At 46.2% G+C, this 57,671-nt stretch carries 44 protein-coding genes (1 of these 44 running past the window's edge); 24 read left to right on the plus strand and 20 right to left on the minus strand.

Going from position 1 to position 57,671, the window contains the following annotated elements; genetic code table 11:
- Positions 1-44 precede the first annotated feature (44 nt).
- Both NI461_RS06960 and tusA read right to left on the minus strand, forming a co-directional pair.
- On the minus strand, positions 45-2,759 hold the full coding sequence (locus NI461_RS06960) for a type VI secretion system Vgr family protein (RefSeq protein WP_253156867.1): 2,715 nt from the start codon (positions 2,757-2,759) through the stop codon (positions 45-47).
- Positions 2,760-3,007: 248 nt separating this feature from the next.
- Positions 3,008-3,265 carry a sulfurtransferase TusA gene (gene tusA / locus NI461_RS06965; protein WP_151204795.1) on the minus strand — a complete coding sequence of 86 codons (258 nt, stop codon included), beginning with the start codon at positions 3,263-3,265 and terminating at the stop codon, positions 3,008-3,010.
- Positions 3,266-3,466: 201 nt separating this feature from the next.
- Between tusA and NI461_RS06970 the strand changes: the two genes are divergently transcribed.
- Together NI461_RS06970 and lnt are read left to right on the plus strand one after the other, a co-directional pair.
- On the plus strand, positions 3,467-4,306 hold the full coding sequence (locus tag NI461_RS06970; protein WP_151204796.1) for an HlyC/CorC family transporter: 840 nt from the start codon (positions 3,467-3,469) through the stop codon (positions 4,304-4,306).
- Positions 4,303-5,862 carry an apolipoprotein N-acyltransferase gene (gene lnt / locus NI461_RS06975; protein WP_151204797.1) on the plus strand — a complete coding sequence of 520 codons (1,560 nt, stop codon included), beginning with the start codon at positions 4,303-4,305 and terminating at the stop codon, positions 5,860-5,862. Before NI461_RS06970 ends, lnt begins: the two co-directional genes overlap by 4 nt.
- A 56-nt stretch (positions 5,863-5,918) precedes the next feature.
- Here lnt and NI461_RS06980 read toward each other — a convergent pair whose 3' ends face one another.
- The 3 genes from NI461_RS06980 to gspF form a co-directional block, all read right to left on the minus strand.
- Positions 5,919-6,254 (minus strand): hypothetical protein, encoded by a 336-nt coding sequence (locus NI461_RS06980; protein ID WP_151207366.1) that lies wholly within the window; start codon positions 6,252-6,254, stop codon positions 5,919-5,921.
- A 284-nt stretch (positions 6,255-6,538) separates the two neighbouring features.
- Entirely contained in the window at positions 6,539-6,964 is a 426-nt protein-coding gene (gene gspG, locus NI461_RS06985) for a type II secretion system major pseudopilin GspG (RefSeq protein ID WP_161982798.1), read from the minus strand.
- A gap of 121 nt (positions 6,965-7,085) precedes the next feature.
- Positions 7,086-8,291: a type II secretion system inner membrane protein GspF gene (gspF, locus tag NI461_RS06990; RefSeq protein ID WP_151204799.1), complete on the minus strand. Its 1,206-nt coding sequence runs from the start codon at positions 8,289-8,291 to the stop codon at positions 7,086-7,088.
- A gap of 150 nt (positions 8,292-8,441) precedes the next feature.
- Between gspF and NI461_RS06995 the strand changes: the two genes are divergently transcribed.
- From NI461_RS06995 to NI461_RS07020, 6 genes are all read left to right on the plus strand, one after another.
- On the plus strand, positions 8,442-10,664 hold the full coding sequence (locus NI461_RS06995; protein ID WP_151207368.1) for a primosomal protein N': 2,223 nt from the start codon (positions 8,442-8,444) through the stop codon (positions 10,662-10,664).
- A gap of 70 nt (positions 10,665-10,734) precedes the next feature.
- The gene (locus tag NI461_RS07000; RefSeq protein WP_151207370.1) at positions 10,735-12,588 is read left to right on the plus strand and encodes a cation:proton antiporter; all 1,854 of its coding nucleotides are present in this window, start codon (positions 10,735-10,737) and stop codon (positions 12,586-12,588) included.
- 50 nt (positions 12,589-12,638) lie between these two features.
- A complete protein-coding gene (gene hslO / locus NI461_RS07005; protein ID WP_151204802.1) occupies positions 12,639-13,514 on the plus strand; it encodes an Hsp33 family molecular chaperone HslO in 876 nt (291 codons plus the stop codon).
- Positions 13,515-13,772: 258 nt separating this feature from the next.
- Complete coding sequence (locus NI461_RS07010; protein WP_151204803.1) at positions 13,773-14,234, plus strand: DUF2147 domain-containing protein; 462 nt, start codon at positions 13,773-13,775, stop codon at positions 14,232-14,234.
- Between the two features lie 493 nt (positions 14,235-14,727).
- On the plus strand, positions 14,728-15,057 hold the full coding sequence (locus tag NI461_RS07015; protein WP_151207372.1) for a chaperone modulator CbpM: 330 nt from the start codon (positions 14,728-14,730) through the stop codon (positions 15,055-15,057).
- A gap of 91 nt (positions 15,058-15,148) precedes the next feature.
- A complete protein-coding gene (locus NI461_RS07020; protein ID WP_151204805.1) occupies positions 15,149-15,412 on the plus strand; it encodes a YdcH family protein in 264 nt (87 codons plus the stop codon).
- Positions 15,413-15,502: 90 nt separating this feature from the next.
- Here the strand turns inward: NI461_RS07020 and NI461_RS07025 are convergent, their stop codons facing one another.
- From NI461_RS07025 to NI461_RS07050, 6 genes are all read right to left on the minus strand, one after another.
- Complete coding sequence (locus tag NI461_RS07025) at positions 15,503-16,759, minus strand: magnesium transporter CorA family protein (RefSeq protein ID WP_151207374.1); 1,257 nt, start codon at positions 16,757-16,759, stop codon at positions 15,503-15,505.
- Between the two features lie 136 nt (positions 16,760-16,895).
- Positions 16,896-18,983, minus strand: a complete 2,088-nt coding sequence (gene pnp / locus NI461_RS07030; RefSeq protein ID WP_171480687.1) for a polyribonucleotide nucleotidyltransferase — start codon at positions 18,981-18,983, stop codon at positions 16,896-16,898.
- Positions 18,984-19,231: 248 nt separating this feature from the next.
- Complete coding sequence (rpsO, locus tag NI461_RS07035) at positions 19,232-19,501, minus strand: 30S ribosomal protein S15 (RefSeq protein ID WP_151204808.1); 270 nt, start codon at positions 19,499-19,501, stop codon at positions 19,232-19,234.
- An 897-nt stretch (positions 19,502-20,398) separates the two neighbouring features.
- Positions 20,399-22,180, minus strand: a complete 1,782-nt coding sequence (recD, locus tag NI461_RS07040; RefSeq protein WP_151207378.1) for an exodeoxyribonuclease V subunit alpha — start codon at positions 22,178-22,180, stop codon at positions 20,399-20,401.
- A gap of 71 nt (positions 22,181-22,251) precedes the next feature.
- Positions 22,252-26,367: a UvrD-helicase domain-containing protein gene (locus NI461_RS07045; protein WP_151207431.1), complete on the minus strand. Its 4,116-nt coding sequence runs from the start codon at positions 26,365-26,367 to the stop codon at positions 22,252-22,254.
- 2 nt (positions 26,368-26,369) lie between these two features.
- The gene (locus NI461_RS07050) at positions 26,370-30,077 is read right to left on the minus strand and encodes an exodeoxyribonuclease V subunit gamma (protein WP_151207380.1); all 3,708 of its coding nucleotides are present in this window, start codon (positions 30,075-30,077) and stop codon (positions 26,370-26,372) included.
- Between the two features lie 180 nt (positions 30,078-30,257).
- Here NI461_RS07050 and NI461_RS07055 point away from each other — a divergent pair, with 180 nt between their 5' ends.
- On the plus strand, positions 30,258-30,761 hold the full coding sequence (locus NI461_RS07055; protein WP_151205391.1) for a hypothetical protein: 504 nt from the start codon (positions 30,258-30,260) through the stop codon (positions 30,759-30,761).
- A gap of 49 nt (positions 30,762-30,810) precedes the next feature.
- On the opposite strand, the gene NI461_RS07060 is transcribed toward NI461_RS07055, so the two are convergent.
- Positions 30,811-32,238 (minus strand): phosphate--AMP phosphotransferase, encoded by a 1,428-nt coding sequence (locus tag NI461_RS07060; RefSeq protein ID WP_151207382.1) that lies wholly within the window; start codon positions 32,236-32,238, stop codon positions 30,811-30,813.
- 206 nt (positions 32,239-32,444) lie between these two features.
- Between NI461_RS07060 and NI461_RS07065 the strand changes: the two genes are divergently transcribed.
- The 6 genes from NI461_RS07065 to NI461_RS07090 all read left to right on the plus strand — a co-directional run bounded on the left by NI461_RS07065 (position 32,445) and on the right by NI461_RS07090 (position 38,714).
- Positions 32,445-33,149, plus strand: coding sequence for a hypothetical protein (locus NI461_RS07065; RefSeq protein ID WP_151207384.1), 705 nt, complete (start codon positions 32,445-32,447; stop codon positions 33,147-33,149).
- 255 nt (positions 33,150-33,404) lie between these two features.
- Entirely contained in the window at positions 33,405-34,349 is a 945-nt protein-coding gene (gene ubiE / locus NI461_RS07070; protein WP_151207386.1) for a bifunctional demethylmenaquinone methyltransferase/2-methoxy-6-polyprenyl-1,4-benzoquinol methylase UbiE, read from the plus strand.
- Positions 34,350-34,361: 12 nt separating this feature from the next.
- Positions 34,362-35,039, plus strand: a complete 678-nt coding sequence (locus NI461_RS07075) for an SCP2 domain-containing protein (protein ID WP_151207388.1) — start codon at positions 34,362-34,364, stop codon at positions 35,037-35,039.
- A 12-nt stretch (positions 35,040-35,051) separates the two neighbouring features.
- On the plus strand, positions 35,052-36,671 hold the full coding sequence (locus NI461_RS07080; RefSeq protein WP_151207390.1) for an AarF/UbiB family protein: 1,620 nt from the start codon (positions 35,052-35,054) through the stop codon (positions 36,669-36,671).
- A 587-nt stretch (positions 36,672-37,258) separates the two neighbouring features.
- Complete coding sequence (locus NI461_RS07085; RefSeq protein ID WP_151207392.1) at positions 37,259-38,335, plus strand: patatin-like phospholipase family protein; 1,077 nt, start codon at positions 37,259-37,261, stop codon at positions 38,333-38,335.
- 61 nt (positions 38,336-38,396) lie between these two features.
- The gene (locus tag NI461_RS07090) at positions 38,397-38,714 is read left to right on the plus strand and encodes a hypothetical protein (RefSeq protein ID WP_151205673.1); all 318 of its coding nucleotides are present in this window, start codon (positions 38,397-38,399) and stop codon (positions 38,712-38,714) included.
- 55 nt (positions 38,715-38,769) lie between these two features.
- On the opposite strand, the gene NI461_RS07095 is transcribed toward NI461_RS07090, so the two are convergent.
- Positions 38,770-41,118 (minus strand): Tex family protein, encoded by a 2,349-nt coding sequence (locus tag NI461_RS07095; protein WP_253156868.1) that lies wholly within the window; start codon positions 41,116-41,118, stop codon positions 38,770-38,772.
- 334 nt (positions 41,119-41,452) lie between these two features.
- Between NI461_RS07095 and ompR the strand changes: the two genes are divergently transcribed.
- The 4 genes from ompR (at position 41,453) to NI461_RS07115 (ending at position 46,603) form a co-directional block, all read left to right on the plus strand.
- Positions 41,453-42,217 carry a two-component system response regulator OmpR gene (ompR, locus tag NI461_RS07100; protein ID WP_151207397.1) on the plus strand — a complete coding sequence of 255 codons (765 nt, stop codon included), beginning with the start codon at positions 41,453-41,455 and terminating at the stop codon, positions 42,215-42,217.
- A gap of 329 nt (positions 42,218-42,546) precedes the next feature.
- The gene (locus NI461_RS07105) at positions 42,547-44,007 is read left to right on the plus strand and encodes an ATP-binding protein (protein WP_151207398.1); all 1,461 of its coding nucleotides are present in this window, start codon (positions 42,547-42,549) and stop codon (positions 44,005-44,007) included.
- A gap of 205 nt (positions 44,008-44,212) precedes the next feature.
- Positions 44,213-45,730 (plus strand): acetyl-CoA hydrolase/transferase family protein, encoded by a 1,518-nt coding sequence (locus NI461_RS07110; protein WP_151207400.1) that lies wholly within the window; start codon positions 44,213-44,215, stop codon positions 45,728-45,730.
- Between the two features lie 180 nt (positions 45,731-45,910).
- Positions 45,911-46,603 (plus strand): DsbA family oxidoreductase, encoded by a 693-nt coding sequence (locus NI461_RS07115; protein ID WP_151207402.1) that lies wholly within the window; start codon positions 45,911-45,913, stop codon positions 46,601-46,603.
- A gap of 80 nt (positions 46,604-46,683) precedes the next feature.
- Here NI461_RS07115 and NI461_RS07120 read toward each other — a convergent pair whose 3' ends face one another.
- Positions 46,684-46,884 carry a dodecin family protein gene (locus tag NI461_RS07120; protein ID WP_151205002.1) on the minus strand — a complete coding sequence of 67 codons (201 nt, stop codon included), beginning with the start codon at positions 46,882-46,884 and terminating at the stop codon, positions 46,684-46,686.
- A 392-nt stretch (positions 46,885-47,276) separates the two neighbouring features.
- Here NI461_RS07120 and NI461_RS07125 point away from each other — a divergent pair, with 392 nt between their 5' ends.
- The 4 genes from NI461_RS07125 to NI461_RS07140 all read left to right on the plus strand — a co-directional run bounded on the left by NI461_RS07125 (position 47,277) and on the right by NI461_RS07140 (position 50,500).
- Positions 47,277-47,444 carry a hypothetical protein gene (locus NI461_RS07125; RefSeq protein ID WP_171478843.1) on the plus strand — a complete coding sequence of 56 codons (168 nt, stop codon included), beginning with the start codon at positions 47,277-47,279 and terminating at the stop codon, positions 47,442-47,444.
- Between the two features lie 266 nt (positions 47,445-47,710).
- Positions 47,711-47,890: a hypothetical protein gene (locus tag NI461_RS07130; protein WP_151205004.1), complete on the plus strand. Its 180-nt coding sequence runs from the start codon at positions 47,711-47,713 to the stop codon at positions 47,888-47,890.
- Between the two features lie 9 nt (positions 47,891-47,899).
- Positions 47,900-49,291: a hypothetical protein gene (locus NI461_RS07135; RefSeq protein ID WP_151207404.1), complete on the plus strand. Its 1,392-nt coding sequence runs from the start codon at positions 47,900-47,902 to the stop codon at positions 49,289-49,291.
- A gap of 93 nt (positions 49,292-49,384) precedes the next feature.
- Entirely contained in the window at positions 49,385-50,500 is a 1,116-nt protein-coding gene (locus NI461_RS07140) for a hypothetical protein (RefSeq protein WP_151207407.1), read from the plus strand.
- Between the two features lie 311 nt (positions 50,501-50,811).
- On the opposite strand, the gene htpG is transcribed toward NI461_RS07140, so the two are convergent.
- The 5 genes from htpG to NI461_RS07165 all read right to left on the minus strand — a co-directional run bounded on the left by htpG (position 50,812) and on the right by NI461_RS07165 (position 56,680).
- Positions 50,812-52,731, minus strand: a complete 1,920-nt coding sequence (gene htpG, locus NI461_RS07145; protein ID WP_151207409.1) for a molecular chaperone HtpG — start codon at positions 52,729-52,731, stop codon at positions 50,812-50,814.
- A 153-nt stretch (positions 52,732-52,884) separates the two neighbouring features.
- Positions 52,885-53,229 (minus strand): lysozyme inhibitor LprI family protein, encoded by a 345-nt coding sequence (locus NI461_RS07150; RefSeq protein ID WP_151207411.1) that lies wholly within the window; start codon positions 53,227-53,229, stop codon positions 52,885-52,887.
- Positions 53,230-53,406: 177 nt separating this feature from the next.
- Entirely contained in the window at positions 53,407-54,012 is a 606-nt protein-coding gene (locus tag NI461_RS07155) for an OmpW family outer membrane protein (RefSeq protein WP_151205013.1), read from the minus strand.
- A 319-nt stretch (positions 54,013-54,331) separates the two neighbouring features.
- Complete coding sequence (locus NI461_RS07160) at positions 54,332-55,699, minus strand: Na+/H+ antiporter NhaC family protein (protein ID WP_151207413.1); 1,368 nt, start codon at positions 55,697-55,699, stop codon at positions 54,332-54,334.
- A gap of 78 nt (positions 55,700-55,777) precedes the next feature.
- A complete protein-coding gene (locus NI461_RS07165; RefSeq protein WP_253156870.1) occupies positions 55,778-56,680 on the minus strand; it encodes an alpha/beta fold hydrolase in 903 nt (300 codons plus the stop codon).
- Between the two features lie 116 nt (positions 56,681-56,796).
- Between NI461_RS07165 and NI461_RS07170 the strand changes: the two genes are divergently transcribed.
- On the plus strand, positions 56,797-57,288 hold the full coding sequence (locus NI461_RS07170; RefSeq protein WP_171480680.1) for a DUF4442 domain-containing protein: 492 nt from the start codon (positions 56,797-56,799) through the stop codon (positions 57,286-57,288).
- A 72-nt stretch (positions 57,289-57,360) separates the two neighbouring features.
- Here NI461_RS07170 and NI461_RS07175 read toward each other — a convergent pair whose 3' ends face one another.
- Positions 57,361-57,671, minus strand: partial view of a DNA transfer protein p32 gene (locus tag NI461_RS07175; protein ID WP_151207419.1) — the 3' portion only. It continues 52 nt past the right edge of the window; the window shows 311 of its 363 coding nt (coding positions 53-363); its start codon lies beyond the right edge, outside the window; the stop codon is at positions 57,361-57,363.

The following is a 57,671-nucleotide window of genomic DNA, read 5'->3' on the forward strand; positions in this document are numbered from 1 at the left end:
TGGTTGTACGATAAGTTTTAGCAGTATGTTTATTCATTTTGAAATTATAGGACTGAATAAACCTTATAGGCTAGGTTTGTGCAACAAAGCCTTTGTAAACACCCATCTTCATCTATTAAAATATATGGTGTATTTATTAAAGGAGTTTTTTCTTTGTTTTTAACCTGATATTCCAAAATATAAGAATTATCAATGATTGGTAATATAGGAAATTTTTGAGAAATTTTTTCACTATTTTTAAATAAATGCTGCCCCGCCTTTACCTCAAACTTGCCACCGGTGTTTGATAAGATCCCAGCGCTACTGATTTCAATCTGTGACCCGCCCGCGGTTAGTACAATCTTTTTGGCTGCAGTAATTTCGATCTGATCTTCAGTGGAGATCACTTTGACAGCTTTACGCGCAATAATATCCACTGCATCGTCTTGTGCTTGGATTTCTATCTTTCCTTTGGCTGCATATGCCCTTAAACCATCTTGAGCGGCAAATAAACTTATTTTTGAAGCGGCATGGCCAATAATATATTTTTGTGAACTCAGGTTAATACTGTCGGCTGCCTGATGGCTGATCTGGCCATCTGCAGATAAATGAATATCCTGCTGGGCACTCAGCGCAATGGATTGTGGGGCTGACAGAATCATAATCGCCTGTTTAAAGGCAGCTGCTTTGTCTTGATCCTTTTGTTCAATTTGCTCAATAAAGCTTTTTAAATTCTCAAAGATTTCTAGCGGATCAGTTTGCTGATTTTTAGCCACCTCACTTAGAGCTTGACTCGCCTGTAGACCTGATTCCAGCTGGTTTTTTGCCGGTTCAGCATTCATATGTGAGCCATCTGCAGCTTGCTGTTTATGAGTCGAGATCAATAAACCTTCACCGGCACGAATTGCGCCCCATTGGTCAGTACGCAATTCAAAGCCTTCACCCCGTCCTTCACTTTCAGCCTGTTCTTTCGGATGACTCAAATTACCCAGATTGAGCTGACTGGCCGCATGACTGCTGTGCAACTGTGCGCTGATCTGCCCGGTGGTATCATCAAAACGCAGCTGGTTAAAACCTTGCCCCTGCACTTCTTGTGAACGAATACCACTGAGTTTTTTAGTCTCTGGTAGCTGTCCTTTCTGATCAAATCTGGTCGCTGAACGTTGACCTTCATGAATTCGGCCTACTACAAAAGGTCGGTCAATATTGCCATCAAAAAAGTCAATCACCACAATTTCACCAATGCGTGGCAAGAAACGGACCCCATAACCTTCACCTGCCCACGGGGTCAGAACATCCACCCAGGCTGAATCGGTATCGCTGTCATTACTACCTGCGCCACTGTCATGAACATGGTCATCCGAACGGGTAAATAGAAAACGGATTTTGATTCGCCCCCATTTATCGACATGAATTTCCTCCCCTGCTGGCCCGACGACTTTTGCCCGTTGCGGATAGGCTTGGGGTCGATGCAATATAGGTTGATATTCAGGCACGACGGGAATATTGCGACGTTGTAATACCAGCTGATTAGCCTGCCGCTCATCAGCATCCTTAACTGCTGTCACCTGCCAGTGGCTTTGCTGGATTAACGCACTGACCTGTGCATTCAGGTCTTTCGGCAAATTATTCTGGTTATAGAAGTGTTTGAAGATGATTAAAAATTCTTTATCTGCCGCCTCATGCTGGTCAATTTCAGGATGCTGATCGAGTCTGAACCAGTAGCCGACCTGAGCATCACGCACCGTCGATGTCGCTAGAAATTGCTTGGCCTGTGCAGCATAAAAATGTTGTAAGTTCTGGTTGACCTTCTCGATTTGTGCAGCTGAGGCTGGGGTGGCCTGATCTTCCTGCTGAAGGTCGGTCGCCCATGCTGGACTAATATGCCAGGCTTGTTCCAGTCCCAGACTGGCATTGTTCTGCATCTGGCTATGCTGATGCTTGCTTTGTACTGAACCGGCGCCTTCTTCCTGACTCAGGCGATCGGCATGCCAGCGCTGGATATGGACAGCGGTTGGCTGTAACTGCCGTTCGGCAATAAAGCTGGTAATGCTGTCCGCCTGCTCTGTCGCACTGGAACGATGAAAACGGACTGCCCGGCGACGTAGTGCCTGATAGTGGCGATTGTCATCAATCAGTCTGAGCTTTTGCGCTGCAATCGGTGCAGAAGAATGCACGACCATCAGCTCAGACTCATCAATCAGCCAGTTAATCCCTTCACTGCGCCATAAACGGGTTAAAAAATCATAGTCGGTTTCATTCGACTGCATGCTAAAAGGACGCACATCATAAGTCTGCTGCAAACCGGATAAATCTAGCTTAAGTGCCGCTGCAAATAATGGACTTTTACTCTGCCATTCTTTAAAGATAACTTCAGTAATCTCACGGACATTTTTGTCCATAAATACGCGGCTATTACGGCGCTTATGCCAGAGCGAGGTTGCATCTTCTAGAGTCAGTTTATAAAGCGTTAAGGCTCCATCACTTTGCCCCTGAGCAGCCTGGGTGATAATCCCTGAACTGCGAAACAGTTGCCCCTGATCTGTCACCTGATCGACGGCGACCTGTGTGCCTATAAACTTTTTTAGCGGGATCAAGGCATTGGTAGATAGACAGATGAGTTCAACCTTCACGCCCCGATTCAGAACATGCTGACCATCAATGCGTTGCAGGAAAACTTCTGTATTGAGTTGCGGATGAGAAAATTGAACATGTAAAGCACGTTTCTGCGCACTTAAACCCAATTGTTCAAGTACCTGAGCAATAGAAATTCTTATCATTTTTAATTTTTATGACTATTTTTTCGGCATTATAATGAATTTAATTGATTAAGCCTAGCCTGTTTTATCTGACCTGTTTATTTGCTTTCCTTATGAGTTGAGCTTGAAGGTAAAAAATCTTTATTTAACTCTTCTTGTTTTAGTTCAAGCAGGTTTTCTATTTTAAATGCAGAGGTTTACGCAGCTGTAGAACCTGTATGTACTTAAATAGAAAAGGCAAATGATCAAGTTCACCTGCCTAAACTCAATTAGCCTTTCTTCACCAGATAATGAAACTCTTTATTGCCATTTTCATCTAAACGCTCTTCCTGCAACAACAATTCATGCCCCAGATGCATACAGAACTTTGGAATATCCCAAGACGTTGAATTATCCGTTGCAAAAACTTCAATCACATCACCGGCTTTGGATTTACGGATCGCCTGATGCAGCATCATTACCGGCTCGGGACAGCGCAGACCTCGGGTATTTAATTGCAAGCTAGGCGTCATTTCAGCTTCAGACATGGGCAGACTCAGGAGTTTAAAATCGGACTATTTTAGCATAAAGTGCCCCCGGCATTGCAGCATCCGGTTTTAGTCGTACGGTGAAATACTTGTTGACCCATCTGATCAGGATTTTACAGCACAATTACAATAGACAAGTGTATTTTCTGCGGTATGATAAAATCACGTTTTTTTAGATATTAAGAGTCTTTAGGAAAGATCATGCACGAGGAATCAGGCCCGTCGTGGGGTATGCGCGGCTTACGTAAATGGCTGGGAACTGCACCCGAAACTCGCGACGAACTGCTAAAACTAGTACAAGATTCACGTCGATTTTTAGAACCCGATACTGTTGCCATGCTTGAAGGCGTTCTTGATCTGCCTGCAACCAAAGTTCGCGAGGTCATGACGCCGAGAACATCCATGATCAGCTTGCAAGAAGATGATGAGTTGCTGGATATTCTGCATGTTCTGGTGGAGTCCGCACACTCACGTTTCCCTGTCTTTTCATCGGATCAGCCGGATAATGTGGTGGGTATTCTGCTGGCCAAGGATTTATTGCCGTTTTTGACCGAGCCATCTGCAAAAGTGGATATCCGTGCGTTGATGCGCCAGCCGCTGTTTGTACCAGAAAGTGCGCGTTCGGATCAGCTTCTGCGTATGCTGAAAAATACCCAGACTCATATTGCCATCGTCATCGACGAATATGGCACCACCTCTGGTCTGGTGACCCTAGAAGATATTCTGGAAGAAATTGTCGGCGAAATTGAAGATGAGCATGACAATGCGGATGAAGAATCACAATATATCGTACCAGATCAAGATCCAGCGACTGCCAACACCTGGATTGTTCAGGCGCTGACCCCGATCGAGTATTTTAATACGATGCTGGATACCCAGTTCTCAGATGATGAAGTGGAAACCATGGGCGGATTATTGCTACAGGAAATTGGTCTGGTAAGTGATCTGGAAGGTCAGGTGATTGAACTGGATAACTGGCAATTTACCATTCTTGCAGCAGATTCTCGTTCTATTCATCTGATTCGAGCAGTACGCCAATGAGAGCGTCTTTTGACAAGTTAATGCATACTTCATCGCCACAAAAACCATTACCTCTGATTTATCCATTATTGATTGCCCTGTTTGCAGGAGCCATATTCAGCTTAGCATTGGCACCTTATCATTACTGGTGGCTGGCCATTTTGTCCCCGGCACTGCTCTATGCCTGTGTACGCGGACGTAGTGCCAAACAAGCATTCGGTATCGGCTGGGCTTATGGAATCGGCCTCTGGTTTGTGGGAGCGTTCTGGCTATATACCTCTATCCATGTCTATGGTGATACCAGCGCGGTTATGAGTCTAGTCATGATCCTGATCATGGCCATGGTCATGGGTTTATTTACAGCGGTTCAGACCTTTGTTTATCGCCGTTTTTTCCCGGAAACCCCGCTCACGTTTGCCCCACTGTGGGTACTTTTTGAATGGGCAAAAACCTGGGTATTTACCGGTTTTCCGTGGCTCTTTGTCGGCTATGCCTTTACCGAGCGTTATCTGGATGCCTATGCGCCATTATTTGGGGTATTCGGGGTGTCGTTTGTGGTCATCGTTCTGGCATGTGCGCTGGTCGAAATTCTTAACAAACGCTTTTTCTGGGCTATTCCTTCAGCCATCTTGTTATTGGGTGCATGGGGCGCAGCACAACTGAGCTTTGTCGAGCAAAAAAATCAGAAGCCTTTAACGGTTTCCCTGATTCAAGGCAATATTCCTCAGGATCTGAAATGGTTAACCGAATATCAGGTTAAAACCCTGCTGATCTATGCCAATCTGAGCAAAACCGAATGGGGACGTGATCTGATTGTCTGGCCTGAGTCCTCAATTCCCATGTTCCAGACCGATATTCAGGAATTTTTAGAGTCCATGAAAGTACAGGCAGAAAAGTCAGGTACAGCATGGATTACTGGAATCCCGTACTGGGATCTGGAAGAGTCCAAGACAGCAGGCTATCCAAAATACTATAACAGTATTATGGCCACAGGTGAGGAGTCTAGCGGGCTTTATAAGAAACAGCGTCTGGTGCCGTTTGGTGAATATATCCCCCTCTCCGGCTGGTTAAGCTGGGTTTTGCCTGGCCTGCAAAATGACCCGTCTATGAGTGGTTTCTCACGTGGTGCTGATAACCAGCAGCCGCTGAATGTGAAAAATCAGCATCTGGGTTCAGCCATCTGTTATGAAGTGGCTTATCCCAATTTAACCCGTCGTAATGCCAGCCAGAGCGATTTTCTGGTCACTGTTTCAAATGATGCCTGGTTTACCGGCACAGCCGGCCCATTGCAGCATTTACAGATGGTACAAATGCGGGCCAAAGAAAATGGCCGCTGGTTTATTCGTGCCACCAATACCGGGGTAACTGCGTTTATTGATCACAAGGGGCATATTGTGAAAAAAGCCCCAATGGATCAGGAAGCCATATTACGGGGTGAACTTCCAGCCATGCAGGGCCAAACCCTGTATACGAAACTCAGCGATTGGCCTGTCATGATCTTCTCAGCTCTGCTATTGCTAGTCGGCTGGCGTTTCCGTCCGCGTAAGGTAGATGTCAGCTTCAAGTCGAGACGGTAATTGAAAAGAGAAAACAAAAAACCGGGACTATAGTCCCGGTTTTTTGTTTTCAGTATTTAGAGTTGAGTCGCCAAATAAGAGATCATACTGGCCAGAGTGAGCATCGGTACATGACGATAAATGTAAACGACTGCCTGTTCAAATGCTGAGCTTTGCTCGGCCTGAATGCGAATAACACTCACATTTAATGCTGACCAGAAACAGAGAGCGATTAAACTGCTCATCACACTGATGGCAAAGAAAGCTACTATAATCTGGCTGCTACCTTCGGTGTTCTGCCATAAATGAACGATTCCCTGACTGACCGGCAACATGCTTAAAACCAGAAGAACAGATTTCAGCATCAACCAGTGAAATTGGTTGATTTCATCTTTCAAGATAAATGCTTTCATATGTTTCTCCGTTGGCGAGTCAGGTGCCTTTCAGAGCATTATGAGCTTTTTCAAATAAATAGAAAGTGTAGCTTTATTCATATCTTACGAGAATTGTAATAGATAAACATGGGAATAATTCTTATTATAACTCGCATATCGTTTCTATTACTTAATTTATATATTTTTCAAAAACTTATATTATATTTTATAATTAATACCTATTATCACTTCACTGAATACAAAGATAAGCGATAAAGTGAAGTGATATATTCCATTCAGTGAGAATTTATAATGATTCTCGATTAAGGCTGATAATAAATATCGCTATCCGTTCCATCCCCACCGGCCTGACCATCTGCCCCAAATGAGTACAGATCAAAAGCACGGCCCTCGGTTCCCGGCATCACATATTGCAGTTCATTTTCCCAACTGTCTTTTGGATAGCCCCCTTTAACATAACCGCCCGGTAGCCAGTTTTTTGCAGTTGCCGGCTGATTCACCAGAGCATCCAGCCCCCCGTCCTGCATACTTGGATATTTACCATTATCGAGCTTATATTGATCCAGTGCACCTGCAATACTTTGCAGTTTGATGACGGTTGTATCGACCTTGGCTTTTTCACCCCGCCCCATCACATTCGGTACAATCAGTGCTGCCAGCACTCCCAGAATCACAATCACCACCATGACTTCAATCAGGGTAAAACCTGCAGCCCTCTTCATTCGCATCGTATTTGGAAGACCTTGTCTCTGGTTCAGATTCCTTTTCATTTAATCTCTCGCATGTGTTTATATCGTTCAGAATATTCGGCTTCAGGTCAAGCACCTGAAAATTTTAACCGGTTTCTGTTTAAATCATATTATTCATATTTACAATGGGCAGCATCACTGCAATCACAATCACCAAAACAATACTGGCCATCAGCACCAACATCAGCGGTTCCAGTAAAGCCAGCAAGGTTGAGATCAGGGTCGTGACTTCACGGTCCTGCATCTGGGAAGCCCGATCCAGCATCCGGTCCAGTTCACCCGAGGCTTCACCACTTTTGATCATTTGTACCATCATCGGTGGAAAATAACCACTGCGATCCAGCTGGGTTGCCAGGTTGCCGCCTTCGGTGACTTTTTCAGCGGCCAGATTTACCGCATCACGGATCACCCAGTTGTTACTGACGGCTGCACCAATCCGCAAAGCATCGACCAGCGGCACACCGGACTGGGTCAAAATGGATAAGGTACTGGCAAAACGCGCTGCATTAATGCCCCGGGATAATTTTCCAAACAAGGGCAACTTTAAGGTCAGGCGGTCAAAGGCATAATGCCCGGCGGTGCTTCTTAAAAAACGTACCAGCAGGAAGAAACTGGTGATACTGCCTATCAGTAAAAATGGCCAGGCAATCCGGATAAAATCACTGGCTTTCATTAAAGCGACAGTAATCCACGGCAAGGCATCCTTACTCTGGTCAAAAGTCTTGACGATATCCGGCACCACATAGGTCATCAAACCCATCACAATCGCAAAAGACATCAACAGCAGAATAATCGGGTAGATCATGGCACCCTGAATTTTTTTCTGCATGGCGAAACGGTTTTCCGTATAATCTGCCAGTTGATCCAGAATCAGATCCAAATGTCCGGAGCGCTCCCCGGCGGCAATCGTCGCGGTATACAGTTCAGGAAAACGTCCCGACTGCTGTAAGGCCTGAGCCAGGCTATGTCCTTCCAGCACTTTGGAGCGCACCGACATCAGCAGGTTTTGCACATGGACTTTTTCACTTTGTTTGCCAACGGCACGAATGGCTTCTTCCAGCGGAATGGCAGCCGCCACCAACACGGCTAATTGCCGGGTCATCAAGGCCAGATCATAGGCTGTGATACTTTTTTCAAACCATTTACGCTGATAGTGCTGGTCTTTTTTCTCGACCGGATCGACAGAGACCGGAACCAGTGCCTGATCTCTAAGCTGCTGCCGGATCTGGCGTGCAGAATCTCCCTCAAGCACGCCCTTTTGCTGCTTTCCTGAAGCATCAAGCGCAATAAACTGATATGCAGGCATTGTAATGCTCTAATTTTCCAAAATTTTTGCTTAACGCGGTTGCGTCAGACCACCGAAATCATTCATATTCTTTCATATAAATTATCCGCTCACTCTAACACAACTGAACTTTGAGCACGACGAAATTTCATCAGGACCTCTTTCATCATTATGCCGAATTCTGCTCCCCCTTCTGTACCTGTTCACCGTGTTCGCGTTGCGGTACCGGTACGTCTGTTTGATTGTTTTGACTACAGTTTAAGTCAGGAACAATATCAACAGGCCGAAGTCGGTGCCCGGGTAGCGGTTTCCTTTGGCCGGCAGAATCTGGTCGGTGTGATTACCGAAAAGCTGCCGCTGGATGCGCCGATTGATCCCAGTTTCAAGCTTAAGTCGATTACGGAGCTCCTGGATGAACGCGCCATTTTAGATGCTAAAGTTTTAAGTTTGTTGACATGGTCCGCACAATATTATCAATTCCCGATCGGTGAAGTGATCCAGACCGCGCTGCCGACATTATTGCGTCAGGGAAAACCCTACAATCTGCTGGCCCGGACCTGGAAGCTTCTAGAGCATGAGGCCGAAGCCAAAATTCGCCGCTCTGAAAAACAGCAGGAAGCTTACCGGATTTTAAAACTGCATCCGGTCGGTACGACTGAAAATGTACTCAATCTGGCCGGGATTGAAACCGCCACATTAAAAGCCCTGGAAAAAAAAGGCATTTGTTGCTGTGTACTGGAGCAGCAGGATTTCAGTCCTCAGCCGATGCAGCTGGCACAGATGCCACTGACAGCCAATCCTGAACAAAAGCATGCGATTCAGCAAATCCTCAAATACTGCAAGAAATATCAGGCTTTTTTACTGGATGGCCTAACTGGAAGCGGAAAAACTGAGGTTTATTTGCAGGTTATGCAGCAAGTGCTGAAGCAAGGCCAGCAGGTGCTGGTGCTGGTGCCCGAAATTGGCCTTACCCCCCAAACGATTAGCCGCTTTCAGTCCCGTTTTCATTGTCATATTGCCCTGCTACACTCCGGGCTGAATGACAGCAAGCGTTTGCAAGCCTGGCAGGCCGCTGAAACTGGTAAAGCTTCGATCATACTGGGCACACGTTCCGCCATTTATACGCCAATGCCGAATCTGGGCCTTATCATTCTGGATGAAGAACACGATCTGTCCTTTAAACAACAGGAAGGTTTTCGCTATCACGCCCGTGATGTTGCACTGTATCGGGGACATTTACAGCAATGTCCGGTGATTCTGGGTTCAGCAACCCCCAGTATTGACAGTTATGCGCTGGTTCAGCAAGGCAAAATGCAGGTGCTGGAACTCAATCAACGTGCTGGCAGCGCCTTAATGCCCAAAATCCATATTCTGGATTTAAAAGTCGCCCAAAAACAGCATGGCATCAGTCTGCACCTGATTCAGGAAATTAAAAAACGCCTGGCTAAAAAAGAGCAGGTGCTGGTCTTTCTTAATCGTCGGGGCTATGCCCCGGTACTGATCTGTGGTAGTTGTGGCTGGCAGGCCCAATGTCCCCATTGTGATGCCAATTTCACTGTACACCGCCAACCGTATCAACATTTGCACTGTCATCACTGTGGCACCATTCATCGTCTACCTGAACAATGTCCGCAGTGCCAGCATACCGAGCTGGTGACTTTAGGCATGGGCACCGGCAAGGTTGAAGAACATCTGAATGAGCTTTTTCCCGATTCTGAAGTGATCCGGGTCGACCGGGATTCCACCAGCCGGGTGGGCAGCTGGCAAAAAATCTATGACAAGATACAAAAAAGCGAGCCGGCTATTTTGCTTGGCACCCAGATGCTGGCCAAGGGACATCATTTTCCTTATGTCACGCTGGTCGCCATTCTGGATATTGATTCCGGTTTGCTCAGTGTCGATTTCCGGGCCACTGAACGTACTGCACAGCTGATCATCCAGGTGGCAGGACGGGCAGGACGTGGTGAGCATAAGGGCGATGTCTATTTACAGACGCTCAGACCGGATCATGCCTTACTGAATACGCTGGTCAATGAAAACTACCGCGCTTTCGCCAAGCAGACGTTAACCGAACGACAAATTGCCCAGATGCCACCGTTTCGTTATGCCGTGCTGATCCGCTGTGAATCCAGAGATCAGGCACAAAATACTGAATTCTTACAGAAACATGCGGCCCTACTCAGGCAATATCCTGATCTGGTACTGGATATCTGGGGGCCGATTCCTGCTCCTATGGAACGTAAGGCCGGACGCTATCAATCACATATGGTCCTGCTGTCTGTAGATCGTGCCCGTTTGCATTATTATGTCAGGAGCTGGTGGCAGAACCTGTTGCAGGAAAAGCCTTCCAGCATGAAACTGACCCTGGATATTGATCCGCAGGAACTCAGTTAAGACCATTGAAGCTGTCTGTATAAATGAAAGCTCAAGCGGATCGGATGAAAATAAAATTTAAGGCGGAAAAATGTCGATACTGTTGCAAATAACACTGGTCCTGGCAATGGCACTGATTATCGTGCCTCTGAGTAACATGCTCAAATTGCCCAAGGTCCTGGGCTATCTGTTAACAGGCCTGATTCTGGGACCCAGCGTTTTCACGCTGATCCAGTCACCCACTCTCCTACACAGCTTTATAGAGCTGAGCCTGCTGGGGCTGCTGTTCTGGATCGGGCTGCAACTTCGACCTCAGCGTATCCTGCAAATTCCCCAATCCAGCTGGATCATGGCCAGTTTACTCGTATTCGGTTCCACCCTGTTTTTTAGCCTGATGGCCTGGGCATTCTGGCAGCAACAGCTCTTGGTTAGTGTAGTCATCGGACTGGCCGGCAGCCTGTCTGCAATGACTTTGGTGACCCAGTACCTGAACGATCAGGAACAGCTGGCCAGCAGTACCGGTCAAAGCACCTATTCCATTTTATTGATTCAGGCCCTGCTGGCAATTCCAGTATTGGCAGCGATTCCTTTATTTGCTGGCATCAACTCGACCGAACATGGCGTGGCTTATTTTGCCGCTATCATGACCACGTTTAGCGGCCTGTTCCTGTTCAATCATTATCTGATGCGGCCTCTTTATCGCTGGATTATAAAAACGGGCAGCCATGATTTACATATGCTGGTGGCTATGGTCATCATGCTGGCTCTATTGGCCCTAATGCATACCTTGGGGCTCAGCCTGTTTCTCGGTGCCCTGTTTGCCGGGATTCTGCTAGCAGACTCCGATTTTCGTCAAACGGTAGAAAGTAGTATCCAGCCCTTTAAAGGTATCGTGATTGGTCTGGCATTTATTGGACTGGGCATGTCCTTAGATGTTCAGGAACTATTTGATTTCCCCCTCACCATTCTGGCTGGCACGGCGGCCTTGATGCTGATCAAATTTCTGCTTGGGCTAGGCTTGGCACGTTATTATCAGCAAGCATGGCGCAAGTCTGCCCTGCTGGCTGTCAGTCTTGCCCAAGGTGGCGAGTTCGCCTTTATCGCCTTGGTGATGGCAAGCACTCACCAGCTTATGGATCAGGTCTTAGTATCTAGCCTTCTGTGGATGGTCAGCCTGTCGATGTGCTTGACACCGTTATGCTATCGGCTGCTGCATAGCCAAATTCTGCCACGGCTGGACCGGCAGAATCATCTGGCGGCTACCTTTAATACCGAGAGTGTGCCCTATCCACCCACGCCGGTTCTGCTGATTGGATTTGGGCGTTTTGGCCAGATCATCGCACGAATTTTAAGACAGCAACAACAAGCTTTCAGCGTCATGGACCGTCATGTCGAAGCCAGCCATGTGCTGTCTGAATATCATATTCCGTTTTATCAGGCCAATGCCACCGAACCGCACAGTCTGCATCGGGCCGGTATTGAGCAGGTGCAGCATGTTATCGTGGCAATAGATGACATTGAAGACAATTTGTTGGTGGTCCGGCATCTGCGGCTGAATTATCCAGATATGACCTTATGGGTACGTGCCCGTGACCGTCATCATGTACAGTTACTGCAAGACCTCGGTGTAGAACGGATCTGGCGGGAAACTTATGCCTCAGCACTGGAACTCGGCCAGGCCCTGCTGGAAGATTTAAATCCTGAAATGGAAGCGGACTTTTCGCAGTTTATCCAGACCTTTCGCCAACATGATGAAAACCTGCTCAAGCGTCAGTATACTTTAGACAGCGAAGATGCCCTGCATACTGACCGACACCGGCATCATCTGGCAGAACTGGAATATTTGTTCAGTCAGGAGCCGCTACACACACTGCAACCAGATACACAGCAGCAACAGGACATCAACCGCTCAGGAATTGATGCGACAAGAGATGATCTGGCATAACTTGTGTTTTACAATAGTGTCACCATTAAAGCAGGGTTATGGAGAATTTTATGTCTGATTTACGCCAACGCTTTTTTATTGAAGATAGCCCTGTTCGTGGTGAAGTGGTGCATCTTGAAGAAGCTTTACAAACTATTTTAGCCCAGCGCGACTATGCGCCTGCCGTTAAAATCCTGTTGGGTGAGATGCTCAGTGCGACAGCACTGCTGGCGAGCACTTTAAAAATCAAAGGGCGGATCAGTCTGCAAATTCAGGCCTCTGGTACGTTTAAATGGGCCATGGCTGAATGTAACCATTTGGGTGAAGTGCGTGCGCTGGCAGATTATGAAGAAGATCCACATTTTCAGCAGGCAAACGACAGCAGTACGGTACTGAAAACCCTGATCAATCCGGTACTGTTTATTAATATTGAGCCTGAATTGGGTGAGCGTTATCAGGGGATTGTTCCTCTGGATCAGGAAAATCTGGCCGGCTGCCTGATGCAATACTATGACCTGTCTGCCCAGATTCCGACCCGCATTGTCCTGGCCAGTGATCACCAGCGTGCAGGCGGCTTATTGATCCAGCTTCTCCCCCGCAATAGTGAAGAAGAACAGCGCCGTGTGGATGAAGACCTGTGGCCGCGTCTAACCATCTTGACCGAAACCTTAAAGCTAGAAGAGCTGATCAGTCTGGAAGCCAACGAAATTCTTTACCGTTTATATAATGAAGAAGAAGTTCGCCTGCCCGAAATAGAACAGCTGAAGTTTGGCTGTACCTGTTCTAAAGAACGTTGTGCAGTTGCTTTACAGCAGATTGGGGTCGAATCAGTACGTGAAACCCTGGAATTTCAGAATCCGATTGAAATGGACTGCCAGTTCTGTAACAGCCATTACACCTTTACTGCTGAAGAAGCATTAGGCCTGTTTGGCGAACACCTAAGTTAAGTCAGTTTCAAAAAAAAAGCATTCGTCAAGAATGCTTTTTTTTATTTATATTTCGATAACATCGTTGCAAATTTCCTCTTTTAAATAAAACCGACCTTTTGATTTGTTAATAATTAATTACCTTATAGCAAACACCATTCACTTTATTTTAAATAAACGAGACATTCATCACTGTTCATGGTATTGATTTTGTTAATGATTGCAAATAAATTAGAGTAATAAATCTAATACGGATAATCATTAATCAACAGGCAAGTTATGATGAAAAATTTAAATCGTTTAATAATGGGGTTCACCTTGGCAACAGCGGCAAGTTTAAGTATTGCAGCCGATGATCCATTACTGGGGAAATGGAAAACGATTGATGATCAATCTGGATATTCACGTGCAGATGTTGAAATCCGTAAAAAACCTGATGGCAGCTATGAAGGCATCATCGTCGAAACTCGCAGTCTGCCGGGTGCAGAAAAAATGGGGATCTGCCATAAGTGTCCAGGTCAGCTCAAGAACAAGCCTTTCCTAGGTTTGCCATTTATCTGGGATTTTAAAGCAGACCCAAAAAAGCCGCGTGAATACCATGATGGCAAGGTTTTAGATCCGATCAGCGGTAAAGTCTACAAGGGCAAGGCACGTTTAAGTGCCAACGGTAAACGTCTAACCTTACGCGGCTATGTCGGAGTTTCAGTTATTGGTCGTAGCGTAACTTGGGTAAAATACTAATTCTCTAAGCTTTTTAAAGCTCCTCTTGCAGGGGCTTTTTTATTGGTCATGTTTTGAAACAATAAGGTACAAATAATAACTGTTTCAATATTCAGAAAATCACAATAATGGTTGGAAGGCGGTTAATTTTTATTCAAAAATGATGATCAAGCTTCAGTCTCGGCTTCAATTGCTTTGGATGGTTCAATTACAGTTCAAAGTTGGCATCTGTTTCTTCTACCAAGTGACTAAGAAGGGATGCAGGAGCGCAGGTCACAGTACCCGCATAGAAACTCGACAGCTTGCTCTTAAACATATGAAGTCTGACCGTTTTAAAGGCAAAGCTCCAGAGGAGACCCTGTCGGGTTTCATCTTGTTTCATTTCCAAGCTTTGGCAGCTGCTATAGCATGCCATTGGGGGCAGAGCAGCGAGATTTGAGCTACTTAAGCTTATCTCACTCTTCAGCATCATTTCCTGTTGAAGCTCTCGCCTGGCTGTTTAAGGAGTAAACCTATGACTACAATTCAGTATCAAGAGAATTTCTCACACGGTTCTATCCCTTCTGAAATTATGGATGATCGCACCTTTGATTTGATTCATTTTTCTGAAGTCTGCGGCCAAAGTCCGGAATGGGTCATGCAGCTGATAGAACATGGCATTTTACCGGATCGCTCCACCACACAAACGAGCTTCTTTTTAGGTGAGGATATTTCGCGTGCACAACGTGCTTACCGTCTGCAGCGCGATTTTGACGCTTCTTTCAGTGCAGTGGCAATGATGCTGGACCTGATTGATGAGGTACAGGAATTGCGCCGTGAGATTAAACACTTACATTTTAAATAGGCCTTTTCTCATGCCCTGTTCCTATTCAAATTGCTGAATCAAGTCAGGGCATAGTATGTTTTTCTTTGATTTTGAGAGTTCCTGAATTTCTATGAAGACTAAAGACTGCAATAAAAAAATGAAATATATGTTTCCCGAATATCGCGATTTAATTGTGCAGCTTCGCGAAGAAAATCCACATTTCGCCCGCCTGTTTGAAGAGCATAATGAGCTGGACAAAAAGATTGTCCAACTTGAGCTCGATCCGGTGAATCATGTGAATAATGACATTGAAGTCATTAAACGTAAAAAGCTTAAACTCAAAGATGAAATTTACCGTCTCCTGAAAAATGCAGAAGCTGATCCTCTGGAGTAATACTCATCCTTAAAATGTAGCGCTTCATCCGGTTTAGCTATTAAGCGCAATCGGCATTTTTAAAGATGATCTGGCAAGATATACATTTTTCTATTTCAGGCGGCTAAACTTTTCCAGCATTTTCATGGTCTTCACTGTGCCTTTGACGGTTCCGGTCAGGCTGTGTTTAATCGGCTCATAGCCGATAAACCAGAGTAAGTTCATTTGCTGATTCACCTGTTCCTGCGCCAGCATATCAATCACACTTTTTTCACCACGTCCCACCAGATGCCGGCGATAAAAATAATAAACGAGCAAGACGGTAGTGATCAGCATAATCCCCAGCATGATCCAGAAACCTGTAGGCGACTTGAGTCCGGGAATATATTCAAAGTTCATGCCATAAATACCGGTCAGCAAGGTCAACGGTGCAAAGATCGCCGTGATGATGGCCAGAATACGCATATTCTCATTGGTCTGGTTGGCAACTGCGGAAAAATGTAAGTCAATCGCCGTTTGTACTGCTCCACGCAAACGTGTGGTGTGTTTTTGAATTCTTTCGATATGGCTGGTCAGGTCATCCACCCGTATCAGCATGATTTCCTGCTTTTCATTGCGTTTTTTTCCTTTAAGATGCGGATAGTTATCCACAATTTCATCGCGTAGCTCCTGCAGAATTTCAATTTGTTCTTCACATAAATTTTCTACCTGCTGGAAAGCCATATTTTCCTGTAACAGCTGATGCCATCTGGTAAAGCGGCGATGCCCCTGCAAGAGTTCCTGTTGCCAGAACTCTACCCGCTTGGTCAACGGAGTACGCAGATCCAGATAACCGTCCACCATGTTATTCAGCAAACGCAAGGTTAAATCTAGCGGGGTAGCCGGCAGTTTCCGTGGCTTATAATGTTCCTCAACTGGGCGGGCCATCAGTGTGCTAATGCGCTGGATATAACTCTCGACTTCTTTATTGCCCTGTTCGCGTATACTGACCAGCACCTGCGGTGTCATGATCAGGCTCACTGGAGTGGTGGCCAGACCAAACACCCGTTCGTGTTTTTCATGAATCTGGGATTCCAGCTTGATCTGATCCTGCGGACTGATCAGCTTACGGAAAATCAGCAGGTCATAATCTTCCAGCGTATCAAAAGTGCAAGGATGTTCCAGATTTAAAATATCACGCAGATGGTATTCATTGACCCAAAGCCCGGTTTTGGCATACAACTCCTGCTGCCATTGCTCGGCCCGGTTGACCACATCTTCACGGGTACAATCCAGCCAGATAAAAGCAGGCTCAAGCTCAGGATTTAGGTGATCATGCACATAAATATGCTGGCTAGTGGAATGATGATAGAAATAATACTCTTGCATATCTCAATTATTATTTTGCAGATTTTATTACATCATGCCATAAAAAAGCCCTGTGCAAACCCAAGTCATCACTCAGGTCATACACAAGGCTGATTTTTTCAATTCACATCAGCTTACTGATGTGAATGTTTAAAGATTAAGCTTGTTCGATGTCTTTCATCGTCAATTTGATACGGCCACGGTTGTCAACATCGGCAACCTGTACTTTCACTTCCTGACCTTCTTTCAATACATCGGTCACGTTTGCAATACGTTCGTTCGAGATTTGAGAGATATGCAGTAAGCCATCTGTACCCGGAAGGATATTAACGAAAGCACCGAATTCAACGATACGAATTACTTTACCTGTGTAAATTGTACCCGGTTCAATTTCAGCAGTCAGTGCCTGGATTTTGGCAATAGCCGCTTGTGCAGCAGCTTTAGTTTCACCAAATACACGTACTGTCCCGTTATCTTCAATATCGATTGCAGCTTTGGTCTCCTCAGTGATCTGACGAATAGTTGCACCACCTTTACCAATCACGTCACGGATCTTGTCAGGGTTGATATTGATGACCTGGAAGGTCGGCGCATGCATCGAAATCTCTGGACGTGCACGTGAAATCACCTGATTCATTTCGTTCAAGATGTGCATACGACCCGCATAAGCCTGGTTTAATGCAGACTCCATGATCTCTTCAGTAATCCCTTCGATCTTGATGTCCATTTGTAGCGCAGTAATACCGTTTGCAGAACCTGCGACTTTAAAGTCCATATCACCCAGGTGATCTTCATCACCCAAGATGTCAGAAAGAACTGCGTAACGCTCGCCTTCTTTCACCAGACCCATTGCAATACCTGCAACTGGTGCTTTCAGTGGCACACCTGCATCCATCAGTGATAGAGAAGCACCACATACGGACGCCATTGAAGACGAACCGTTTGATTCGGTAATGTCAGATACAATACGGATCACATACGGGAAGCGGTCAGCGGCAGGAAGAACGGCTTGAACACCACGACGCGCCAGACGGCCATGACCGATTTCACGACGTTTAGGACCAGATTCACGACCAGTTTCACCCACAGAGTATGCAGGGAAATTGTAGTGAAGCATGAAGTTATCAGTTTTCGTACCTGCAAGGGTATCCACCATCAACGCATCACGGGTATTACCCAGAGTTGTGGTTACCAGTGCCTGAGTTTCACCACGTGTGAACAATGCAGAACCGTGAGCACGGTCCAGTACACCCACTTGTACGTCGATTGCACGAACAGTTTTGGTATCACGTCCATCAATACGTGGCTTACCAGACAGGATGTTGTCACGTACGGTACGGTATTTAAGGTCTTCGAATAATTCGTTGACTTCGTCAGCCAGACCGGTTTCGTCATTTTCTGGAACGAACTGAGCTAAGGCTTCTACCTGAAGTGCATCAAGGGCCGCATAACGGTCCTGTTTGATTGCAATCGTATAAGCTTCAGAAATTTTCGCTTCGAATGCTTCTTTCAATTTGCCAAGAAGTTCTTCGTTTTTAACCGGAGCTACCCAAGTTGACTCAACTGCACCAGCAGCTGCAGCAAATTCTTTGATCGCCTGGATCGCAATCTGCATTTCGTCATGACCGAACAATACAGCACCCAGCATCTGGTCTTCTGAAAGTTCTTTCGCTTCAGATTCAACCATCAGTACTGCAGATTCTGTACCGGCAACCACAAGATCAAGATCAGACTCTTTGAGTTGTTCTAGGTTCGGGTTCAGAATATATTCGCCGTTAATCAAACCTACACGTGCGCCGCCGATTGGACCACGGAACGGTGTACCTGCGATAGACAATGCCGCAGATGTACCCAACATTGCAGCGATGTCAGCATCCATCGTTTTGTCAGAAGAAATAACGGTTGCGGTGACCTGAATTTCGTTGAAGTAACCTTCCGGGAACAACGGACGAATTGGACGGTCGATTAAACGTGAAATTAAAGTTTCAGCTTCAGACTGACGACCTTCACGCTTGCCATACCCCCCCGGGATACGACCAGCAGCATATTGCTTTTCTTGGTAGTTAACAGTTAAAGGGAAGAAGTCTTGACCTACTTTTGCTTTAGGTTGTGCAACAACTGCTACAAGCACCTGTACACCACCCATGGTGATTACGACACTGTTTGCCTGACGGGCCACACGACCGGTTTCTAAAGTTACAGTGTGCTGACCGAATTGAAATTCTTTACGAACAATATTAAACATCGACATGTTTTATTTTTTCCTGATTTTATTCTAGTGGAGACCCCTAAGGTTTGGCATTCACAGTACAGAACCGAGTAAATGACAAAGCTTAGAAGCCGACCTCACCAGAAATAAACATGATTTTTAAACACAAAGAAGGAGCGAAACATTCGCCCCTTCCTCTAACCTGACATTTGCCAGGTCGAACTTTGTTTTCATCAATATGGCATTCAAAATGCAATAATCCGAAAATAAAGATTTAAATCGAATTAACGACGTAAACCTAAAGCAGCAATCAAAGCGCCGTAACGAGTAGTGTCTTTACCTTTAAGGTAGTCAAGAAGCTTACGACGTTGGTTAACCATACGGATCAGACCGCGACGGCTATGGTGGTCGTGTTTGTGCTCTTTGAAGTGACCTTGTAAGTCATTGATTTGAGCAGTCAAAAGAGCTACTTGAACTTCTGGGGAACCCGTGTCGTTTTCAGCGCGAGCAAATTTAGCGATGATCTCTGCGCGATCTGCGTTTGTTAAAGCCATTCGATTTCTCCGAGATGCTTATATATCTTGATAAAAATCAAAGTAATGAGAATTCAAGACCTTGACTGCCGTGCATCACTACAGCAAGTTGCATATTTTAAGGGAAATTCAGCCAGATTGCAAAAATAGATCCGGCTTTTATCAATAGATGCCAGACTATTTTTCTTTGTTTCTGTCATCTTTGCTTCAATTAAAGCAGTCATACCCTACAGTGATTTTTTATAAAGCCCAGAAGAAATGGCTTTACATGCCATAAACCTGATGAGGTCAAATACAAAAACGAGAATATTTAATATAAAAGTTTTTAAGCCGCGCATGCAGTGATAAACATCGATAAAAAAAAGCCCGAGTAAACTCGGGCTTTTTCGCGCTGTGGTCTCTTCTTTATCATATTATTTATTGTATTTTTTATTGCGTTTTAGGCTTATTATTATGTTAAAGATACATCCTGTAATTTAACAATCATCGTCCTGATGTGGTAGATTTTGCCATAATCGAGAATTAGAACTAGAGGTGTTTATCCTCTGTACGTGTAAGCCATTTCATACAATAAGTTACGCAAAGCTTGCACAATGTTACACTAATAACCTATTTAATTACCCGGCTTACGAAATTTTATTGAGTAATTCTCTGTACTTAAATAATTCATTTAAAGCAAAATTCATTAAAAGCAGGCAATAAAAAAGCCCTGTAGTCTCTCCCAAAACTACAAGGCTTAGCGGCTGTAAGTTTCCTCATTCACTTACTTCACTGTAAGTTCGCTGTCGTTAGACATTCTTGTTGTTATTATGCGATTTATATTCAACTTTCCTTGTTGAACTCTTTGTGTGACCAATCTTCTCAAATCTTATGCAAAAGCTCTATGCGGCAATTTCCTGAATGCTTGTAAGCTTTTACCTACAAAGACTTCGTCTTTTTTGCCAACAAATTACTACAACATTCAATAATTTTTAAACTCAGACCACTGTACCGTGTGGTTTTTACGCAGAGGGCCTGTATAAAGGCCTCCTGATCAACCAGCAAGCTCACTACTTTTTTTGCCCGGGTAATCGCGGTATAAATCAGTTCCTTACTGAGCAGACTTTTGGCCTGCTGATCCAGCACGACCGCAGTATGGGTAAATTCTGAACCTTGTGACTTGTGAATGGTCAGGGCAAATGCGGTTTCGATATTTTTGGGTAAACGCGTAGCAGGCACCCATTTTTCCAGACTGGGGAAATATACTTCAAACTGGGCCTGATCCTGCTGCTCTCGCCAGAAACAGATGCCGATATCGCCATTGGACAGACCTAACTGGTAGTCATTATAGGTCATCATCACCGGACGGCCTGTATACCACTCCCCTTGCTTTAGCTGTGCTGAGGCCTGTAAAAAGCGCTGCTCCATCTGCTGATTAATCTTGTTTAGCCCGAAGTCTCCATGCCGGATAGCCGTTAAAATCCGGTAATCATCAAAGCAGCTGACGACCTGCTGGACATAGGCTTTAAAATTAGTGGATGAATCACCTAAAACAGCCTCGATATAGGCCTGATAGCCATACATCAGCTGCGCATAATACTGCTCCAACATTAACGGATCAGATTTCGCTTCACGCTTTGGCAAATATTGCAATTGCAGCAGGTCAACAGGCACCTGATCGGGTTGAATGGCCCGAAGCTCGCCTTCCTGAACAATGGCCTGCTCAAAGTGGCTGAGTACCATTGAAGGCGGGTGTGACTGCTGGATGAAATTGGCCATCGCACCGATCCTGGCACCCGGCGCAAAACGGCGTGTGGTGATCAGATGGACCCGATTCTCTTGCAAGACCGGAGCCTGTTGCAGGTCAGCCAGCACGGTGCCGACCTCCACTGAAGCCAGCTGATCGGCATCCCCCAATAAAATCAGCCGGGCATGATCAGCAACTGCTGCCAGCAACATCTGCGACAGGTTCAGATCCAGCATGGAGGCTTCATCCACCACAATCACATCATAAGGCAAAGGCTGTCTGGCATGAAAACGCGGCTGGCCCTGATGTCCAAGCCCCAGCAGGCGGTGCAAGGTAACAGGTTGTACCTGTTTCAATGCTGCCAGATCAAATTGCTTTAGGGCTTCACTCTGTAGGGCGTTTTGCAAGGCTTCCTTCATACGCTGTGCTGCTTTTCCAGTCGGAGCCGCCATGGCAATCCGGATATCTGGAAGAGTCTCGTGCAAGACCGCAATAATATGCGCCAAAGTATAAGTTTTTCCGGTTCCCGGCCCCCCGGTGATAATGCTCAGCGCCTGCTGAGCCACCATTTCTAGAGCTTTTTGTTGCTGGGGATCCGTTAAGAGCTTACGCTCACACGCAGTTAAGGCCAGTGTCGGAACAGCCTGCAGCTTGATTCTGGCAATGTGAGCTGCGACAGACTGCTCCAGCTGCCAGTAACGGTACAGATACAACGACTGGTTTTCAAAAACAAAAGGCGCAGCACCTGTAGCGGAGGATTCACACTGCCAGACCAGATGCTGCAAGAACGCTACCTGCTCCACGCTCGCTGGTATACAGCTGTTCCCTTCCTGCATGGCATCCAGCACCTGTTGAATGAGCTGTTTCGCAGTTTCTTCCAGTGGTGCCGAACTAAAAGGGGGCTGACAGAGATAGTCAATCCATCCCCTCAAAGAAGAGACTGGCTGCGACACGTGAACCTGCTCATTTTCCACACAGTTATCCTCAAAGTTATCCACAGGCTAGTTTTCTGTTTAAGCTGTATAAATTTTCCAAAATCGCTACCTTAAGCCCGTTTTTGCTGTTCAAAGTAACCCAGAATTTGATCCAGTTTTAACAGGAATTCTATGTCCGGTTGCCAATGATAAGCTCCCTGTCCGGCCTGACCATTCATTCCTCGCAGATACAGATAAGTCGCTCCCCCCAGATGCTGCTGTATAGCATAATCCTGCATATTGGCTGACAGATAACGGTGCAACGCCACCAGATATAAAGCGGCCTGCAACCAGTAACTGGACTGGCTCATATTCTGCTGAATGGCTTCTGCCGCGTAATGTTGCTGGTCTGGCCCCAGAAAGTTACTTTTATAGTCCGCAATATGATAGCGCTGGCCATCAAAATACACCAAGTCAATTGAGCCGGTCAGATAGCGGGCCGATTTGGCCTCATTGAACTCGCTCATGACAATGCCCTGTTCGGCAAACAGCTGATGAATCTGGCGGATTTGCAAAGGTGCATCGGTCAAGGAAAGATAAAATGGAAATTCTGACAAATACGCCTTTGCCTGCAACTGCTCCAAGGCAAAATCAGCCTGTAGGGGGGTCGACAGGATTTCCTTAACCCAACCATGCATCAGATTCAGTACCATATCTTCCAGAACTTCCTCCATCAAGGCATGAAAGGCATCCTGAAAAACAACCTCAACATTTACCGGCACGGTTGAAGCCGCTGCACTCAGCTGTGCAAGTTCCTGCTCAAAAAACTGAATAAAAGGCTCATCATCCAGCTCGGAAAAACAGGGCTGGAACTGACCGAGAAAAGCTAAAAATCCGGCCTGTTGCAAATGCTGTACCGACTTGAAAAACAACTGCAATTCCTGTCGGTAGCTGTCACGCTGGCCATGCAGGCGAATACCGGTCAGAATCTTATAGTTCAGACTGGAAAGTACACGGTGCATACTCTGTTGCAGGGTATCTGCCGAAAACTCCGAGTGCTGCGCGACCTGAGTCAACAAGGTCTTTAGATTCACACAAGCATGCTGATAATCCTGTGCAAACGCCTGCTCCAGCAAAGCTCGCAGCTGAAATGCCTGCAGGAATTTTTCTTTGAGTTCCTGCCAGATCTGCGGTGCCGTGTTTTTAAAACGGCGACGCATTTCCAGATTCCAGTAGCTGCGATCCTGAAAGTCAAGATGCTCAAAAATGCTGTGCAGGAAAGTTCCGGCAACGGTGCCCTTGGGAAAATTCAGCTTGAGCCAGTCCAGTGGCTCCTGAGCCAGCTGATCCAGATGGTTAATCTCTATTTCATCGGCCGCACTGTCGACGACTTCTGCATGGTTCACCAGATCATCCTGGAGCACAGCAGGTCGAAGCTGATGCTGGGCCAAAGCGGTAAAGCTGGTCCGGCTGCGGGGATAAAAGTGCCGCTGCGGCAAAGCCTGTGCCTGCATTTCAGGCGGCGTTTGCTGCTGCGCCAGAATACGGACGGGTTCCTGACTTAAGGGCTGCTCGATCAGGCTGTAAGGATGCTGAAAAGCAGCCTCGCCCTGTCCACGCCAGAACGCCAGACCTGCCTCAGTCTGTCCGCTTTGATCTTGCAATAGGGCATAGACCCGATGGCTGGCCCGGGTCAGCGCAACATACCAGAGCCGGTGATTCTCTGCAGCATTACGCACAGCATTTTGCTGAATGGCCTGTGCATGCAAATCCTTGTGATTGACCCTAATAACCCGGGACTGTTCCAGTATATTGTCCTGACCTGCAGTCGCAAGCGAAAAATTCAGGTTTCCTTTATGCATATCAGTCGCGGCATCCGCGCCTAGCAAAAAGACCACCTTAAACTCCAGTCCCTTGGAGGCATGAATGGTCATTAACTGAACCCCATGATCTCCCGACAGCTTGCGTTCTTTTTCATTGTCTTTGCCGGAAGGAGACTGCAACTGGCGCAAATACCAGTGATACAGCTTTTGTGCCCCCTGATAATATTCACTCTGCTGACACAGTATGTCGGTCAGATGGCGGACATTTACCACCACCCGCTCATTGTCCAGACTCTGACTGGCCACCAGATTGGTCCAGACCTGAAACAGGTTCAGCGCATACGTCCAGGCCGTAAGAAAGCCTTTCTCGAACCACATCTCCCGAATACTGTCCAGATCGGCAATATAGCGATTTAAACCCTCGCTCTGCTGTTGCAGGTCAATCAGTTTTTTCAGATTAAATCCCAGCAGCCGGGTCAAGAGTGCGCGTTTGACTTTGGCCTCATTAAACGGGTCCATGATGGCGGTTAAAACCGCAGCAATATCCTGGGCAATCGGGCTGGCAAAAACACTTTGTCTGGATTCCTTATAGCAGGGAATTCCCATACGCTGCAGACGCTGCTTGACCTGCTCCAGCGGAAAGTGACCAAAAGACAGCACGGCAATGTCATCAGCGGACAGTGGCTGTAGCGGGTCCTGCTGAAAATAAAGCTGCTTCTGTGCCGAGCGATTCAGCAATTCCCTAATTTTCCAGACCACCTGATCGGCTTCTACATCCTGTTCTCCCAGCTGAATCCAGCGCAAGGGATGCGGATTTTCCAGCTGGTTTTCAACCAGCGCCGGATGAGGACGGCTACCCGCCTGAATCAGGGTATAGTGCACCTGCTCACCAAAATCCATCTGGCATTGAAATAGCGCATCGACCACCTCAACCAGCGGTTTCACCGAGCGGTGGTTTTGCATCAGGGTGTAAATCCGGCCCTGCTTTTGCAGCACATCCGCACGTGCCTGGTTATAGGTCAGCATGTCTCCGCCGCGGAAACCATAAATCGCCTGTTTCGGGTCGCCGACCATGATCATGCAGCCGGCCTGCACCCGTTTGGCATCACGCCAGATTTTGGCCAGCAGATCATCCTGATCCTGGTTGGTATCCTGAAATTCATCGACCAGAATCAGCGGATAACGCGCCTGTACACATTCGGCAAAGCGCTGGCCCTGCTGTCCTTGTAAGGCTTCGGCTAGCGTGCGAATTTGCTGGGAAAAAGTGGTTTCCCCCTGTTTCTGCAAGGTTTGCGGTAAACGGGTCTGCACGCTCTGAATCAGATGAAATTCCAGATATTGGGTCAATTGCTTGAGCTGCTGATCCAGCTTCTGCTTGATGTCACATAAATGATCAATCGCCACAATCAGGCGACTTTGCAGAATCTGCTGCTGTTCTGCTTCCGGACAGCTTTTGTTAAAGACCTGCGTACTGGGCTGAAAGTCGGTTTTCTTGCGGCGCAAATAGCATAATTCTAACAATACCTGCGCAAGCTCGGGATCAAAAAAGCTCAGTGCCCCTTGGGTCTGGACTGCTGCCATCCACGTCATAAAATTTTCACATATACTTGTTAACTTGGTGAAAAAACTCTTATGAAAATACTTCGGTGTGTCCTGACAATAGCGGCGCAATAACGCCAGATCATCTTCATGGATGCTGAGCAGACCTCCCACACAATCTTCAAGCTCGGCCAGATCCCACTTGACTGCTTCAAGTTTTTGAAAATGTTGGGCCTTAAAATTCAGGGCATCCCGCACCAGCCCCATATAATGCTCTGCCGGTTTTAGCAGGTTCTGTAAATAGAGATGATTGATGAGATATTGTGGCTGCTGCTGAATCCATTCCCTTAACCCGTCATGCAACAGTTGCTGGATATAAGCATCCTGATCTTCCGTCAGCTCTGCACGTTCAATCTTGCCGCTTTCAAAGGCAAATTCACGTAATAGCTTCTGGCTAAAACTGTCCAGCGTTCCAACAAACAACTCATCCAGCTGGTTCAATACCAGACGCAAGCGGCGCCGGGCATAGTCCATCCGTGAACCATAATCTTTCAAGACTTGCTGGAACAGCGGATCATTTTCACGTTCCAGTTGAGCAGCCAGCTGAACCGAATTCAGCTGCTGATGGCGCTGAATATAAGCTAAGGTTTCTTCGACTCTTAAGCGCACCCGGTTTTTCAGTTCAGCGGTGGCCTTACGGGTAAAGGTGGTTGCTATCACCTGATGCGGATAATACTGGTCCAGAAAAATCCGCACCATCAAACTGGATAAAGTATAGGTTTTCCCTGTCCCCGCCGAAGCCTCAATCCAGTGGAGGCCATGAAAACGCATATCCTGAATTGGATTGGTCGAAACACTCTGCTTCTGGTTTTCTGACAGCAACATGTTCATTTTACCCACTCCAGATGGTCATGAATGGGCGCATACAGGGCATGAGCAAAATGATGACAGCACGTTTCCAGAGCCTGATCCGGGTCCTGATCCTGCAATATAAACTGCCAGTCCTGATGCAGCTGGTTAGATTCATCACTGGTCAAAGGCCTGCTACTTTCATAACGATTATTCCAACCGTTCAGCAATTCCTGCATTTCGACAATCGTCATCTGCCCGTGTTCATTTTCAGCCCACTTCCAGTTTTTTTTCATCAATAATTCAGCTGGCAAAACCAGCGGCTGTTTTTGTCCAATTTCCCAAGCTTTAAACCAGAACTGTAAATACTCACGTGCCTTACTCGAACTTAGCCCGGAAAATTTCAGGGTTTTATCGCTGAAAATGACAATACGTTCCATCGCCGGGGCGCGCGCATCATCATGAATAAAAGCCAGCCACAGCAGATATTCCAGCCAAACCTGTGCCCGGCGTTTTTCCGATGCCGAAGAAGATTGCATACTGAGCCAATAGGCACTGTGCGCCACTTGCGGTACGGTAATATTTAACAAAATTTCAGAACTCAACTTCCAGGTCTGCTGAGTTACCGGGGTCAGCTCTTTATCCAGCTCAAGCAGGCGCTGCTGCAATCGCTGTTGCTCCTGCTGGCTACTCAGCCAGGTAGCCTGACGGGTTTTGCCGACCGGCAAACGATCCAGCATTAGCTCCGGCTCGATCTCCTGTTCTTGCTGTAACAGAAAATCCCGGACCTGATACTGTTCCAGTTTATTCAATAATAAAGGCTCTCTGGCACTCGGCAAGTCGGCATATTTGACACTAAAAATCCCGACACTTTTTAAAAATAGGCGTGCGGGGAAAATCATGTCCCGAATCCACTCCTCGCCTTTGAGCACCCGAACTTCCTGAGGCTCCAGCGCAGGATAGTGCGCATTGATCCAGCTGCTGCGCTGGCCGGCAGCGTTACGGATATATTTTGCTACAGCAAACCACTGGTCCTGAAAGCGCGGTGTGCTGGCCACGGTAAATCCGGCCGGGTCAAAAGGCTGTAAAGGATGGACATGATACAGCTGCCGGATATGCTTGGCCACAGTCAGGCCATTGAGTTCCACCATAGCATCGACTTCAGCATCCGGCTGCTCTGACTCACAGATCAGGCCAATATGCTGGATCAGCTCCTGCAAGGCCATGGATGGATCACGCGCTTCACCATCATCTACATCGAAGCCATTATAAAATAGCCATAAATTTTCCTGTGCCAGTAACAAGGCATCTAAAAAAGCTCCCTGCTCATCATCCAGACGTGAGCGGTCGCCAAGCTGCGGCTTGAGCATGCTCATCAGGTCAAAAGGCACTTTCTGATGCCGGCCCGGAAACTTGCCGCTATCCAGATTCAGCATGACCACCAGTTTATAAGGCAAGGGGCGGATTTGACCGATCTGGCTAAAAGTAATCTGCCCGCTGGGTTCTGCCTGCTCCAGCTGCATGTCGAGCGTATTCTGGATTTCTTCCAGTACATACGGCAGCGGCAGACTGAGCGCGACCAGTTCCTGACTGGCATATAAATCATCCTGATCGTGATAATCCGCCAAGGTCAGCATCCGCAGCTGCTTGTCAATAATTTCGGCCACGGTTTTCAGGGCGTCTACCCCCGCCTCCCGAAATTCATTCAGATCATTCCATAAATATTCCAGCCAGGTTTTCACCGGCGTACGCTGCCCTTGCTCATGCAGCATCAGCCAGTCCCGACGCTGCACTAGATCCTGATAAATCTGAATAAGCGTTGCAATTAAAGGGAAATCACTGCTTAACACCTGAGCATAGCTCAAGGTGTCCTGAAACAGGCGATGCTCGGGCATTGCCATACCCAAAGCCAGACGGTCTAGAGCGAATTTAAAACTGTAACGGTAATCTTCATCCCCACTGCTCAGGCTTTGCTGTAAATGCTGCTGGTCCAGCCCACGCTTAAAGCCAGCCTCAGCGAGCAGCTGCAACATGCGCTCGACCTGACTATAGTCCAGTGCATAACGCTGCTGGGTAGCGTTCAAGCTCAGCCAGTCGGCAAAATCTTCAATACTAAAACGCTGATGCACCAGCTGAATCCGGCCTAAGACTGCGCGCCAGGCATTGCTGACATCCAGACGCGATACACCGGCAATCTGGATCGGTAAATACAGGCTGTCTTTTTGCAGTCTGGTACTGCCTGGCTCACGTTCGCGCGGTGGTGGCGCAAACACACTACGAATCGCGGGTTCCAGTTCTTTCAGATTAGGAGCCAGCACCAGAATATCACTCGGTTGGCGCGGCTTTTCTTCCGTCCCCTGAGCCAGCCAATGAATCATCTGCTCTTTCAGAACTTCCAGCTGGCGCAAGGAAGAATGACAGACATGAATTTGTAGTGAATCATCTTCAGGTTTGAGCGGATACTGATGTTTTTCAGGTTCCAGCAGATACAGGATATCGGACTGTAACTTGGCCAATAAGCAATCTTGATATTCATCCACAAAGGCATCCGCCCAAAGCCCCTCTTCGCCCGAGGACAGTTTGGACAGAAGTGAGAAGTGATCGCGGGCCTGCTTGCCAAAACGGGTCAGCAAGGGATGACGGGACTCACGGTCTTCGGCATTGAAATTCAACTGAAATGCATTAAAAAAATGCTGGATTTCTTCATCACTTGGCTTGTGTCCCCGGCTCTGCTCATATTTACGGATAAAGCGTTCCTGCACGCCGAGGTCATAACGCGCCTTCCAGTCGGGGTCAACACTATCAGCCCAGTATTCCTGTGAAGGGTTAAAATGGAAAATATAAATATCAATGTATTGGCCCAGACGGCGCAAGAAATCCAGCTGGCCTGGCGGCAGTTCCAGCAAACTAAAGACCACCACTTGAGCGGGCAAACGCTTCAATACCTCAGCCTGAGATTCCGGATTTTCCAGCCGTTCCCAGTATAGCCGCTCAATGTCCAGAATCTTGGCATAATCCTCCTGAAACACATGCTGCCATAACCAGCGCTGCCAGGCTTCCAGCTCACGTGCCTGGATTTTGACAAAATCCCCGACTGGAATGACCTGCCCGTTTTCATCCTTTGGCATATAGATCATCTGTTCAACGTCCAGGGCAATATCCTGTCCCCAGGCCTGCAACCAGTTCGTCGGGCAGCTGCATTGCTGGGGAGGACAGCCACGTGTGCAATAACCGCGATAGTCCATATAATGGCTAAACAGACGCGATACCTGTTCGGCCACCCAGTACAACATGCTCTGCTTTTTCAGCTGTTTTTCGGTGCCCTGCTCCAGACGGTCAGCACTGTCATAGATCCGCTTGATAATCGAATACAGCGGATGGTCTACGTCCAAACATATCTCAGCGGGTAAAATATATTTACGTAGAGCCTGAAACATCCGCCACTTGATGATAATCCGGGGAATGTTGGCCTCACGCACCTGTTCAACTTCCTTAGGACTGTTCAGCACCCACTGATAGGAACTCCATTGAAAGGCACGAATGCGGTGATGAAACTGGGTATTGGCACTGATCCCCTTTTTTTCGGCAATTTTCTGGGTCAGCCAGGCTTCCACCGCCGGTGATGGCACAATAAAATGTCGCGGCTGTAACACCTCGAACGGATTTTGTGCTGCCTGATTGACAATACGCAGCATACTATCCAAAAGTACATCAATACGTTGACTCTGAATAACATGAATTGCCATGGCTTCCCCTGAATATAAAAAAATGCAGCCTTAGTACAAAACAATAAAGATTATTTACTATACTTCGCGACTGGTCTATGCGACTTTAAAACCCATATTTTGCTCAAAAATTTCTTTGAAAAAAGCATCTTATTGATGTTTGAATAGAAAAAAACAACATACAGCTTTAAGGTAGCCCCCATGAAATTAGATAAAATTCCTGACCGTATTGATCCGAGCCTCGATCTGGACCGGATCCGCAATGAATGTTTAGAGATCGTCAAAAAACGCGCCTACTGTTCGGCCGGTGCAGCCGTAATTCCCGTTCCATTTCTGGATGTGGTGATTGATGTCGGTATCTTGTCGCAACTGATTCCCGAGATCAATGCTCGTTTCGGCCTGGCACCCGATCAGATCAGTGTCTATGATGCTAAAACCCGTCAAGTCCACTGGCAGGAACTACGTAAACGCGGAGTTGAGTTTTCCGGTCTGGTGGTGGCACGGACCGCGGTCAAAAAATCGTTGAATAATGTTGCAGCGAAAGTGATCACAAAGCAAGTCACAAAATTCATCCCCTTGGGTGGTCAACTGGTTGCGGCCAGCTTGGGTTATCTCATCATGAAGAAAATTGCGGAAGCACATGTCAACGACTGTTATCGTACTGCTAAAAATATCCAGCAAAAACAGATTGCTCAAAATAAATAAAATGAAGAGTGAGAAAGAGCAAGGATTATTTCCCTGCCCACCTACAACTTCAGGCAGACGATTCTGCCTGAAGTTGTTTTAAAATGGCCTTTAAGACTTCGATCCGAGCGGTGTTTTTATCGTCAGTGGCAATAATATGCCAAGGCGCAAGTTCGGTTGAAGTCCGCTCAAACATGTCTGCAGCGGCTTTCAGATAGTTTTCCCATTGCTCCCGGTTACGCCAGTCTTCTTCGGTAATTTTAAAACGTTTATGCGGAGTTTCTTCACGTGCCTTGAAACGCGCCGCCTGCTCTTCTTTGGAAATGGCCAGCCAGATTTTGATAATGACAGTCTGATGTTCGACCAGACTCTGTTCAAAGTGGTTAATTTCCCCATAGGCCCGTTGCCACTCAACCGCACTGGCCAAACCCTCCACCCGCTCGACCAGTACCCGGCCATACCAGGAACGATCCAGAATACAGATATCATCATCGGTTTGTAACTTGGTCCAGAAACGCCATAAATATGGACGGCTGAGTTCATATTTTTCTGGTGCCGCGATGGTATAAATTTCATACTCACGTGGATCAAGTTTTTTCACAATCCGCTTGATGGCCCCGCCTTTACCGGCTGCATCTATACCCTCAAACAGGATCAGGACATTGCGCGGATCATCACGTAAGGCACTGGCAACCCTGGAAGTCAGCTTTTTAAGTTCTGGCTTATAATCTTCCGCTTCGGCAAGGCGTTGCTCAGGTGATTTTAACCGCTCTGGAGTTTTAGCTTGCTGCCATCTGCCGGGGGCTCTCTTCGGGTGCGCCGGACAATTCTTTAAAGCATTCAAAATGGCCTGGGCAAACTGCTGATCACGCTGTTTTTCATCTGCACCGTCAATAATCAGCCAGTCATCGCTAAAGCGCTGGCGCAGCTCCTGCACAGTGTCATATTGCTTCTTGTTACGCCAGTCCAGTCCATGCAATTTATGCCAGCGCAACTCGCTGGGCTCAATCTGATCCAGACGGGCTTGCAACACCTGCCACGACAGGTCAATCCAGATTTTGACCACATCCACGTGATTGTTTTTCAGATCCTGTTCAAAAGCGCGCATCTCATCAATATAAGCATCAAATTTGGCCTCACTGATGGGCTGTGTCGGCTGCATTGCCGTACTAATCAGGTCGCTATACCAGGTACCAAACATCACCATAAGCTGACCTTCCGCCGGAATAAAGCGTACATAAGGCTGCCAGAAAGGTTGTTTGTTATGCAGCATCAAGGGTCGGTCTGCTTTTACCCCTAGATAACGCGGATCGACCCACTCACGCAGCTGTTTGACTGCCTCCCCTTTACCGGCCAGCTCTATCCCATTCACCAGGACCAGTACACTTTTGGCATTCTTTCCGCCTTGGGTATTTTTTAAATTGTATTGTGCATCAATCAGCTGGAGGGATAACTGGTCTTCATCCATAAGCTGAAAAGGCGATTGTTCTAAATCCATACTGAGCCCTTTTCTCTTCTTCTTGTAGGCAGTATAACGGGGAACTTTTCCACTCAAACAGGGCCAGCAACGTTTTTCACACGATTAGTTTGATTGTTTAAACAGCGAATTGACCTGTAAATCAGGTTTCATTGGTCAATTTGTCATGGCGAGATCCTTCAACACCCTCTAAGATTCTGACATCGTAAAAAAATATCTGAACTATCATGTCCAAACTTGCCGCACTTGATGAGTTATTAGAACGTTATGATCAGCTGAGCTACCATCGTCAGTCCGAAATTTTAAGCCGCTTACAGGATGTACAGGCATGGCAGAAAACCCGGATGCAGCATAGCCATCAAACCCATTTTTCAGCAAAGCAGAACCAGCTGATGGCCGACTATTTTCTCAACCGGCTTTATGGCGGACCGGACTTTGATGCGCTGGCCACACAAATTAAACGCCTGATGAAATATGCCCATAAAGCTGAAAAAGTTATTCCGGAAAATGCCATTAAAACTGGTACATTGGGGGTTGAACTGGCGATTCTGGCGGTGCAACTAGATGAGCAGGTGGCCATCCAGCTGTTGAAAGACTATCCGGCGGATACCCCGCTGAATGATGAGATGATGCGATTGGCTTATATAAAGCTGGATCAGGCACAGGCGCGTTTAAAACAGCTGGAACTGCTGGACCAGCTGGGTCATAGCCTGGATAAATACATGCGCTCCTTTATGGTCTATACGGCCTTTAAAATGTGTAAAGGTGCAGCAAATAAATATAATTTTCAGGTCATGTATGAATTTATGCAGGAAGGTTTCCTGGCCATGAAACCGTTAAAGTCCGCTGAACAGTTTGTCCGTGACTTTACCCAAGGCGAACGTCATATCATTGACCGGGTGCATGCTGGCGATCTGCGGCCCTTTCAATAAGCGTTATTTTTCACCAGATCAAGCAGCACTGAGACTTGCCTGCCCTCGGACTAAAAGTCATCCTTTTGCCCAGAGCAGGCCGTCATCCTACAAGAAGATAGCGTGATCATGCACCCGAAAGATTTCAGCTGACTTGCTCATTTTTCTGTATATTATTCATAACAATTGCATGATGAATGCTGAATAACATCTTAGAATCTGTCATTATGCAGTCAATATAAGATTAACCCGATGACTATGTTAGGAGTGACTCCCATGTCGAATGAAAATCCAACACCTGCCCCTACCCCCGAGTCGGCACAACAGACAGACAAAGTGAGTCCATTCTTAACTGAAACTCTTCCTCAAGGCACCCCGCAAGGTCAGCAACAATCCCTCGAACAACGCCTGACCGATACCCCGGTGACCTCAACAGTACCTAAGTACAATCTGCCACGCGGCGCCAATACCGGCAATGTCGGTTCGACCACGCACTTTGGTTATCAGACTGTCAACAGTGATGAAAAAGCCCAGAAAGTGGCGGAAGTCTTCCATTCGGTTGCCAGCAAATACGACATCATGAATGACCTGATGTCTTTTGGTATTCACCGTCTGTGGAAACGTTTTGCAATTAATATGTCGGGGGTACGCCGTGGTCAGCATGTGCTGGATATTGCAGGCGGTACGGGTGATCTGGCTAAAGTTTTCAGCCGCGAGGTTGGCCCAACCGGCCATGTAGTACTCTCTGATATTAATGAATCCATGCTGAATGTTGGCCGTGACCGTCTGATCGATGCCGGCTGTACCAATGTCGACTTTGTTCTGGCCAATGCTGAAACTCTGGAACCCTTTGCAGACAACAGCTTTGATCTGCTGACCATTTCATTTGGTCTGCGTAACGTGACTGACAAAGATGCAGCACTGGCAGCGATGTACCGCGTGCTTAAGCCAGGCGGCCGTCTGTTGATTCTGGAGTTTTCTAAACCAGTCTTTGAGCCATTTTCAAAACTGTATGACCTGTATTCATTCACCGCTTTACCGATCATGGGTAAAATCGTGGCAAATGATTCAGAAAGTTATAAATACCTTGCTGAATCAATTCGCATGCATCCAGACCAGCGCACCCTGAAAGGCATGATGGAAAATGCCGGCTTCCAGAACTGTGATTACCACAACCTGACTGGCGGTATTGTGGCCGTTCACCGTGGTTTCAAACTCTAAGAGGCTATGCCAATGTGGTCAATTCTCGCCCTAGGGGCAATTGAACGCGTGATTCATCAGATGATTGATCTGGATGGCATTACTCGCATTCAGACCAATGCGCTAGCCGGTAAAATGCTGCGTGTGGTCATTGCATCACCACAGCTTTCGGTAGATGTATGCTTTGATGAAGGCAAGGTTCGCTTAGAAGCCACTGCAACCGGACATGCTGAACAGCCTTCTATTTTTGAGCAGCGCCCTTTTGACGCGCAAACGTCTAGCCTCGTAGAGGCAACAGCGACGCTAAACGTCAAGAATATGGTGGAACTGTTCAGCCTGTTGGTATCCGATGACATCGGCAATATTCCGCTACAGGGCGACTATAAACTTCTGCAGGAAATCCAGCGCATCATACAGCAGGCGGAACCTGATCTCGCTGCTCACCTGAGCCCCTGGATTGGCCCGACTCTGGCCCATGAGCTGGGTAAACTGCAACTAGCGCCCCAATATGTCAAACGCGCCTTGCAGAGCAAGCTATTCTTTGCTGAAGACACATTAAAAGAAGACAGTGGTTTATTTGCTCCACGCTGGCAAATGGATGACTTAAATCAGGATACCCGTATCCTGAACCAGAATTTAGATCGCGTTGAAGCCAGGATTCGCCAGCTTCAACAGCAGATTGATGCTCCACATAACTCTACATCCGACTAGGTACACCGCTTTATGATTCCGCATGTTTCACGTTTACGCGAACTTTGGCGCATCGCCGCGCACTATAGACTCGACACGTTGTTTCCTGCGGAAGAGCTTCCAGAAAAAGCCCGGCATGTCCTGTCAATCATCCGCATGCATCCGGCGGCCTGGTCCAGCAAGGAGCGTAAAAATCCGCTCAAGCTGAAACTGGCACTGGAAGAAATGGGGCCTCTGGCGATCAAGCTCGGTCAGCTACTGTCAACCCGCCGTGACCTGATTCCGCCTGAAGTCTTGCAACAACTGGTTTTACTGCAGGATCGGGTCAAGCCTTTTGATAATGAAGTCGCCAAGATGCGGATTCAGGAGTCCTTAAAGGCGGATGTAAATACCCTGTTCGCCCGTTTTGATATCCAGCCACTGGCAGCTGCCTCGATTGCACAGGTCCATACCGCTGCCCTGCATGATGGCCGTGAAGTCATCGTCAAGGTTACCCGCCCCAATATCCGCCAGCAGATTTTACAGGATTTTGAGATTTTGCAATGGCTCGGCGATGCACTGGAAAAGCGTCTCGAAGCAGCACGTGCCTTGCATCTGTCCGAAATTATTCAGGACTATCGCCAGATTATTTTAAATGAGCTGGATCTGACGCTGGAAGCTGACAACACCCGCCGCATGCGGCATTATTTTACTGGCTCCAGCATGATGTACGTGCCTGAAGTCTATATGGATAGTAAAGATGTGCTGGTGGCGGAGCGCATTACCGGGGTACCGATTTCAGATATTGCGACCTTTGACCGGTTGGGCATGGACCGTGCTGATCTGGCACGTAAAGGCCTGACCATCTTCTTTACTCAAGTCTTTCGCGATAACTTTTTCCATGCCGACATGCATCCGGGCAATGTCTTTGTCGAAACCATCAATCCGAGCAATCCGCGCTTTATCGCCCTGGACTGTGCGATTATGGGCGAGCTGTCCAAGCATGACCAGATGACCGTGGCGCGCATGCTGCTAGCCGTCATGAATAGTGACTTTATGCAGCTGATCCAGATTGTACATCAGGCAGACTGGATTCCACCGGGTACTGATCAGGATGCGCTAGCCCGTGAAATGCGCCGTACTGTGGGTCCAATGGTGTCCAAGCCAATGCATGAGCTGGACTTTGCCGGTATTCTGATTGAAGTCATGGATATTGCACGCCGTTTCCATCTGGAAATTCCACCACAGCTGATGCTGCTGTTAAAAACGCTGGTACATGTGGAAGGTCTGGGTACCGATCTGTATCCGGAACTGGATATCTGGAGTCTGGCCAAACCGATCCTGACAGACTGGATCAAGGCCCAGATGAATCCGCAGAAAAATCTGAAAGAACTCGGTCAAAAAATTCCGGATCTGCTGTTAGGCGCACAGGATTTACCGACCCTGATGATCGACAGCCTGAATGGTCTGAAAAACCAGTCGGCCTGGCATGCCAAACAGCTCAATGAATTGCAAAGTATGCGCCTGCAAATGGAACTTCAGCAAAAACGTAGCTGGATGTTTGGCAGTATCATGGCCATTCTGCTGTCGATTGCGATTATTTCACCATGGTTTGTGTCGGTGCTTCTGATTGTGCTAGCGAGTGTTCTGGCAGTCTGGCGAATTTCGAAATAATTTTTTAAATAGCCTGATTCGTCAGGCTTTTTTATGCTTAAATTATTGAAAAAATAAAACAAGAATATCCAAATGAAATATAGTTTTTTATGGGCATTGTATCGCCAGAATAGACAAAAAACCTTTCTCACTGCACTACTTTACAGCTTCCCGACATGGAGAGAGATTTTTTCTATCTCAACCAAACAGCCCATTGGCTTGCATGGTCCCCTGCTGCCAATACCACATTCTACCGCCTGATTCATAGTGACTATTTCTGGCTCATTGTCAGCTTTAACCTGCTTCCGTTGTTATTTCTATTCTGTCTACGACAAACACAGCTAATACTAGCTTTAAAAATATGGATAGGTATTGCAGGCTGTTTATTTCTAATTCAGGCTTTTTACTGGCCAAGCTATCCTATAACCACGCTTTTGATTATGTCATTTAACCTGCGTTTTTTACATTGACGCAATCAAGAACTCATGCAGACTGAGATTAGCCCGATACCATGACTGCAAAGTCACCTTAGGGTATATCTTGCCATTGGGTCCTAGCAGTAGAGACTTAAAATAAGCCCTCACTGGTCGAACATGGGTTGAACCTCTATGCAGATTTTACAAAAACATGCGCCTGCCCTGAAAATCCGCGCTGGGCATCAGGCACGTGAGCTGATTCTGAAAGAAGGTTTGCAACCCGAACAGGTCGATATTGTGCCAGGTGCTGCAGGTGGACCGAAAGGTCTCGGCATTCAGGGGCTGGATCAGGCGATTTTTGGTGAGTTTTTTTCACGGGCACCACAGCGTAGAACCTTGGTCGGTTCATCTATTGGCAGCTGGCGTTTTGCCAGTGTAGCTGCCTGGGGAGCCAAAGCAGGCACTGAGCGTCTTGCAGAACTCTATACCCATCTCTATTTTCACAAGAAAATGACCCGTCAGGAGATCAGTGACATTTGTCGAGGCATGCTGCTAGAGCTGGTCCAAGGCAAAGAAGCCGATCTGGTCAATCATCCGGACTATCATCTGACTGTCTTGTCGATTAAAGCCCAGCATATTTTCCAGAGTGACAAAGCCTTGCCCCTGCTGGCTTCTGTGGCTGGAATTGTTGGCACAACGGCGGTCGCACGCAGGCATAGCCGTCATTTTATGCAACGTGTGATTAGCCAGCCAAATCTTGGAGAACAGTTTAAAATTGCCGATGATGGATTTACCACCCACTATCATACGCTGACTGAACAGAGTGTGTTGCCCTGGCTGATGGCATCTGCCTCCATTCCGGGGGTGATGGCAGCGGTGAATAATATTCCAGATGCACCGCAAGGCTATTATCGCGATGGTGGCCTGATTGATTATCACATTGACCTGCCTTTCCAAAGCAAGGGGATTGTGCTGTATCCACATTTTACCGACAGTATTACGCCGGGCTGGTTCGATAAACTGTTTAAACGTACTGCACATCCGGAAAATCAGGCTCGTACCTTGCTGATTTCACCCTCTCAGGAATATCTGCAAAGTTTACCGCTCGGCCGTCTGCCAGATCGTAAAGATTTCAGCTTAAAAGGTTTGGACCAAGCTCAGCGGATTCAGCTGTGGAAACAATGTATTGTTGAAAGTCAGCGACTTGGAGATGAATTTCTAGAACTGGTGGAAAAGCAGAATTTTGCCGCTGTGATCCAAAACTTGTAATGGTCACGGTCTGCCCAAATTATTTGTATAATTACTTTAATTTTTTGAACTGTTGAGATTTATGCAGAAGTTTTTAGTGGTCCTGCAATATGCCTGTTTGGCTTTTGGTCTTTATCTGATTTATAGCGTTAGCATGTCGTTATACACCCAGCAGTTTGAGCTGATGGAACTGGTGGCTGATATTGGTACGATTCTGATCTGTATTGATCTGGGCGTATTTTTATTTACCAGTCGCGGTAAACAAAGCATTAGCATGGAAGAGTATGCCAAACAGCTGGAACAGCCGCCATCCAAGCTGGTCTATGTGACCCGAAAGCTGGGCCATCTCGGTATTTTATTGATTATTACCAGCTGGATTGTACCGATGGTTAATTCATAACAATGTTCCAATAAAAAAACCTCCCGATGGGGAGGTTTTTTGTCAAACTTAAAGGTTACTTCGAACCTTTAATTCCGGCTTGTAATAACAGCGCACCCAAACCACCGATCTTTTGCTCTTGTGGTTTAGCCGCTTGCGGTTTCTTGCCCTGAGGACGCTCAGCTTGCGGACGTGCATGCTGTGGACGTTTGCCTTGTGGCTTACGCTCACCGCGCTGCTCATTGTCACGGCGTGGCTGGCGTGGTGCTTTTGGCGCTTCAGAACCTTCAGGACGCATCGACAGATTCACACGGTTACGTTCAGCATCTACATTTAACACACGGACCTGAACAATCTGACCGGGCTTCACCACCTTGTGCGGATCTGCAACAAATTTATTGGCAAGTTCAGAAATGTGTACCAAACCATCCTGATGTACGCCAACATCAACGAAAGCACCAAAGTTGGTCACATTCGTCACCACACCTTCAAGCTGCATGCCTTCCGTCAATTGCGCCACTTCAGTAATATCATCACGGAATTTAGCAGTGCGGAACTCTGGACGCGGGTCACGACCCGGTTTTTCCAGCTCAGCCAGCACATCCTGAATAGTCAGCAGACCAAACTGCTCATCGACAAATTCTTCTGCATTAATTTGACGAATGATTTCAGTATTACCAATGATGTCTTTGACAGTTGTTGCTTTTGCTTCCACCATCTTGCTGACCAGCGCATAAGATTCAGGGTGAACCGCAGAAGCATCTAATGGTTCTGAACCCTGCTGAATACGCAAGAAACCAGCCGCCTGTTCAAACGTGCGCTCGCCCAGACGTGGCACTTGTTTTAGAGACTGACGGTTATCAAAACGGCCATTTTCCTTACGGAATTCTACAATTTGCTGGGCAATGGATTTGTTCAGCCCTGCGATATAGCCCAGAATGGCCGCAGATGCCGTGTTGACATCTACGCCCACCGAGTTCACACAGTCCTCAACTACGGCTTCCAGCGTTTTGGCCAAGCCGGTCTGGTTGACGTCATGTTGATACTGTCCCACACCAATTGATTTAGGATCGATTTTTACCAGTTCGGCTAAAGGATCTTGCAAACGGCGTGCAATCGACACTGCGCCACGAATGGTCACGTCCAGATCAGGAAGTTCTTGAGCTGCCAGCTCAGAAGCTGAATACACCGATGCACCTGCTTCAGAAACTGATACGCGAGTCAGTTTCAAGTCGCTATTCGCTGCCATCATTTCAGCAACCAAGGCTTCGGTTTCACGGCTGGCTGTACCATTGCCAATTGCAATCAGGTCAACATTGAACTCACGGCATAAACGCGCCAGCTCTGTTAATGAACCTTCTTTATCTTCTTTTGGTGCAAATGGATAGATCGTGCTATGTGCCAGTACATCACCAGACTCATTTACAACGGCCAGTTTTACACCCGTACGGATGCCAGGGTCGACACCTAATGTGGTACGTGCACCTGCCGGAGCGGAAAGCAGCAGATGACGCAGGTTTTCAGCAAACACCTGCATGGCTTCAGCTTCAGCTGCCAGACGTTTTTCAGTCAGCAATGAGTGCTCAATAGTGGGGCGAACTTTACCGAGCCAGAACAGTTTGGCTGTTTGTTTCAGGAAGTCCTGACGGGCTGGTGGCTGAATCTGGTCCAGATTGTACTCGGTTTCAATACGTGCCAAAGGCGCATCATCTTCACCGTCGACCTTAAGACCCAGGACATTCTCTTGGCGGCCACGCAACATCGCCAGTAAACGATGGGAAGGCACTTTATTCAGGCTTTCAGAGAAATCGAAGTAGTCACGGAATTTTTTACCGACTTCTTTTTTCTCATCCGAGGCGACCAGACTTTTCAATACGGCAGTTTGCGCAAACATGGCTTTCAATTCAGCCGTCAGCGCAACATTTTGTGCCCAGTCATCAATCAGAATATGCTGGATTGCATCCAGCTGACTTTCCGTATCCGGATAATCTGCATGGCTAAAACCGGCCAGTGCTTCCGCAGGATCAAGCTCCTCTGTAAAGATGCGCTCTGCAACAGGACCTAAACCGGCTTCTTTGGCCTTAAACGACTTACTGGTGCGTTTTGGACGGTATGGCGCGTAAATTTCTTCCAAGGCATTTTTGGTTTCAGCCGCATTTACCCGTGCCAGCAAATCATCAGATAATTTCTCTTGTTCTTTGAGTGATTCAATGACCTTTTCACGGCGTTCATACAAATCACGCAAATACGCTAAACGTGTATCGAGCTGGCGTAATTGTGTATCGTCCAGGCCCTGCGTTACTTCTTTACGGTAACGTGCAATAAAAGGAACACTGGCACCCTCATCAATGAGTTTGATGGCAGCTTCGACTTGATTTGGACGCACGGCAAGCTCTTTTGCCAACTGCTGAACTAAGTCAGTCATCGTGTTTGATCCCACAAGGATAAGTACTAAATGGCATGATTATAAAGACCAAGACTATAAAATCCACAACTGTTTTCATTAATTTATGCAATAGCCATCTCAAGCAGTGCTGCATTTTCTGCTTTTCCTGATAAAGTTTGCATGAACTTTGTTTTTTATCTGGAGTCCAAGCGCATTTTTTTTCAATTTAGATGTATATATTTGGTATCTATGTCTTGATTTTAACTGCAATATTTGGTGCTTTAGAGCATAGTCAATGAATAGTCATGAATCGTATACTCAACGTCTGTTTTCAGTTTTGTTTACGACGACAATAAAGAATAAGGAGCATCTCATGAATTTAGTGGTACCTGCTGAAAAAACCGATGCCGTACAAAGCGAAACCGACCGAGTCGAACGCATCCTGGTTGTCGATGATGACGTGCGTCTGCGTACCCTGCTACAACGCTTTTTGGAAGATAAAGGCTTTGTAGTCAAAACCGCACATGATGCAACCCAAATGGATCGGCTTTTACAGCGGGAATTATTTTCTCTGATTGTGCTCGACTTTATGCTGCCGGTGGAAGATGGCCTGAGTATCTGTCGTCGTTTACGCCAGTCCAATATCGATACGCCAATTATTATGCTGACCGCACGTGGCAGTGATTCAGATCGTATTGCGGGTCTGGAAGCCGGCGCCGATGACTATCTGCCAAAGCCGTTTAACCCAAATGAACTACTGGCACGTATTCGTGCGGTTTTACGCCGTCAGGTGCGTGAGGTTCCTGGCGCACCAAGCCAGCAGATGGAAGTGGTGAGCTTCGGTCCATGGTCTCTGGATCTGTCTACTCGTACCCTGACTCGTGAAGGTCAAGTGGTCACTTTAACCACGGGTGAGTTTGCCGTACTCAAAGCCTTGGTACAACATCCGCGTGAGCCTTTGACCCGTGACAAGCTGATGAATCTGGCACGTGGCCGTGAATGGGGCGCGATGGAACGCTCGATTGATGTTCAGGTGTCCCGTTTGCGTCGTCTGGTGGAAGAGAATCCAGCCCGTGCGCGTTATATTCAAACGGTGTGGGGGGTAGGTTATGTCTTTGTTCCAGATGGTGCGGAGTAATTTTTTCGTATCAGAAAAAATAGGATGAGTTGTCCGTAGCTATATTTCTGATTTTGAATTGCGTGACAAACTCATTCGCAACTGTTTAAAGCAGGAAGTATTTATCTCTAATGTTTCTACGACACAGTGAGGATTTGCTGCAATTTGACGGGTTTTGCGATGAGCAGTACTGCTCCGCAAGATGGTTGTGCCTACTTTTGCCAAAACAACAGTAGGTTGAACCGAAGCTTTCAACCTTTATCTCAATTCCAGGCAGTTTAACTCCGCTAGGATAAGGACTTTTAATTGACTCATCATAATTTGCTGAAGTCATAGCACAGGATTGCTCAGTGAAACTCGACCCCATCGACCCGCAAGAATTTACCGACTTTGTCCGTTACTCGGAAAAAAAACGCACCCGCTGGGAACGCTTTTTAGACAAAATCAAACCCCGTTCCGCCGCCCTGCGCACCACGGTGCTGGTGGTTTTTGTGGTGCTGTTCAGCCTGTTTATGTCGATCTGGTTTTTCTGGCGTACCCTGTATCTGCCTGAAATCCAGCAGCATGCACGCTATTTGGCAGTTGAACTGGAAATCCTGAACAACCCGAATCTACGCCTGTATCATAATGATCAGCAAGTGGATATTGATGCCTATCTAAAAAATCGTCTTGGTATCGAGTACATCACTGATCCGGCGGAATATCCCAATATTAGGGAAAAAGTCATTGCGGAGTTTTTTACCAACCAGATTGAAACAAAGCTGGCCAAAGAGTTAAGAATCGAGCAGGCCACCGTCTATTTCCAGTTTAAGCCAAGTCCGCAGATCTGGATCCAAACACCTGAAATGGATGGCAATTGGGTACGTGAGCCTTTAAAAACCTATGCCAACTATAGTCCTGAGCTGATATGGGGCTGGCTGCTGGGAACACCGCTCATTGCCGGGATTATTATTCTGATCCTGGTACGCCAGTTAAACCGCCCGCTACGCCGCTTGCAAGAAGCAGCCAACAGCTATAGCAATAGTGGATCGGCGCCCTATCTGGATACCAATCACGGACCACTCGAAATCCGCCAGGTGAACCATGCCTTTAACCAGATGATTTATACGCTGGATCAGACCGAACGTGATCGCCGGATTATGCTGGCCGGCATCTCGCATGACTTGCGTACCCCGCTTACCCGCATTCGCCTAAGTGCAGAAATGATGCCCGATGAGGACTTTTTAAAAGAAGGCCTGATTTACGATGTCGAAGACATGGATGCAATTCTGAACCAGTTTATTTCCTATATGCGCGACGGCTCAGATGAAGATTTACAAGATACCAATGTCAACGCCCTGCTGCAGGAGCTGGTCACCCAGTTTAAGCCCTTAGACATCCATTTTAGTCCTCAAGACATTCCACTGATTCAGGTGCGTAGCATGTCCCTGAAACGCTTGATTGGTAACCTGATTAACAATTCAAAGCGCTATGGTGCCGAGCCGATCGAACTTTCTGCGTTTTCAAAAGGCGACCGTCTGCTCATTTCTGTGGCAGACCATGGCGAAGGAATTCCTGAAGATCAGATCGAAGCCCTCATGCAGCCTTTTGTCCGGGGTAATTCTGCCCGCACTGTACAAGGAAGCGGCTTGGGCCTGGCCATTGTAAAGCGTATTGTCGATATTCATGCCGGTGAGCTGCATATCCATAATCGCCCCGAAGGAGGTCTGGAAGCCGTTATTTCCCTTCCTTTGCACAAACCTGATTCAGACGCTTCTGCCCCTGCGAGTACGCTCGATAAAATCCGACAAACGCTCACTGAGCATTTTTAAGATTAGAACAAAAAATGATCAGTTGATTTTTTAGCTTTTCTATACAATTGATTTTATATGTATTTAATTCAACAACTTAAAAAACATCAAATATTCTTATACCTACATTTCGTTAAAAAATTAGACCTTAGCCTAACACCTATGCAAAATGTTTTTTTTGATCGGTACAATCCGTATCATAGTTTAAGAATTAATGAGAGTTGAAATGTCTTTAGATCGTATCCGTTTAGCCTCCCTCCACAACAAAGTCATCAGCCCAGAACAAGCCGCTGCATTCATCGAAGATGGCATGACTGTGGGTATGAGTGGCTTTACTCGCGCCGGCGAAGCTAAGGCAGTTCCTTTGGCTTTGGTACAACGTGCAAAAACCAATCCATTAAAAATCACCCTGATTACTGGTGCCTCGCTCGGTAACGATCTTGACAAACAACTGACTGAAGCAGGCGTATTGGCACGCCGTTTACCTTTCCAGGTAGACAATACCTTACGTAAAGCCATTAACAATGGCGAAGTCATGTTCATTGACCAGCACTTGTCTGAAACTGTTGAACAAATGCGTAACCTGCAATTGAAAAAGCCGGATGTTGCGGTCATTGAAGCTGTTGCGATTACTGAAGATGGCGGCATCATTCCAACAACATCTGTTGGTAACTCTGCAAGCTTTGCAATTTTTGCAGAAAAAGTGATTGTAGAAATCAACACCAACCTCAGCCCGGCATTTGAAGGCTTGCACGATATCTACATTCCGACATATCGTCCAACACGTCAGGCAATTCCATTGACTCAAGTGGAAGAGCGTATCGGTACGCATGCGATTAATATTGACCCATCAAAAATTGTGGGCATCGTATTTAACAACGAATTGCATGACTCTCCATCAACTGTGACTGCACCAGATGATGAGACTCAAGGTATTGCAAACCACTTGATCGCTTTCTTTGAAAAAGAAGTAGCTGAAGGTCGTTTACCTAAAAACCTTGGTCCATTACAAGCAGGTATCGGTTCAATTGCAAACGCAGTATTGACGGGTCTGAAAGATTCTAACTTTGAAGATCTGGTGATGTATTCAGAAGTACTGCAAGACTGTACTTTCGAATTGATCGATGCAGGTAAGATGAAATTCGCTTCAGGTTCTTCAATTACACTTTCTGCAAAATACGGCGAGAAAGTATTTAACAACCTGGAACACTACAAAGACAAACTGGTTCTTCGTCCACAAGAAATCTCTAACCACCCTGAACTGGTTCGCCGTTTAGGTATTATCGGCATCAACACTGCGCTTGAGTTTGATATCTACGGTAACGTCAACTCGACTCACGTCTGCGGTACCAAAATGATGAACGGTATTGGCGGTTCAGGTGACTTTGCACGTAATGCGCACTTGGCGATCTTTGTGACTAAATCAGTAGCAAAAGGTGGCGACATCTCTTCTGTGGTTCCATTTGCCTCTCACATTGACCATGCTGAGCATGACGTAGACATTCTGGTCACAGAACAGGGACTTGCTGACCTGCGTGGCCTTGCTCCACGTGAGCGTGCGCGTGCGATCATCGACAACTGTGCACATCCAATGTACCGTGATGCACTGAACGACTACTTCGACCGTGCCTGTGCAAAAGGCGGCCATACCCCTCATCTGCTTCGCGAAGCATTGGCGTGGCATTCTAACTTTGAAGAACATGGTCATATGCTGACTGCAGAAGTTGCAGTTAAAACAGCATAAGCTAAAGAAGCGAACCATTTAAAAACGCCCTGCGGGGCGTTTTTTTATTCCCCCCAGGTTTAAACCCTGTCGTGCTGGTGCTGTTATTTGAGCTACAGATGCGGGCACTTTTGCTAGAGGGCTTTAAATTCCGATTCTTCACCCTCATACTGAACTCAAGAGTCAAATCAGAGACATGCTATGCGCGTAGATATTTGGTCAGATGTAGTCTGTCCGTTTTGTTATATTGGTAAAAAACGTCTGGAAGCCGCTGCCGAAGAAGCCGGGATTGAACTTGAGCTACATTGGCACAGCTTTCAGCTCGACCCGGAAGCACCGCCTCGTCAGGAAATTTCCAACTCGGAGCGTCTGGCCCAAAAATATGGCCGTTCAGTTGCCGAAGTTGAAGACATGCAGCGCAATATCGCCGAGATGGCAAAGGCGGAAGGAATTGAATTTAACTGGGAAGGTGCCAATTCTGGCAATACCCTGAATGCACATCGTATTATTCATCTGGCCCAAAGCAAAGGTTTGGGCAATGAAGCCCAGGAAGCCTTCTTCTATAGCTATATGACACAAGGTCTGGCGATTGGCGAGCGTGAAACCCTGGAAGATGTCGCTGCCCGGATTGGCCTGAACCCAGTTGAAGTCGATGACCTACTGGACTCAGATGAATATGCGGACTTCGTACAGTATGATCAGGAAATCGCGCGTGACCAGCTCAAAGTGACTGGTGTCCCGTTCTTTGTCTTTGATCAGCGTATTGCCCTGGCAGGTGCACAGCCCAAAGAAGTCTTCTTGCAGGTTTTGGCCAAAGCCTTGGAAACACCACACACTGGTTCGGCTGAGCAGTGCTCTGCTGACGCTTGTGACCTACCCAACCAGCCTGAATAAATAGGCCCCACTAAAAAATCCCCATTCAAGCTGGGGATTTTTTATAATAATTATTTATTGGTACCGCGCTTTATTCACATTTAATCAACCAGAAAACTAATCTTGAGATTGACGCGGTATTCGGTAATTTTATTGTCTTTAATTACAACTTTCTGCTCATTAATCCAAGCTCCCTGAACATTCTTGACGGTTTCCGTGACCTTTGCAATGCCAGTTTGGATGGCATCCTCAAAACTCTTATTACTACTGGAGTTGACTTCGACGACCTTTGCAATTGCCATGATAAAACTCACTGTAAACATGAATGAATGGTTATCTTAGACTGTTTTTCAGGCTGCACGTTGTTTATTAAACAAGCTATAGCAAACGCTTACAGGGTTCAAACAATACAATAAAATCGGGTTTGCTTCTACTTGGAGCTTCTCTAAGAGCCTCTCTATTACCTTGCACTTTTATCTCTCTTTACAAGTATAAAAAGCCTATAAAATCAGACTTGAAGCATAGAGCAAACACTCTAATACATTGTTTTAAAAGTATTATTTTTCAAAAAATTTTACATTTTGCCGAATTGATCATTTTTTAATAATTGCCATTTGATATGATTTCTACGTTATTTCACTCTCCCATTCATTCTGTTCACGCTGTTGGACATGCTTATCTTAAAGGTCAACTTATGAACATGCTTAAATTTGCTTTGGCTACTGCAATCATGGCTGTTTCTATTCAAGCCTCAGCTCAAATTGCACAAATGGTTTATCTGCCAGACTTTCCTGTGAAAAAAGCTGAGACTGAAACCGTGCAGACAGAGCCTACACCTGTAGAAGATGAAAAAGCGGCTTAATGCTCAGGTATTTTTCATGTGTACAGGCTGAATTTTCAGCCTGTTTTTTATACTCAAACCGGGCAAATGATGCACAAATAAAAGAAGAATTTTCTCAAAATATCAACCTCTCCCCACTTTTTATATTTTCTATTGATTTTTATCACTTTTATTAACTTATATTCATTTAAAATTGCAGGAAAAGTACTCAACATCAGTTCTGAGTTATTGTATGATCTAATGAATCTACAACTCTTATAAATTTACTTTATTATTTAAATTTTGCCATGCATACACTTCAAGCTTTGGTTCAAGGAAAAGTCACACCTCAAATGATTTCTATTGATCATTTAATTGAAATGGCTAAACGTTATAACGATCCTCATTCCGCCGAATACAAACTGATAGAACTGGCCACCAATATATTGCTAGCACAGGCTTTGGACCAAGCGCTGAAACATGTCTAGAGAAATAAAATGAATGCTTTAGTAAAGGCAAAACTGATTAAAGAATTACATGAATTAGAGCAGGCGCTGGATCATGACTCCCTCAGCCTATATGAAACCGCCTGCGCCAAGAAAAGAATTCATGACATTTTTAATTTGTGTGATGAGCCCATTTTTAAAAGCCAGATTTTTGCCTTCAAAAGCCGTACCCAACCCGAACTGGCCGCCTATCAGTTTGTGGCCACCACCTCTTATCAACTCAGTTTTCGTGGCTATTTCCACAATGACACTGAGCTCATACGCAGTTTGAAAGCTTTTTCTGTAGCAGGCTGGGCATTTTTACATCATCCTCAGCAGGGCTGGCAGCTCTGGTTTATGTCATCGGCCGAGATGGAGCCGCAGCACAGTCCTTGGAATGATCTGGAAAGCTGCTATCACTGGCTATTGCAGCACCCCCGCTTTGATTTAAAACCAGATCAACAGCGAATGCCTTCGAGCCTACTCATTCCTTTCGCCGAACAGCCTGCTATCCAGGAAATTTCCCCTTATCATTTGAGCGATTCCCCATCACCTGTACATGCTCCAACCAGAGGGATACAGACTATTCCCCTGCTCTCACAAGTTGTACAGGAAAGCTCCGAAACTCAGGCATCTCTCCTAAGCATGCAGCAGACCTCTTTGCCACACCCGGATACAGCTGTGTCGTATGAAGAGGTTAACTTTCCACTCAACCTGCAACTTGCTGATATGCAGGCGCAGGTACGGCCTCTGGAAATCTCTGATCTGGCGCGCTTATGTAAACTAGAGCTGGATCCTATTGTCGCACCGTGGCATGTCGATCTGGCTTTATATTATGCAGCCGAAGATCAGTGGCAAAACCAGCCAGTGTATTTAATTGAGCAGCTAGATGAACATGGGCAATGGTTGAAATACCTGATGCTTCTGGGTACTTCCAGCCTGCAACAGGCACAGCAGTGTATAGAACACTGGGAAAGTTTATATAAGCGATACTGTATTGCGATTAAATCCATTCAATGGACAGATATTGCGCAGATTTTTACCCAGTTTGATCTCTTATATAACCTCTACCATGATCAGGCTGAAACCTGCTGGACCCACACTGCCTATCTACCTTTTATCCCCGCTTCCTCAATCCATACCTCTAAGTTTATCCAGTTTGAGGAAACCCCGGCAGATTTTTCTACTCCACTTTTATTGTTGCAGGAACATCAAAAAATCCGGGTCATTCATGGTGAGCAGCGCCTGTCCCTGAACCCGCAAGAAAAGACTTATCCATATTTACTCCTGAAACGCAGCAAGCATCTCAACTGGCAGAAGATCCACCAGATTATTTTGAGTCTGCCCCAACCTCTCTCTGTATACACCCTGTATACTGAAATTCTTACTCAAATCACTGAATAATTGATGTTATTTTGTAGTTTCACCTTGCTTTTTTTCCTTATTTTTTAGAAAACTACTATTGAAGCAAGAATATATAAGAGCAAAAAATCTCTCATGCAAATTAATAAAATTACGCGAATCTTATTTGTCTCATTTAGCTTGGGCATGGCCAGCTTTGCGCTCCAGGCAAATTCAACTACGCTTAGCGATTCAAACCCTCTCCCTGACCCGGAAAAATCGGTACCCTCGGGCTTACTGAACCAGATCCCACGCCTGATTGATGCCACACCGACTCTTCTTCCTGAACAGTCAAGTGACGCAATTGTGCTCGCGACAGAGCAGACAGAAAACAACTCCTGGGCCGACCAGAAACAAAAAACGGTACGAGAATGGGCTGATCGTACCGCGCTCAAAATTGATAACTGGTTTGGTCAGCCCCATCCCGATCAGCCTGCCAAAGCCAGCTTGAGAGTTATTCTGGACAATAGCTGGAATAAATATGAAGATTATGAAATCAAGCCGCGTATCCGTGGAAAAATCAAGTTGCCCACCATGGAGCGCAAACTGAGTCTGGTATTTGGTGATGATAGTCTGGACAATGAGCTGGACAGCAATGTGGCCATTACCAACGAAAATTCGAGTAATCCCGATAATCACGGCCTGGATACTAAACGTAGCCGGGAAGAAAATACCTCCTTCGCTTTACGCTGGTCCGAATTTTCCGAGCGTCTGCCTTTTGAAACCGATCTGGATCTGGGTCTGCGCTCAGGCGATGACTTATATGCGCGTGCCAAAATCAGTAAACAGTGGACCATGGACAACGATTATTTTTTCTATGCTGAACAGATTTACCGTTATGGAATTCAAAGTGAAAACTACTTAAGAACCAACCTTGAACTGACACATGCCCGTCCAAATCAGGCCTTTTTGTCTAATCAATTCAGCCTGACTTATGCAGATGAGCAAGATGATGATTTAAAATGGGATAACTATCTGTTTAGGCAGCATCAGTTCTTCAAGGACAATCGTTTTAGTTATGGAATCTATAGTGGAGGTTATTTAAATGACAATGACCTGCGTCTGAATCGCTGGGGACCTTATCTGTCCTGGAGACAACCTTTTTTACGTGAATGGTTCTTTGTCCAAACTGATGTCAACTACTTGAATGATCATCGCGAGAACCGCAGCCATTATCCCGGTGCCTCAGTCCGTCTGGAAGCTTTATTTTAAAATATCCAGCACCTTATCTATTGATGACCCGACAGAACCGAATTTTTAAGGTTACCTCGGCCCTTTAAGACCATGGATTGTAGCCTGATCATGAGGACAAACTGCTCGTAAAATAAGGCGGTACCCTATTTGTTTTAGCGGTATATTTTTTCCTTCCAGCGCTACCCGAGTTCAAATCCCCCTTACATTGAGCTCATCAAACTGGGATATTTTTTTAGCCGCTCCTGTTGCTCGATCATGCCAGCACTTAAGCTGGCATCGAAACAGAAAATCCCTCCGAAGAGGGATTTTAACCTGATGAACTGGTCGACTTAAGCCAGCAACAGGCTGTTAATACGCTTGACGTATTCAGCCGGATCTTCAGGCAGACCACCTTCAGCAATCACGGCCTGATCAAAGATCACATTGGCCAGATCATCAAACTGCTTGGAAGCTTCCAGTTTTTTCACCAATGGATGTTCCGGGTTAATTTCTAGAATTGGCTTGATATCAGGAACCGGCTGGCCTGCATCTTTTAGCATGCGGATCAGCTGCGGTGAAAGTTCGCCTTCTCCTGTGACCAGACAGGCTGGAGAGTCAACCAGACGGGTCGTCACCCGCACTTCTTTGGTCTTGTCTTTGAGTGAATCTGTCAGCTTGTCAACCACAGGCTTAAACTGGGCTGCTGCTTCTTCCAGTGCTTTTTTCTCTTCGGCATCCTGAAGATCACCTAGATCAACTGCGCCTTTAGACACATTTTGCAGCGGTGTACCCTCAAACTCATGCACGAAGTTCATCGCCCATTCATCTACACGTTCGGTCATGAGCAAGACTTCAATGCCTTTTTTCTTGAACACTTCCAGTTGCGGAGAGTTTTTCGCGGCATTCAGGCTGTCAGCAGTCACATAATAAATCGCTTTCTGGCCTTCCTTCATAGCGGCTTTATAGTCTGCCAATGAGGTACTTACTTCATCATTGTTCGATGTGGCATAACGCAGCAGTTTTAAAATACGTTCGCGGTTCCCCATATCTTCGCCTAAGCCCTCTTTCAGCACGGCGCCAAATTCCTGATAGAAGGTCTTGAATTTTTCCTGATCTTTTTCATCTTCAGACTTCGCCAAAGCATCGAGTGTGGTCAGGATACGACGGGTATTGCCTTCACGAATGGTTTTGACATCGCGGCTTTCCTGCAGCAATTCACGGCTGACGTTCAATGGCAGATCGGCACTGTCCACCACCCCGTGTACAAAGCGTAAGTAGTTTGGAATCAGGTTATCTGCTTCATCCATAATGAAGACACGTTTTACATACAGCTTGATCCCGGCTTTGGCCTCGCGGGTGAAAATATCATGGGGTGCCTTGCTTGGAATATACAACAGTTGAGTATATTCAGTGCTGCCTTCTACACGGTTATGCGCCCAGGCCAGAGGTGCAGAGAAATCATGAGTCAGGTTTTTATAGAACTCGGTATATTGTTCTTCGGTAATTTCAGATTTGTTACGGGTCCATAAAGCACTGGCCGAGTTAATCGCTTCCCATTCATCAGTTTTCACATATTGACCGCCTTGAGCAGTCTCACCTTCAGCAGCCTCTTCTTCCTGCCAGACTTCTTTTTGCATCTGGATTGGCAGGCTGATGTGATCTGAATATTTATTGATAATCTGCTTCACTTTATAGCTTTGCAGATACTCAAGCGCATCTTCCCGCAAATGCAGGATGATATCGGTACCACGGCTTTCTTTGGTGATCTGCTCAACCTCAAATTCACCCGTCCCCCCACTGATCCAGCGTACGCCTTCAGATGTGTCTGCACCCGCACGGCGTGATTCAACCGTGATTTTATCTGCCACAATAAAACCTGAATAGAACCCCACACCAAACTGACCAATCAGCTGGGCATCGGATTTTTGATCACCAGTCAGTTTGGACATAAAGTCTTTGGTGCCTGATTTGGCAATCGTACCCAGATTATCAGTGGCTTCCTGCTGGCTTAAACCGATGCCATTATCCGAAATAGTGATGGTTTTATGGTCTGCATCCAGACTGACACGCACCCGAAGATCAGGATCATTTTCATAATATTCAGGATGATTGATGCCTTCAAAACGTAATTTGTCACAGGCATCAGAAGCATTCGAAATGAGTTCGCGCAGGAAAATTTCAGGATTGGAATACAGGGAATGCGTTACAAGATGTAGTAACTGGGCCACTTCTGCCTGAAAGCTGTGTTTTTGTGCGCTTGATTCGCTCATTGGTCACTCCTTTTATTTTTAAATACAGATCACAACTGTTGCCAATATGAATGGAGGGAGTTGGCCAATTTTCAATAGAAAAACTTAAATTTTTTCTGCCATAACGCTTTTAGCGCAGTCATTTGCATAAATTTAATTGAATTAGACCTTATCTTAATAAGGTCCCAACCTGTAAATCCGCTCAAAATGCAGATCCAGCTCCTGCTGGCGCATCGTATAAACCTGACTTAAACAGGAAACTGATTCCCGACAGCGATTACGGAATTGCAGCCATTTCACCTGGTCTCTCTGAATTACCGAACGGGTTCCCATCGGCACCAGACGGCGCAAAATATTATAAGTTGTACTCATTTTGACATCGGCATCATTGAGCGAAGTATGCTGACAAATGGCTTTTTCAGTAACTGTCTCGGCTTTATTACAATTAAAACTGGCAGCATGGCTCTCCATGACTATCAGACAGCTTACGATCACAAGACCCTTTAATAAAAAATTCATGTCAATTTTTCTCCTTATTATGAAGTCATATTCAATTAATATTTACTTTATGGATTCTAATATATTTAGATATAGCCAATCTGCTCAATCTTAATTCGTTATAAATCGTTGTTATTTTGAAAAAAAAGCCTCATCAACGATGAGGCTTTTGGAAAAACATATCCGAATTATGAAAGCTTAGAATTTGTAGCTATAACCTAGTGTATAGATTACTGGATCAATATCTAATTTAAAATTTTCGACTGCTGTTTCAACTTTTGGATTAAGGTCTGCATAACGTACATCTGCAAATACACCCCAATTTTTAGCATCTGCTGGTTGGAAGTTAAAACCGATTTGAGCAGCATAGCCAAAGTCCTCTTTAACTTTAACTTTAGTATTCGCTAAATCTCCTGAAGCTTCCTCATCCCAGGGAATAAATGCTGTCGCACCTACACCGATATAGGGGGTGAAAGCAGTTGAATTTTTAAAATTATATTTAGCTGTAATCGTTGGTGGTAAATGTTTTAATTTAACACCTGCTGTTGCTGCACCAGTCACATTTACATCATGGCTAATTGGAGTAGCTAAAAGTAACTCTGCCGAGAAGTTATCATTAAAAAAATATTCTACCGATGGTGTAAAAGCAAGCTCACTATCAGCTTCTACCGTCATAGTATCATTCGCGATCTGTTTGTCTTGAGTTGGAGCAATTGCAGAACCACCTACTTTGACCTGCCATTGGCCCGCCATTGCCGATGCAGAAAGACCCATTAATACAATTAGAGCAGTTTGCTTTAACATTTAAAAACACCCCTTTGGAAGATCAATTATAAAAAACAATCATTAATTAATAATAAACACGAGGAGAATTAATATGCAATAGTGATTATAATACAAAAAAATCAATATTATTTAAGCTGCTGTTATTTAAGTTAATTTATTTTAAATAGACTAAATTGGTTGGTTTTATATTTTCAGATTTTCAATAATAAAAAACAGGATTTTATTCAGACTATAATACTCAGGATTTAATTAAAAAAACTTAAAGATATATTTAAAATGCATTTTAAAAATTAAAATAAAATCTGCCCTAAATCAATTAGGGCAGATTTAAACCCTTTTACAGGATCATGGCGGCAATCCAGCCAAAAATGATTAAAGGGATATTAAAATGAATAAAGGTAGGAATCACACTGTCTTTCATATGATCGTGCTGACCATCCATATTCAGGCCTGAGGTTGGTCCTAAAGTCGAGTCTGAGGCTGGAGAACCTGCATCTCCCAGCGCAGCCGCAGTGCCAATAAGAGCAATGGTGGCAGCAGGACTAAAGCCGAACTGGATACACAGTGGCACATAGATGATCGCCAGAATCGGCACAGTCGAAAATGAAGAGCCTATCCCCAAGGTAATCAACAGACCAATCAACAGCATCAAAAAGGCAGCCAGAGCCTGACTGTTACCAATCCAGTTGACCGATGCTTCAACCAGAGCGGGAATCTGGTTCGTCGCGTCAATCACCGCGGCAAAACCTTGTGCAGCAATCATGATAAAGCCGACCAGCGCCATCATGCGCATACCGGTAATAATCACATCATCCGCTTCTTTCCATTTAAAGATACCGGCACAGCTTAAAATCGCCACACCGACCAGACCCGCCAGAATCATTGAATCGGAATATAGCTGTACGGCCAGAGTAGCAACAACAGCCAGGCCTGCCATCCAGATGGTAAATTTTGAAATTTCCGGCTTGACCTGCTGCTCTGCTATTCCCAATTCACCCGAAATACTCTGCTGTTCTTCGACATGAATATCCTGATAATAGCGCGGCTTGCGGTAGCTGATAAACATGGCCACCAGAAGGCCCACAAACATCCCGAAGACCGGGATCGCCATCGCTCTTGGGATCTGATCATAGCTGATCTCAAAACCATAAGGCTTACCAAAGGTATTGATATTCTGACCCAGAATATCATTCAGGAAGATGGCACCAAAACCGACCGGAACCAGCATATAGGTACCGACCAGACCAAAGGTCAGCAGACAGGTAATTAAACGGCGATCCAGACTCAGATGATTAAATACCAGCAATAACGGTGGAATTAGCACCGGAATAAAAGCGATATGTACCGGAATCATATTTTGCGAGAAGATAGCCGAGATCGCGACCGTACAGAAAATCAGGTATTTCACCCGGTTTCGGGCCTTGAGGGAGACCTCACCTTTTAAGGTGCTGATCATCTTATAAGCCAGCAAGTCAGGCAGTCCAGAACGTGCCAGAGCGAGGGCAAATGCACCTAAAATACCGTAGGCCAGGGCAATTTTGGCGCCTCCACCCAGACCATTGTTAAATGCATCTAAAGTTCCCTGAAGACCCAGGCCTGCCAGCAAACCACCCGTAACAGCACCAATGACCAAGGCAAAAACCACAGGCACACGCGCCAGTGAGAGTCCAAACATGACCCCAATAGCAGCAAGAATTGCGAACATAATGAATTGAAAATAAGAGAAAACGGCTATTTTATCAGAAAATCCGGATAAAAATTCCTCTCCTTATCCTTTCATCAGTCACGATTTTTCGCGCCCTATTTTATTGGCCTGAATCGATTTCTGCTGAATAAACTGGTCAAGATAATGAGCAACTTTCTCTGGCTGGCTGAGAATCGCCCAATGATTGGCTGCCAGTTCGACCCGGGAGAAATCTTCTGCCCAAACCTGTATTTCATCGACTAAATCCGGACCCACAAAGTTGTCATACTGCAGCACAATGGCCTGTACAGGACAAATAGCAAAACGCTGTCTAGGTCGGGTTAAACGGGGTAAAAAATTGGCCCGATACAGATTAACGCCATATTTGCCATCTTTGACAATATTCTCATTTAAAGGCAAGTCATGACGATGCTCTAAATGGCTCACGATTTTATTCCAGCGTTGCGGGTTAAAACAGTTCCAGACAGCAGGCGCCAGCCAAGGCAATTGAAAAGCAGCGATATACCAGGACTTGCTGAGCTGCTTTAAAAAATTTGTCCGATTCTGCTTGAATTGCTTCCGCATCCAGAAAGCTGCATGATCCAGACAAGGCCCTGACAAGGTTGTATAAGATAGAATTCGCCCCTTAAATTCAGGGCTGGTGACTGCTTCCCAGGCTTGAATTGAGCCCCAATCGTGTGCTGCCAGATGAAAAGCCTGTCCGGGTAAAACGAAGTCGACGATTTCTTGCAAGTCCTGGGCTAAGCGTGACAAACGATAGTCACGAATTTTTTCAGGTACACTGGACTCCCCTGCACCACGCACATCGTAACTCACAATAAAATAGTTCTCGCTTAAACAGGCAATAATCGGCTCCCATACCGCCTGATGATCCGGATAACCATGAATCAGTACCAGAGCGGGCTGCCCGGCCTGCCCCCAAGTCTTGACACATAGGCGTTGCTGATCACTGGTTTGCACCCAATGGGTTGATATATTCATAACAAATTCCTTTATTTTTATTGACCATTCTATTTACAAATTGATGTAATTTATCAATGCCGGCGTAGGCGGGTTGTTCTAGTATGCTGAGCTATACAATAAAAATGAATATCAATATGAGCCTGTTTCGAAAAATTCAGCGTTTCCCTTTCATTTCCAAATTTATTCTGAATCACTATCCCCCTTATCGGGGTGCCGGCATTGTGATTGATGAAATGAACTTTGCGGATTATCACATCCGGGTAAAAATGCCCTTAACTGGCAAGAACCAGAATATCGTGGGGGTCCATTTCGGCGGTAGCCTGTATTCCATGGTGGATCCCTTTTATATGCTGCTGCTCATGCACCATTTGGGTTCCAAATATATCGTTTGGGATAAAGAAGCCTGGATTCGTTTTCTGGCTCCAGGCCGTGGCACGGTACATGCCGATATCCGGATTTCTGCAGAAGAAGTGAATACGATTATTGAGCTGGCAGCCAACCACCAGCCAGTTTATCGTCATTACCAGCTCAATATTTATGATGAATCTGGTGTACGCATTGCAGAAGTCCAGAAAACAGTTTATATCCGGCGCAAGCAGAGCAAATCCAAACCTCATGCTGAATGATCTGGCCAGGACAAAAGCCCAGATAAAATAAAAGCGCCATAAAGGCGCTTTTAGCTCTGCTCAACCGCTGTTTTAACGACGACGCTCCTGTTCGATCGCAGCACCTGCACCGCCACCAATTGCACCGCCAATGGCAGCACCGGCATTTCCACCAAAGATACTTTTACCCACAGCTGAGCCCACTGCCCCACCGACACCACTATAAGTCGCATTACGGTTTGAGCCACTTTGAGATTTACTTCCTACGGCCGCACCAGCACCACCGCCAATGGCTGCACCAGTACCACCACCTACACTATTACCTACACCACCACCAATAGCACCGCCTAGTGCCGCTGCCCCAATACGTTGTTCAGAGGCACTCATGCTTTCACAACCTGCCA

The sequence above is a fragment of the Acinetobacter sp. S4400-12 genome (genome assembly GCF_024129495.1).
Classification (GTDB): Bacteria; Pseudomonadota; Gammaproteobacteria; order Pseudomonadales; family Moraxellaceae; genus Acinetobacter; species Acinetobacter lwoffii_C.

Coding starts and splice junctions, on each gene's coding strand:
- NI461_RS06960 (WP_253156867.1), bottom strand. CDS start 2,759: ATGATAAGAATTTCTATTGCTCAGGTACTTGAACAATTGGGTTTAAGT.
- tusA (WP_151204795.1), bottom strand. CDS start 3,265: ATGTCTGAAGCTGAAATGACGCCTAGCTTGCAATTAAATACCCGAGGT.
- NI461_RS06970 (WP_151204796.1), top strand. CDS start 3,467: ATGCACGAGGAATCAGGCCCGTCGTGGGGTATGCGCGGCTTACGTAAA.
- lnt (WP_151204797.1), top strand. CDS start 4,303: ATGAGAGCGTCTTTTGACAAGTTAATGCATACTTCATCGCCACAAAAA.
- NI461_RS06980 (WP_151207366.1), bottom strand. CDS start 6,254: ATGAAAGCATTTATCTTGAAAGATGAAATCAACCAATTTCACTGGTTG.
- gspG (WP_161982798.1), bottom strand. CDS start 6,964: ATGCGAATGAAGAGGGCTGCAGGTTTTACCCTGATTGAAGTCATGGTG.
- gspF (WP_151204799.1), bottom strand. CDS start 8,291: ATGCCTGCATATCAGTTTATTGCGCTTGATGCTTCAGGAAAGCAGCAA.
- NI461_RS06995 (WP_151207368.1), top strand. CDS start 8,442: ATGCCGAATTCTGCTCCCCCTTCTGTACCTGTTCACCGTGTTCGCGTT.
- NI461_RS07000 (WP_151207370.1), top strand. CDS start 10,735: ATGTCGATACTGTTGCAAATAACACTGGTCCTGGCAATGGCACTGATT.
- hslO (WP_151204802.1), top strand. CDS start 12,639: ATGTCTGATTTACGCCAACGCTTTTTTATTGAAGATAGCCCTGTTCGT.
- NI461_RS07010 (WP_151204803.1), top strand. CDS start 13,773: ATGATGAAAAATTTAAATCGTTTAATAATGGGGTTCACCTTGGCAACA.
- NI461_RS07015 (WP_151207372.1), top strand. CDS start 14,728: ATGACTACAATTCAGTATCAAGAGAATTTCTCACACGGTTCTATCCCT.
- NI461_RS07020 (WP_151204805.1), top strand. CDS start 15,149: ATGAAGACTAAAGACTGCAATAAAAAAATGAAATATATGTTTCCCGAA.
- NI461_RS07025 (WP_151207374.1), bottom strand. CDS start 16,759: ATGCAAGAGTATTATTTCTATCATCATTCCACTAGCCAGCATATTTAT.
- pnp (WP_171480687.1), bottom strand. CDS start 18,983: ATGTTTAATATTGTTCGTAAAGAATTTCAATTCGGTCAGCACACTGTA.
- rpsO (WP_151204808.1), bottom strand. CDS start 19,501: ATGGCTTTAACAAACGCAGATCGCGCAGAGATCATCGCTAAATTTGCT.
- NI461_RS07045 (WP_151207431.1), bottom strand. CDS start 26,367: ATGTTGCTGTCAGAAAACCAGAAGCAGAGTGTTTCGACCAATCCAATT.
- NI461_RS07050 (WP_151207380.1), bottom strand. CDS start 30,077: ATGGCAATTCATGTTATTCAGAGTCAACGTATTGATGTACTTTTGGAT.
- NI461_RS07055 (WP_151205391.1), top strand. CDS start 30,258: ATGAAATTAGATAAAATTCCTGACCGTATTGATCCGAGCCTCGATCTG.
- NI461_RS07060 (WP_151207382.1), bottom strand. CDS start 32,238: ATGGATTTAGAACAATCGCCTTTTCAGCTTATGGATGAAGACCAGTTA.
- NI461_RS07065 (WP_151207384.1), top strand. CDS start 32,445: ATGTCCAAACTTGCCGCACTTGATGAGTTATTAGAACGTTATGATCAG.
- ubiE (WP_151207386.1), top strand. CDS start 33,405: ATGTCGAATGAAAATCCAACACCTGCCCCTACCCCCGAGTCGGCACAA.
- NI461_RS07075 (WP_151207388.1), top strand. CDS start 34,362: ATGTGGTCAATTCTCGCCCTAGGGGCAATTGAACGCGTGATTCATCAG.
- NI461_RS07080 (WP_151207390.1), top strand. CDS start 35,052: ATGATTCCGCATGTTTCACGTTTACGCGAACTTTGGCGCATCGCCGCG.
- NI461_RS07085 (WP_151207392.1), top strand. CDS start 37,259: ATGCAGATTTTACAAAAACATGCGCCTGCCCTGAAAATCCGCGCTGGG.
- NI461_RS07090 (WP_151205673.1), top strand. CDS start 38,397: ATGCAGAAGTTTTTAGTGGTCCTGCAATATGCCTGTTTGGCTTTTGGT.
- NI461_RS07095 (WP_253156868.1), bottom strand. CDS start 41,118: ATGACTGACTTAGTTCAGCAGTTGGCAAAAGAGCTTGCCGTGCGTCCA.
- ompR (WP_151207397.1), top strand. CDS start 41,453: ATGAATTTAGTGGTACCTGCTGAAAAAACCGATGCCGTACAAAGCGAA.
- NI461_RS07110 (WP_151207400.1), top strand. CDS start 44,213: ATGTCTTTAGATCGTATCCGTTTAGCCTCCCTCCACAACAAAGTCATC.
- NI461_RS07115 (WP_151207402.1), top strand. CDS start 45,911: ATGCGCGTAGATATTTGGTCAGATGTAGTCTGTCCGTTTTGTTATATT.
- NI461_RS07120 (WP_151205002.1), bottom strand. CDS start 46,884: ATGGCAATTGCAAAGGTCGTCGAAGTCAACTCCAGTAGTAATAAGAGT.
- NI461_RS07125 (WP_171478843.1), top strand. CDS start 47,277: ATGAACATGCTTAAATTTGCTTTGGCTACTGCAATCATGGCTGTTTCT.
- NI461_RS07130 (WP_151205004.1), top strand. CDS start 47,711: ATGCATACACTTCAAGCTTTGGTTCAAGGAAAAGTCACACCTCAAATG.
- NI461_RS07135 (WP_151207404.1), top strand. CDS start 47,900: ATGAATGCTTTAGTAAAGGCAAAACTGATTAAAGAATTACATGAATTA.
- NI461_RS07140 (WP_151207407.1), top strand. CDS start 49,385: ATGCAAATTAATAAAATTACGCGAATCTTATTTGTCTCATTTAGCTTG.
- htpG (WP_151207409.1), bottom strand. CDS start 52,731: ATGAGCGAATCAAGCGCACAAAAACACAGCTTTCAGGCAGAAGTGGCC.
- NI461_RS07150 (WP_151207411.1), bottom strand. CDS start 53,229: ATGAATTTTTTATTAAAGGGTCTTGTGATCGTAAGCTGTCTGATAGTC.
- NI461_RS07155 (WP_151205013.1), bottom strand. CDS start 54,012: ATGTTAAAGCAAACTGCTCTAATTGTATTAATGGGTCTTTCTGCATCG.
- NI461_RS07160 (WP_151207413.1), bottom strand. CDS start 55,699: ATGTTCGCAATTCTTGCTGCTATTGGGGTCATGTTTGGACTCTCACTG.
- NI461_RS07165 (WP_253156870.1), bottom strand. CDS start 56,680: ATGAATATATCAACCCATTGGGTGCAAACCAGTGATCAGCAACGCCTA.
- NI461_RS07170 (WP_171480680.1), top strand. CDS start 56,797: ATGAGCCTGTTTCGAAAAATTCAGCGTTTCCCTTTCATTTCCAAATTT.